This is a genomic window from Nonomuraea sp. NPDC050227 (assembly GCF_044459705.1).
Lineage (GTDB): Bacteria > Actinomycetota > Actinomycetes > Streptosporangiales > Streptosporangiaceae > Nonomuraea.
Genome location: NZ_JBITJF010000006.1, coordinates 1 through 57242 on the forward strand (window position 1 = coordinate 1; position 57242 = coordinate 57242).

Sequence of the window (57242 nt, forward strand, 5' to 3'; positions counted from 1 at the left end):
CGCCGCTCGAGTACCCCGAAGGGCCTTTCCGCTCGACTTGCATGTGTTAAGCACGCCGCCAGCGTTCGTCCTGAGCCAGGATCAAACTCTCCAAAAAATGCTTGGAAAAGTGGTTGAACCCAACCAAAAAGGAATCCGTCCATCCGAAGATTTGGACGGGGTTATGCATGTGTTTCATGCACTGGCTTTTAACACACTGTTGAGTTCTCAAGAAACGGACGCGTACTTCCTCACCAGAACCCGTTCCCGGATCCCCGCTCAGAGGCGTTCATTTCGTCTTGCGTTCTTTCGTTGTGTCTTAATTCTTTCAGCCGTTCAAGTCTCTGTCAAATTGACCGGACTTGCTCGACCTGCTGGAATTAAGTCGCGCCCCGCTTCCGGGACAACCCCTCTAACTTACCAGCTCATTCAGACCGCTCTGAACCGTCTTGAATGAACCAGAAGGAAGTGGGATTTGCCGGGCTTCTGTTGAGGCTCTTGCGAGCCCCTCGGCCGCCCTGCGCGAAGCAACTCTAGCAGTCTCCCGCACGTACTTCGCGCCACACAGGTAATCATAGGGTCCTTCCCTCGTCACAAGATCGTCAAACCTTGGTCATCGCCGTCCGTACGACACCCGAAGTCAAGCGGTCAGCAAGTCATCCGCAATCGTGCCTCGATACGAAGGTAGCCACGAGCAGACTGCGCTCTCGGAGGTGCCCGCCATGACCCGCTCGGAGTTCGACGACATCCGTGCCTTCCTCGCCGACCCGGCGACCCATGCGGGAGACCTCCTGCGCATCGCTCGGACGCTGATCGACGACCTCGAACAGGCACGCATGCGCGAGGCCGTCCTGCGTACCCATTACCTGCGGCTGCTCACGGCGGCGCGGACGACCATGGCCGCGGACATGGTCGGCGCGCCCGACCCGCTCGCCTTCCTCACGCGCGAGCTGGCCGAGCGCGGTCAGCTGCCCGAGGACGAGGACGCCGTGCGGCAGATCCTGTCCGACGCCCGTACTGCTGAGGCACTGCTCGCCTGCATGCACGAGGAGCAGCAGCAACAACCGCTGGTCGTGCGGATGCGCGGGATGCGCCTGCGGCGGTGCGTCGGCGCGCACCGGACGCTCCCCCGTTGAGCCGGCCGGCCCAGTCAGCGCTCGCTCAGGGCTGATTCCCCAGGAGCTCACGCTTCGACCGGATGAGGACTGTGGCCATACCCGGTCTTGGCTACCCGGCTGTAAGACTGCGCGTATGTGGCAACGTGGGCTGAACTGGTCGGCAATCATCCTGGTCGGGATATTTGGTCTGATGTGGATCGGTGTTGTGATCTATGCGGATCAGACGTCTTCGCTGTGGGTGCGCGTCGCTCAGGTGCTCTTCGGGGCCTTGCTGCTCGGGTGGGCGGTGCTCAAGGCGGTCGTCCTGGCCAGGGATCAGGAGGGCTGAAACCGGTATCCCATTCCGGGCTCGGTCAGCAGGTGCACGGGGTGGGCCGGGTCGCGTTCGAGCTTGCGGCGCAGTTGGGCCATGTACTGGCGCAGGTAGTGCGTCTCCTTCAGGTAGCCGACGCCCCACACCTCCGTCAGCAGCTGCCGCTGGCTGATCAGTTTGCCGGGATTGCGAAGCAGGATCTCCAGGAAGTGCCACTCCGTCGGGGTCAGCCGTACGCCACCTGAGATCGTCTTGCCTGCCAGGTCGATCACGTGATCGCCCAGCCGCACCGTCGCGGGTTCCTCTTCGTGCTGGTTCGTGCGGCGGGTCACCGCGCGGATGCGGGCCAGCAGCTCGTCGATGCCGAACGGCTTGGTGACGTAGTCGTCGGCTCCGGCGTCGAGGGCGTCCACCTTGTCCGTGCTGTCGGTACGTCCCGACAACACGATGATCGGAACCTTCGTCCAGCCGCGCAGCCCCTGGATCACCTCGACGCCGTCGAGATCGGGCAGGCCGAGGTCGAGGACGACCAGGTCGGGGTGCCAGTCGGCGGCCTGGCGCAGCGCCGATGCGCCGTCCGGGGCGACCGCGACCTCGTAGTGCCTGGCCGCCAGGTTGATGCGCAGAGCACGCAGAATCTGGGGCTCATCGTCGACGACGAGCACGCGGGTCACAGGGCCCTCCTCAGTGAGACCGTCATGGTGAGCCCTCCTCCGGGGGTGTCCTCAAGGAGCAGCGTGCCGCCCATCGCCTCGGTGAGGCCGCGCGAGAGTGCGAGGCCGAGGCCCACACCGGTGTGGTTGTCGCGGTCGCCGAGTCGTTGGAAGGGCATGAACACCTTTTCATGCGCTTCCGTGGGGATCCCTGGCCCCCTGTCGATGACGCGCAGTTCGACCCGTTCGCCGTGCCAGCTCGCGGTGACGAGCACGGGCTCGGCTTCGGGGCTGTAGCGGACGGCGTTGGCCATCAGATTCACCAGGACGCGTTCGAGCAGCGCCGGGTCGGCCTGGAACTCCGGCAGGTCGGCCGGGACGTCACTTCTGACCCGGTCGCGCAGCGGGCCGAGGTCGTCGATGGCGCGTGGCAGCACGTCCTCGACGGCGACGGGGCGCAGGGCGACGCCCAAGACCCCGGCCTGGAGGCGGCTCATGTCGAGCAGGTTCGACACGAGACGGTTCAGTTTGACCAGGGACTCGCCGGCGGTGGCCAGCAGTTCGGCACGGTCGTCGTCGGACCAGATGATGTCGGTGTTGCGCAGGCTCTCCACGGAGGCCATCGCCGAGGCGAGGGGAGTGCGCAGGTCGTGGCCGACGGCGGCGAGCAGCGCGGTGCGCATGCGGTCGGCCTCGGCCAGCGGCTCGGCGCGCTCGGCCGCCTCGCGCAGGCGTTCCTGGCGCAGGGCGACGGCGGCCTCGGCGGCGAACGCCTCCAGGACGCGGCGGTCGCTGGCGTCGAGCAGCCGGCCGCGGGTCGCGAGCACCAGCCGGTCGTCGATGGTGACCACGTCGCTACCGCCGTCCGGTCCAGTGTGGTTCGGGGTGGGGGCGGGCGGGGTGGTGATCGGGGGGCCGCCGGACGTGGCGACGATGCGCCAGTCACCCGACGGATCATCCCTTTCGAGCAGGGTCACCGCGGTCAGTCCGAACGTCTCGCGCAACCGTCCGAGCAGCGAGGCCACCGCGGACTCCCCGCGCAACACGTGTCCGGCCAGTGTGGACAGGACCTCGGCGTCCGCCCTGGACCGGGCCGCTTCCCTGCTGCGCCGGGCGGCCAGGTCCACGACCGTGCTCACCATGGCGGCGACCAGGACGAAGATGGCCAGCGAGAGCACGTTCTCCGGTTCGGCGATGGTCAGGGTGTGCACCGGAGGCGTGAAGAACCAGTTGAGCAGCCCGAACGCGAGCACCGCCGCCGTGAGCGCCGGCCACATCCCGCCCACCAGCGCGACGCCGACGACCAGCAGCAGGAAGAGCAGGATCTCGCTGGGCAGGCTCAGGTCGAGCGGCGCGATCACGGCGGTGAGCGCCGGCATGGCGGACAGGGTCAGGGCCCATCCGGCCGACTTGCGCCGACGCGTCAGCGCTCCCCCGGGCTGCGGCCGGCCGGAGCCTCCGCTGACGGCCTCGTGCGGGACCATGTGCACGTCGATCGAGCCGGACAGCGTGGCCGTCGTCATGCCCACGCCGCGGGTGAGCAGCTGCGCGAGCCGTCCTCGCCGGGAGGCGCCGAGGACGAGTTGCGAGGCGTTCACTCCGTCGGCGAACGCGATCAGCGCGCGCGGGATGTCGTCGCCCACGACCTGGTGGTAGGTGCCGCCGAGGTCCTCGACGAGTTTGCGCTGGCGTGCCAGGTTGGCCGGGTCGCTCGCGGTGGACAGGGCGTCGGCCCGGGTGACGTGCACGGCGAGCAGGTCGGCGCCCTTGGTCCTGGCCGCGATGCGGGCGGCGCGGCGGACGAGGGTGTCGCCCTCGGGGCCGCCGGTGAGGGCGACGACGACACGTTCGCGGGCTTCCCAGGTGCCCGCGATGTCGTGGTCGGCCCGGTACGCGATGAGTTGCCGGTCGACCCGGTCCGCCACCCAGAGCAGGGCGAGCTCCCGCAGAGCGGACAGGTTGCCGACGCGGAAGTAGTTGGCGAGGGCGGCGTCGACGCGTTCCGGCGGATAGACGTTGCCGTGGGCGAGGCGGCGGCGCAGGGCCTCGGGTGACATGTCGACGAGTTCGAGCCGGTCGGCCCGCCGGACGAGATCGTCGGGGACGGTCTCGCGCTGCGGCAGGCCGGTGATCTGCTCGGCCACGTCGCGCAGGGACTCCAAATGCTGGATGTTGAGCGTGGAGACGACGTCGATGCCGGCGTCCAGGATGTCCTGGACGTCCTGCCAGCGTTTGGCGTGCCGGGAGCCGGGCGTGTTGGTGTGGGCGAGCTCGTCGACCAGCACGGCCTTGGGGCGGCGGGCGATGACCGCGTCGGCGTCGAGCTCGGTGAACGTGGCGCCGCGATGGACGACGGTGCGGCCCGGCACGGTCTCCAGCCCGTCGAGCAGGCGGGCGACCTGGTCGCGGCCGTGGGTCTCGACATGGCCCACGACCACGTCACGTCCGCGTTCCTTGGCCCGTCGCGCCTCGCTGAGCATGGCGTACGTCTTGCCGACGCCGGGCGCCGCCCCCAGGTAGACCCGCAGCCGCCCGCGCGACGTGCTTCCCATTCCTCCAGGTTACGGCTGGTATGGCGGAGCGACTCCCCAGCCCCAGTGCGGAACCGGCGCCTCCGGGGGCGGCGTCGCGCCGGGCTGGGAGTTGTGCACGGCCAGCCGGGTGCCCCATTCGATGTAGCCGGCGAACGCGGCCCTGAACTCGGGGTCGTCGGGCAGGCCGACCTCGTCGGCGGCGTCCATGAGGAGGTTCACCCAGCGGCGACGCTGCGGTTCGGTGATGGCCCGGCCCAGGTGGTGGGCGAGCATGTGGGAATAACCGCCGCGTTCATGGGTGTACCGGTCGGGACCGCCGAAGACCTCGCTGAGCCACATGGCGACATATTTGGGGTGGTCGGGGTCCATGTGGGCGAACAGCGGCCCGATGAGGTCGTCCTTGAGGACGGTCCGGTAGAACGTCGCGGTCAGCCGTTCGAACGCCTCGGTCCCGCCCGCCCACTCGTAGATGGTCGGGACGTCTTTTTCCGTCATGTAATCATGTAATCAGCACGTGGGTCGTAGGACAAGACCCGGCCCGACGAGGCCCGGAAACGACGAAGTCCCCGGCCGCCGTGTGGCGACCGGGGACTTCGGATTGGTAGCGGGGACAGGATTTGAACCTGCGACCTCTGGGTTATGAGCCCAGCGAGCTACCGAACTGCTCCACCCCGCGTCGGTGTGTTGTTATCAACTATACCGCCCTTCTGGACTCCTCCGACCCGGCCGGGCTTGTCCAAGCGCGTCGGCGGCTGTGACCATGGGCCTCATGCTGCTCGAACCCCTGCCACCACGGCGCCGGCTTCGCTGGCGGCGGATCCTCCTCCTGGGGTCGCCCGTCGCGCTGGCCCTGCTCGTCATGGTGCCCATATGGGGACCTGCGCTTGGCGGACATGAAGGACCGGCTTCTGGCTCATCCGCTGCCGCCCGAGACCTCGTTCAACGCCGCCGGCGCCCAAGGGTCGGTGGGCGTGCAGGAGGGCAACGGCGACCACTGCGACTTCCTGGTCAGGTTCTCGCTGCGCACCAGGCTGTCCGAGGCCGAACTCACGAGCTACTACGACCGGGTCAACGGCAGGGTGTACTTCCAGGACGGCGATCCCGCGTCCGCGGTGGTCGAGGTCCTTGAGACCGACGATGCCGGATGGGACCTGCGATGCCGCTGAAAAGCAACGAGGCCCTGGCCGTCGGCCAGGACCTCGAATCTTGGTAGCGGGGGCAGGATTTGAACCTGCGACCTCTGGGTTATGAGCCCAGCGAGCTACCGAACTGCTCCACCCCGCGTCGCTGTCTTGCTTTTCAAGACTATCGGCGAAGGGGGGCGGGCGCAAACCGAATGGGCTAGGTGGTGCCTCCCGCCTGTGTGCCCGAGGGTGTCGGCGTCGGTGTGGACGTGGCCGGCGGCGAGGCGGACGGCGTCGCCGACGGGGAGGCGGAGGGCGAGGCCGAGGGCGACGGAGTGGCCGCCGGCTTGGCGTTGGCGCTCTCGATCTGCTTCAGCGCCTCCTCCAGCCGCTTCTGCGCCTTGCCGTACTCGTCCCAGTTCGGGGGGCTGGCCTGGAGGGCCTTCTGGGCGTCCTCGTAGGCCTTCTGGGCGTTGGAGATGGCGGTGTTCATCGCCGACGTGTTCGCCTGGTTGGGCGTGGTCTGCTGGGGCTGGGTGTTCGGCTGTTGCTGCTCGCCGCCGAAGACCTGCTCCAGCGCCTGGTCGAGGGTGTCACCCGAGCCGACCTTGTTGCCGAACGCCACCAGCACCCGCCGCAGGATCGGGTACGGCTCCTGACCGGTGCCGGCCTTGGTCTGCACGTAGACCGGCTCGATGTAGATCAGGCCGTTCGCGTAGGGCAGGGTCAGCAGGTTGCCGTACCTGACGTTGGCCTGGCCGAGGCCGAGGGGGCCCAGCTCGCCCGAGAACTTGTTCTGGAAGTTGTTCTGGGCCTGACCGGGGCCGGGGACCGTGGTGTTGGACGGCATGCGCAGGATGCGCAGCTTGCCGTAGTCCTTGCCCACCGTGGAGCCCGCCGCCATGAAGGCCGCCAGGTTGGGGCCCTCCCTCGGGACGAAGGTCGTGGTCAGCGAGAACGACGGCTCGGACTCGTCGGGCATCGTCGCCGTCAGGTAGTACGGCGGCTGCTTGACCGACTGGTTGCCCTGCGAGGGGTCGCTGGGGATGTTCCAGAAGTCCTGGGCGCTGTAGAAGGCGGCCGCGTTGGTGACGTGGTAGCGCGACAACATGTAGCGCTGCACCTTGAACAGGTCTTCCGGGTAGCGGATGTGCGCCTGGAGGTCGGGGCTCATCTGCGAGGCGGGCTTGATCGTGCCGGGGAAGGCGTTGGACCACGTCTTGAGCACCGGGTCGTTGCCGTCCCAGGCGTAGAGCGTGACCGTGCCGTCGTAGGCGTCGACCGTGGCCTTGACCGAGTTGCGGATGTAGTTGATCTCGTCCTGCGGCTGCTGGGCGACCACGCGACGGTCGGTGGCCAGGTCGCGGGTCATGTCGCCGAGGCTCTCGCTCTGCGAGTACGGGTACGCGTTGGACGTGGTGTACCCGTCGATGATCCAGGTGATCCGGCCGTCGACGATCGCCGGGTAGGCGTTGCCGTCGAGGGTCAGGAACGGCGCGACCTTCTCCACCCGCTCCCGCGGGTTGCGCACGTAGAGGATCTTGGAGTTGTCGTTGATGTCGCCCGACAGCAGGATGTTCATCTCGCCGTACTTGGCGGCGTAGACCAGCCGGTTGAGGGCCGAGCCGATCGGCACGCCGCCCTTGCCGGTGTAGGTGGTGTTCTGCTGGCCGGTCTGGCCGCCGGAGACCGGGTAGTCGAGCTCCTGCGGGGTCTTGGGGTTGCCGCCGGCGATGACGTACTCGGTGGAGCCCGGGTTCTCGCCGAAGTAGACGCGCGACTCCTTGAGCCCGGTCGAGGCCGCGAGGTCGCCGGTGACCGGCATGTCCTTGCTGTCGTAGGCGGGCAGGCCGCCCGCGTCGACCTCGTTGCCCGGCGCGGCGACGAAGCCGTAGCCGTGGGTGTAGACCAGCGCGCGGTTGATCCAGTTGTTCTGGGGCGCGGGCGGGCCGAGCAGCTCGCGGACGCCGACCACGTGGTCGACCAGCTTGCCGTCCTTGCCGGGGTAGCGGTCGACGTCGAGCTGGTCGGGGAAGCCGTAGAAACCGCGGATGCGCTGGGTCTGCTCGAACGTGGACGACACCAGCGCCGGGTCGAGCAGTCGCACGCCGGTCACCGACTCGTCGCCGCCGGCGCTGACCTTGGTCGGGTCGGCCTGGGCGTTGTAGTCGATCACTTCGGCGTTCTGCACGTCGTAGGCTGATCTGGTGGCTTGGATGTTCCGGTCGATGTAGAGGGCTTCCTTGCCCTGCTGGTTGGGCTTGACCTGGAACTGCTCGACCAGCGCCGGGTAGACCCCGCCGATCAGGATGGCCGAGAGCACGAGCAGGCCGAACGAGACGCCGGGCAGCATGCCGCCGGGGCGCACGACGCCGGCGAAGAACAGCGCGGCGCAGATCAGCGCGATGATCGCGAGGATGTTCTTGGCCGGGAGCACCGCGTTGACGTCGGTGTAGGACGCGCCGTGCACGTAGCCGCGGTCGGAGAAGACCAGACCGAACCGGTCGATGTAGTAGGCGATGGCCTTGAGCAGGACGAACACGCCGAGCAGCACGGAAAGGTGGATCCGCGCGGCCCTGGAGGCGTGCACGCCCGGCGACTGCAGCCGGAAGCCGCCGTAGAGGTAGTGGGTGATCGTGGCCAGGATGATCGAGATGATCACGGCGGTGAACAGGAAGTTCAGCACCATCCTGATGAACGGGTAGTCGAACATGAAGAACGAGATGTCCATGCCGAACAGCTCGTCCTTCTTGTCGAAGGAGGCTCCGTTCACGAACTGCAGCCACGTCTTCCACTGCCCCGCGAACGAGGAGCCGGAGAAGAGCGCGAGCAGGCCCATGCCGACGATGAAGATCAGCTTGCGGTGGGGGTCGAGCGCCATGCGATAGCGGTCGGCTCCGCTGCCGCCGCCGAACACGGCGGGGCCGAACATCGGCCGGGTGCGGAAGGCCAGCAGCATGTTGCCGCCCGTGATGCCGACCATGAGCACCGCTCCGACGAGGAACAGCACGATCTCGGTCAGCAGCACCCCGGAGAAGACCGACGTGTAGTTGGTCGTGTCAAACCACAGGTAGTCGGTATAAATCCCAGAAAAGAGAAAAAACAGGGCCACGATCGCGACCAGCGCGATGGCCACAGGCAGAAGCAGCCGCGGCCGGCGTGGCAAGCGCATCGCCCTGCCGGCCCCTGGGGTCCGGAAGCTCAAGGCCAACCCCTCGTCGTGATGAAGAAACGGTCCGTGTCTGGCAACTTACACCGCAGCGCCAGCCGTACGGCTAACGCACGGCGCTCGCCGGAAGTTTCATCCGGCCTCGCAAGCGGGCACATTGCCCTTTCCGGTGCGCAGCGCGTCGAGCGCGAGCACCGCGTCGTGCAACGTGTCGGCCTTGACCAGCCGCAGGCCGTCGGGCACGGCCTTCATGGCCTCCGCGCAGTTGTCCGCGGGGGTGAGGAAGACGGTCGCGCCGGAGTCGCGGGCCCCCACCATCTTCTGGGCGATGCCGCCGATGGGCCCGACCTGGCCCTCGGTGTCGATGGTGCCCGTGCCGGCGATGCGCTTGCCGCCGGTGATCTCGCCGGGGGTCAGCTTGTCGAGTATGCCGAGCGAGAACATCAGCCCGGCGCTCGGGCCGCCGACGTCGCCGACGTTGATGTCGACGTCGAAGGGGAACTTGAACTTCTCCTGCATGAGCACGCCGACGAGGGGCTTGCCGTCCTTGCTGGCGATCGGCTGCAGCGACACGTCGAGCTTCTGGCCGCCCCTGGTCACGTTGAAGGTCACGGTCTCGCCCGGCTTGTGCGCCTTGACGGTGTCGCCGACGAACTGCGAGTCGGTGGCCGGTTTGCCGTCGACCGCGTTGATCTGGTCGCCCTTCTGCAGCTTGCCGTCGGCGGGCTTGCCCTTCTCGGTGGACAGCACCGTGACGACCCGGTCGTAGTGGATCTTGAGCTCGTTGAGCGCGGCGGCCTTGGCGGAGTCCTGGGAGTTGGTCATCTCGACCGCGTTCTCCTCGTCGACCTTCTTCGCGTCGCGGCCGGGCGGGAAGATCGTCTCCTGCGGGACCACCGCGACGGTCGGGTCGAGCCAGCCGCGCAACGCCGTCAGCAGGTCGATCTGGGCGGCCGGGCCGCCCTGGTAGGCCACCGTGACCAGGCTCAGCGCGCCGCTGGTGGGATAGGTCTGCCGGCCGCTGATCGAGATCACCGGCTTCTTGTCGATCTCGCCGATGGTGTTCTCGGTGGGGCCGGGGCTCAGCACGACGTACGGGACCGGCCGGAACGCGCCCAGGACGCCCAGCGCGAGCACGAAGAACCCCGCGAGCAGCAGGGTGAGGACGCGTCGTGACATGGTGATGAGCTTATTCGCAGGCGCCGACCCACTCGGTCTCGCCATCGGCGAACACCTGGTGTTTCCAGATGGGGACTTCGGCCTTGAGGTCGTCGATGAGCCTGCGCGAGGCCTTGAACGCCTCGTCGCGGTGCGGCGCGGCCACGGCGACGATCACCGCCGTGTCGCCGAGCCCCAGGTCGCCGACCCGGTGGACGGCGGCCATCGCGGTGACGGGGAAGTCGGCCGCGACCTTCTCGGCGACCCGGCGCAGCTCGTCGGGCGCCGAGGGATGGGCGGAGTAGGAGAGCCGGGTCACAGGTTTGCCGTGGTCCTGTTCGCGCACGGTGCCGATGAAGATCGCGGTGCCGCCCGCCGCGTGGTCTCCCACCGCGGCCAGCACCTCGTCAACGGACAACGGGGTGTCACGAATGCCGAGCAACCGGATGACGTCCACGGAAAGAGCCTAACCTCACGTTCCTACTGGCGACGCTTTTTGCGGACCTGCCGGACGATCGCCGCGGTGCCGATGACGGCCACCGTCGCGCCGGCCGCGGTGAGCGTGGCTTCCTTGACCGGCAGCCGCCTGCCGACCACGGTGGTCCTGTTCTCGCGGAGTTCGAGGAGCTGCCGGAAGGCGGCCTCGTTGGTCCACGTGGGCTTCCAGCCCGCCTCGCGCAGCGCCGAGCAGTCGACCACCCACGGATAGACGACATAGTGCAGGTCGGTGGCGGGGGCCGGGGTGATGCCGAGCCGGTGCAGGCGTTGCGCGGTGCCGAACGTGAGCCCGGCCGGCAGCTCGAACCGCCGGATTCCGGACAGCTCCTCGACCTGCTCCTGCTCCAGCCAGCCGTCGGAGCCCACGGCCACCACGCCGGTGACGGCCCCCTTGGCGGCCAGCTCCAACGCCGAGATGAGGTCGTCGATGTGGCAGAACTGCCAGTTGGGATTGCAGCCCTTGACCGTGAGCAGCCTCGGCGACTCGAAGTGCCGGGTGATGACCGTGTCGACGCCCGGACCGACGACCGCCGCCGGGCGCAGCACCGTGACGTCCAGGCCCGGGTGGCTGCGCAGCGACCTGCGGACCAGCGACTCGATCTCCAGGTAGTCGCCCACGACGCCGGTGTCGGGCTCGGCGGCCACCGGGGAGTCCTCCGGCAGGGGGACCTCGTTGTCGGGCGCGGCGCCGTACACCATGGCGCTGGTGACCAGGATCACCCGCCGCACGCGGGCGGCGGCGCAGGCGGTGAGCACCGTCTGCGCGGCTCTGAGGTTGTACGCGCGCCGCTCCCCCGGGTCGGAGTCGACGGCGTAGTCACCGGCCAGATGGACCAGGACGTCGATGTCGGAGATCCGGTTCGCCAAGAGCGGATCCCGTACGTCGATCACTCTCCACGTGGCTTCCTGAACGTCGCCACGCTCCTCGTCGATGGCCACCACTCTGCGGAAATCCGCGGCGGATGCGAGTCTCACCAGCAACTCGCGGCCGATGCCGGAGGCCGCGCCGGTGACGGCGACGACGGGTTGACGCGGGCGTTTCGAGGTAGGCACCAGGTCCTCACTTTGCACTGATCCGCCGTAGGACGACTAACGTGGCGGATGTGGACTCCTCCATCCTGCACGAGGTAGAGCGGTGACTGACCTGCCAGGTCGCGAAAACGACCCTAACGAGAACCCGTTCGCCATGTTCGGCAACCCTGAGCAAATGGCTCAGGCGATGCGCCAGTTCGCCGACATGTTGTCGGCGCCCCAGGGTTCAGGCCCTGTCAACTGGGACATGGCCAAGAACATCGCACGACACGCCGTGGTCGCCCAGGGCGATCCGAGCGTCATGGAAGGCGAGCGCCGCCAGATCGTCGAGGCGCTGAGCCTGGCCGACCTGTGGCTGAACGAGGCGACGACACTGCCGAGCGGCGTGTCCAACCCGCAGGCCTGGAGCCGGTCCGAGTGGATCGAGAACACGGTCCCGGTCTGGCGCAAGCTTTGCGAGCCCGTTGCCGAACGCATGGTCGAGACCATGGGCGGCGCGCTCGGCGGCTCCGGGCTGCCGCCCGAGGCCCAGCAGATGGCCGGGCCGCTGATGGGCATGCTCAAGCAGATGGGCGGCATGATGGTCGGTCAGCAGATCGGCCAGGCGCTCGGCTCGCTGGCGCGCGAGGTCATCGGCACGACCGACATCGGCCTGCCGCTGTCCGGCACCGCGGCGCTGCTGCCCGGCGGCATCGCGTCCTTCAGCGAGGGCCTCGAGATCCCCGCCGACGAGATCCGGCTCTATCTGGCGCTGCGCGAGGCCGCGCACCACCGGCTGTTCCAGCACGTCCCGTGGCTGCGCTCGCACCTGCTCGGGGCCGTCGAGGAATACGCCAGGGGCATCACCGTGGACACCTCCGCGCTGGAGGAGCAGATCCGCGGGCTCGACATCAACAATCCCGAGGCGATCCAGGAGGCGCTGAGCGGCGGCGCGCTGCTCAAGCCCGAGGAGACCGAGCGGCAGAAGGCCGCCCTGGCTCGCCTGGAGACGATGCTCGCCCTGGTCGAGGGGTGGGTGGCCACGGTGGTCGACCGGGCCGCCGACGGCAAGCTGCCCTCGGCGGTCGCGCTGGCCGAGACCGTACGCAGGCGCCGGGCGACCGGTGGGCCCGCGGAGCTGACGTTCGGCACGCTGGTCGGGCTGGAGCTGCGGCCCCGGCGGCTGCGCGAGGCCGCGGCGCTGTGGCGGGCGCTGGAGACCGAGCGCGGCGTCGACGGGCGCGACGCCCTGTGGGGTCACCCCGACCTCATGCCGACGGCCGAGGACCTCGACGACCCCGACGCGTTCGTCCGCGGCGAGGCCGCCTGGGACATCTCCCAGCTGGAGGCCAAGCCCGGCGACGAGAACGGCGACCAGGACGGCGACCAGGACGGCGGCCGGTGACCCTGCACGACGACGCGGTGGCGGTGCTGTCCTCCTGGACCGCGCCGACCCCCGAGGAGGAGGCGCTGCGCGCCGAGTTCCTCGGCCATCTGCGGACGTACGACGACGCCATGTGGCGCGCGTGCGCACCCGGCCACCTGACGGCCACCACCGCCGTGCTCAGCCACGACGGCGCCCGGGTGCTGCTCACGCTGCATCCGAAGGCCGGGAAGTGGTTGCCCATGGGCGGCCACTGCGAGGACTTGGACGCCACGCTGGAGGCGGTGGCGCTGCGCGAGGCCACCGAGGAGTCGGGAATCTCCGGACTTGAGCTGCTGCCCGGCCCGTTGGCCGTGGACAAGCACGAGGTCTGGTGCCATCCGCCGCGCAGCTGGCACCTCGACGTCGAGTACGCGGCCGTGGCCCCTCCCGGCGCCGAGGCCGTCATGAGCGACGAGTCGCTCGACCTGCGCTGGTTCCCCGTCGACGAGATCCCCGAGCTGTCCGACGAGGCCACGCGCCGGCTGGCCGCACGCGGACGCTCCGCGCTCAGCTCGCGCTCGCGTTCGCTGGGCTAGAGTCCTTCGCATCGTTCCCAGGGGGGCCGCGTGGAGACTTCTGCCGTTGGCGGCACGATCGTGACGCCTGCCCGCAAGCCGCGAAAGTTGCCCGGCAACGTCCTGACCTGGCTGGCCGTGACACCCTTCGCGGCCTGGGCCGTGGCCAGGGTGGCCGGGCTGGAACGAGGCTCGCTGCCCACGCAGCTGATGACGGCGACGCCGTACGCGGCGGCCGGGTCCCTGGTCCCCCTCCTGATCGCCGCGGTCGGGCGCAGGCGGGCCGCGACGGCCGTCGCGCTGCTCACCACGACCGCGCTCGGGTTCAGCGTCCTGCCGCGCGCGCTGGGCACGGCCGAGGCCACGACCGGCAGGCCGTTCAAAGTCATGACGATCAACATGTTGTTCGGCAGGGCCGACCCGCAGGTGATCGTGAACCTGGTGCGCGAGTTCCGGCCCGACGTGCTGAGCACGCAGGAGCTGACCCCCGGCGCCGTGGCCGACATGGACGCGGCCGGCCTGAAGGAGCTCATGCCCCACCGCGTACTTGAGGACGAATGGGACGCCGGCGGAAGCGGCCTCTACTCCAGGCACCCGCTCCAGCCGCTCGACGACGTGGTGCCCCCGGTGGGGCACAAGATGCCCGCCGCCATGGTGGCGCTGCCGGGCGGGAAGCCGATCGAGTTCGTCGACGTCCACCCCTATCCGCCGCTCGGCCCCAACGTGGTCAACTGGAACGAGGCGCTCGCCGGCCTTCCTTCCGCCGGCGGCGAAACCGTGCGGATCCTCGCCGGCGACTTCAACGCCTCGCTCGACCACGCCTCGCTGCGCAGGCTGCTGGCCCGGGGGTACAAGGACGCGGCCGACCAGGTGGGCGCGGGGCTGATCCCCACGTGGCCGGCCAACAAGCGGGTGCCGCCGATCATCACCATCGATCACGTGCTGGTGGACGAGCGGGTGGGCGTCAGGGAGGTCAGCGTGCGCGACGTGCCGGGCACCGACCACCGGGCCGTCCTGGCCGAGCTCACCGTTCCCTGACGCGCGTCAGCGGCCGATCAGGGCGCGGGTGTTGTCCCAGCCTTCGAGACCTGGGTCTAGGCGTCCGACGTCGTCGAACGTGCGCAGGCGGTGCCATCCGGAGATGGTGGCGACCCTGCGCGGGCCCGGGGCCTGCTCCCGGAGGACGGCGACGACGTCGGGGTCGTCGAGGTCGGGGTCGGCCCAGGCCGGCAGCGGCAGTGCGCAGGCCAGCGCCACCGCGCCGCCGTCCGCCGCGGGGCAGATCGTGATCTCGGCCCGGCCCAGTTCCCTGAACAGCTTGCCGACCAGCAGCGAGGGCAGGTCGGGCGCGTCGGCGTTGATCACCGCGGCCTGGTCGCCGGACAGGCGGCCGAGGACGGCTCGCAGGGGCTCGTCCTCGTCGATGGTGATGATCTCCGTGCCGGGCCAGACGATGTCGTCGAGGCCGGGGACGGCCGTGATCAGGACCGGGGTGACGAACTCCAGGCCGGCGACCATCTCGTAGGTGTCCTCGGCCACGGCCGCCAGGAACTGCCGTGGATCGACGCCGGGGGGCGCCGCTTCGGCCATGCGGCCGCGTACCAGGACGGCGACGATGCGTGTCAACACTCCTCCGGTGCCGTGTGGGCCGCCGCGGAGAATCCTTCGAGGAACCCGCGCGCCCGCTCCGCCTTCGGATACTGTTCTACCAGCGCCCAGAACCCCGGGCCATGGCTCGGCACGATCAGGTGCGCGAGCTCGTGGATGATGACGTAGTTGATGACCCACTCGGGCAGGCCCTTGAGCCGGGTCGAGATCCTTATGGCGCCGTTCTCCGGGGTGCAGGAGCCCCAGCGATGCTGCTGGTTGTCGACCCATCGAACGCTCACGGGGTCGGGCCGGCCGTCGAGGTACTTCACCGACAGCTCCCTCGCCCGTTCGAGCAGGGCCTCGTCGGTCGGCCTTCGTCGTTCTTCCTTGGCGGCCAGCCGGTCGAGCATCCGGCTCACCCATTCATCCGCGTCTTCGCCGCTCAGCCAGGCGGGCAGGAGCACGATCGTCTTGTCGCCGTCGCGGTAGGCGGAGACCGTACGCCGGCGACGAGAACTGCGACGGACCTCGACTGTCTCGGGGGGCACATAAGCACGTTAGCCGAGACTGGCGAAATTCCACAGAGGGTGGACGTTGTTTTCGCTGGTCAGATGATTAAGAGCCGGTGAATTTGGGCATGCGCCTTTCCCGATGCGCCGCCAGGCCCTCCAGCAGGTCGGATGATGCCATGGTGACGGGCTGGGCCAAGGATTCCCACCTCAGAGCGGCTTCCAGGTCTTGATGGTCTTGGTTCAGCGCGACCTTTGTGAGGCGGGTGGCGACTGGAGCCATCTCTGCGATCTTCTTGGCGATGACCGAAACCTCGGAGAGAAGGTCATTCTTCGGGAAAGATTGATTTACCAAGCCTTTATCTGCCGCTTCCGTACCCGTAAGGAGACGGCCGGTCAGGAGCATCTCCCGGGCCAGTGCCGTACCGGCTCTTCTGGGCAGCAGGTAGGTGGCGGCCATGCCCGGGTGCAGCCCGAGCCGGGTGAAGGGGGCCAGGAGTTTGGCGTCGTCGGCGGCGTAGACGAGGTCGCAGGCCAGGGCCACGCACAGGCCCGCGCCGACGGCGGGGCCGTTGACCGCGGCGACGGTGGGCACCTCCAGGTCGGCGATCATCAGCCAGGTGCGGTAGAAGGCGAGCATGCGGTCGCGCAGCGGCGGCACCGCCTCGGCGCCCCGCTCGCCGATCCATGACAGGTCACCGCCCGAGGAGAACGCGCTGCCCGCTCCGGTGACGACGACGCAGCGCAGGTCGCGGTCGGCGGCCAGGGTGGTCATGGTTTCGCGCCATTCGGCCGTCATGGTGTCGGTCATGGCGTTGCGCAGTTCGGGGCGGTTGAGGGTGAGGACGACTACTCCGTCGTCTGTGCGGTCGACCAAGATCTCGCTCATGCGGCGAAGCGTAACGCTCCGCGGGGCGCGGATGCGGATGTGGTTCCTGGCCAGCCGCGGTGGTCCCGGCTTGCCTCAGGTGCGGTTGTGATCGCCGGCCCTTCGCGGGTGTACTCCGCGGTCGGACGTTATCCACAGGGTGGGCGTCGCGGTCGGAGGTTGTCCACAGGCGGCGCGGAACCGGCTCGGGATCTTGGTCGGACGTGCGAACCTTCCGGCCATGAGGCCACGTGTGAAGCCAGCCCTCCGGCGAATCCTCCGCGACGAGCACACCCTGCAGTACGGCGTGCATCCCCTCCGGGCCATCACGCTGACCGGCCTGACGAGATCGGTGCGTCAGTGGATCGAGGGGCTCGACGGCACCCGCGACCTGCGCCGGGTGATGCGCGACGCGGCGGCGGCCGGCCTCGACGAGCCGTGCGCCCAGGCTCTGCTCGACTACCTCGCCACACGGGGCGCCCTGCACGACGCCGGCCCGTTCCCGGCGCCGTTGCGGGAGCTCTCCCTCGCGGAGAGGGATCGGCTGAAACCCGACCTCGACGCGCTCGACCTGGCCTCCAACAGCCCGGAGGGCGGCGTCGAGCTGCTGCGGCGTCGGCGGGAGGCGAAGGTCAGGGTCTACGGGGCCGGGCGCGTGGGGGCGCAGATCGTCGCCTTGCTCGCGGCCGGCGGGGTCGGCGACATCCGGGTGATTGATCCCGGGCCGGTCCGGCCTGGAGACATCACGCCGGGCGGGCTGACGTGGGCCGAGGTGGGGCTGTCCCGGGAGGAGGGCGCGGCGGCGGTCGCCCGGCGGCTGCTTGCTCCCCCGCCGAAGAACGCCCCGGCCGTTCCGCCTCCGCGCGATCGCATCTCAACCCCTCACCCCACAGGCCGGAACGCGACGCCCGCCGGTGACGCCACCGGCCGGCCTGCGCGCGGGGCGGCGTCGCCGTCCGGCGGCACGACCGCAAAGCCCCAGCGGGCGGGCATCACGCCGACCGGCGGCACGATCGCACGCCCCAGGCGGGCGGGTGTCACGCCGTCCGGCACCGCCGCTGCGCGGGTCTCTCCTGCTGTGCCACCCACCCCCGCGGAGGTGAGTCAGGACGCCGTTCCGTCATCCAACGTCCTGGCCGGAGCTCCGCATCTGGGGGACGGCACGGCGCGTCCCGACCTCGCCATCCTCGCGCCCGTGGGGCCTCTGGACGGGGTGCTGGTCAACGAGCTGGCCGACTTCGGCATCCCTCATCTGCTCGTGTCGGCCTTCGAGGGGCACGGATCCGTCGGGCCGCTGGTGTTTCCCGGTGAGACGACGTGCCTGCACTGTCTCGACCTGACGCGCCGCGACCACGATCCCGCCTGGCCGATCGTCACTGCCAGGCTGGGCGGCTATCCGCCCGGCGAGATCGCCTGCGACACGACCCTCGCCACGCTCGTCGCGGCGGCGGCGACCGGCCAGGCGCTTGCTCATCTCGAAGGCCGGGCGTCCTCTGTGACGAACGGCACAATGGACGTAATGCCTGATTGGTGCTGGAAAAGACGGTCGTGGAGCGGTCATCCGCAATGTCGTTGTATGCGAAACAATCCTTATTCGCTAACAATGGACATGTCACCTACCAGCGACTGACGTGCTCAGGGGACGACCACGAAGGGGGGAAGCGGCATCTCGGGCGAGGTTCCGCGCATGAGTGTGAGCGATCTTCCGCGCCGGGCAGTCACCCGCTCAGCCAAGTTGGCCACCCTTCCGCTCGGGTTCGCCGGGCGGGCCGCCCTCGGCCTCGGCAAGCGCATCGGCGGCAAATCAGCAGAAATCGTGGCCCAGGAGGTTCAGCAGCGCACCGCCGAGCAGATCTTCAAGGTGCTCGGCGAGCTCAAGGGCGGGGCGATGAAGCTCGGCCAGGCACTGTCAATCTTCGAGGCGGCGCTTCCGCCGGAGATCGTCGGCCCCTACCGGGCGACCTTGACGAAACTCCAGGACGCCGCCCCTCCGCTGCCGGTCGCCACCGTCCACAAGGTGCTCGCCGAGCAGCTGGGGGACGATTGGCGCAAACACTTCCTCTCATTCGACGACCGGCCCACGGCCGCCGCCTCGATCGGCCAGGTGCACAAGGCCGTCTGGAACGACGGACGCGAGGTGGCCGTCAAGATCCAGTACCCGGGGGCGGGCAAGGCGCTGCTCGGCGACTTCACCCAGCTGGCCCGGCTGGGAAAGATGTTCGGAGCGCTGCTGCCCGGCCTCGACATGAAGGCGCTGCTGGCCGAGCTGCGCGAACGGATCGCCGAGGAGCTCGACTACCTTCGCGAGGCCGAGGCACAGCATGCCTTCGCGCTGGAGTTCAACGGCGATCCCGACTTCCACGTCCCGGATGTGGTGGCGGCCAACGAGATGGTGCTGGTCAGCGAGTGGATGGACGGCACTCCCCTGTCGCGGGTGATCAACGAGGGCAGCAAGGAGGAGCGTGATCACGCGGGGCTGCTGTTCGTCCGGTTCCTGTTCAGCTCGCCTGCCCGGGTCGGCATGCTGCACGCCGATCCCCATCCGGGTAACTTCCGCGTGCTGGCCAACGGCAAGCTCGGCGTCCTCGACTTCGGCGCGGTCAACCGTCTGCCCGGCGGCTATCCGAAGGTCTTCGGGCAGCTCACGCGCATCTTCAACCAGGGCGACATGGACACCGTGATGACGGGCCTCCGTGACGAGGGCTTCATCCGTCAGGACATCGACATCGACCCCGACGCCCTGCGCGCTTTCCTGGCGCCGTACGTGGAGCCGACGGCCGTGGAGGAGTTCACCTTCAGCCGGGAGTGGCTGCAGGCCCAGGCGGCCAGTGTCACCGACCTCCGCCCGACGAACGTGGTTCGCCAGCTCAACCTGCCGCCGTCGTACGTGCTCATCCATCGGGTGCATGCGGCCGGTGTCGGGGTCCTCTGCCAGCTCGGCACCACGGCGCGCTTCCGTGACGAGGTGATCCGCTGGGTTCCGGGCTTCGCCGACGACCCGAACGGCGAGGCACTGGCGATCGGGTGATCAGGCGCCGCCAGGCCGGTGGAGCAGGGGTGACGTTCCTGATCACCGATCAAGAGGGGCGGCCCCAAGGACGTGTCAGGTGTGATGGTGCTGACCCCGGATCGAGGATGACGTTCTTGAACGTGAGACAGGGGGACGACCCCAAAGGACACGCCCAGGGCGAAACCGAGCGCCGACCGGGGATGACGTTCCTGAGAGTGGGGCAGGGGGACGACGCAAAAGGACGCATCCAGGGCGATGGAACCGAGTACGGGCCACGGATGACGTTCCTGAATGTGGGTCAGGGACGACCTCAAAGGACACATCCAGGGTGATGGTGCCGGGGGTGGGTCAGGGGTGGCGTTCCTGGATGCGGATCAGGTTGCCGGAAGGGTCGCGGACGGCGCAGTCGCGGACGCCGTACGGCTGGTCCATCGGCTCCTGGACGATTTCGGCGCCGCTGGCCTTCAGGCGTTCGAAGGTGGCGTCGAGGTCGGTGGTGGCCAGGTTCACGCCGGCGTAGGTGCCCTTGGCCATCATCTCGGTGATGGTGCGGCGTTCGTCGTCGGTGATGCCGTAGCCGTTCGCGACCGGTGGTTGCAGGACGATGGAGGTGTCCGGCTGGCCGGCGGGGCCCACCGTGAGCCAGCGCATCCCCTTGTAGCCGACGTCGTTGCGTACCTCGAAGCCGAGGGCGTCACGGTAGAAGGCCAGGGAGGCTTCCGGGTCGGTGTGCGGGAGGAAGCTGGAGTGGATGGTGATGTCCATGGAAGTCACGCTAATTGGGGTCAGGTAAGCGCGGTCTCTCGGTTCCTGATGGGTCTGGTCACCTGTTTCGCCACGCACGACGGCATCCCCGCGGTCGCGCTCGCCGCGCGGCGACGGTAGACGCTGGGTGGCACGCCGACCAACTCGGTGAAGCGGGTGCTGAAGCTGCCGAGCGAGGAACAACCGACCGCGAAGCAGACCTCGGTGACGCTCATGTCGCCGCGGCGCAGGAGCGCCATCGCGCGTTCGATGCGGCGGGTCATCAGGTAGCCGTACGGGGCCTCGCCGTACGCGCGGCGGAACTCGCGGCTCAGGTGGCCGGCTGACATGTTCACGCCGCGGGCCAAGGCTTCGACGTCGAGCGGCTGGGCGTAGTCGCGGTCGATGCGGTCGCGGACGCGGCGCAGCAGGGCGAGGTCACGCAGGTGCTGCGCTTCGGCGGGTCTGCTGGTCACATGCGCCATCGTACGTCGGCCCGAGGTCGGCCGGGACCGCTGGGCCGCCCAGCTCAGGGCGCACTCTCCGCCCTACGAACGCCCCCGACACGAGTCCGACATGCCGGAAAGAACAAGGCATCGAAGACAAACAGCTGGAAGGCCAGGCTCCCGGCCGCGCAAGAGGGCCAGCCGAGGGCCGGATCGCGAATCACAGAAGGAGACAGACGGGCCAAGGCCCTCGACCGCAGGCTGCGCCGCGCTCCCCCGGCGACCGGACCACAGCTCATCCAACAGAGCGCAGAGGTCCCGGTTCCCAGCACTCCCGACCGAGCGCAGACGTCCCGGTTCCCAGCACTCCCGACCGAGCGCAGACGTCCCGCAGCTCAACCGGCGGAGCACAGAGGCCCGCAGCTCACCTGGTCGAGCGCAGAGGTCCCGCGAAACACCTCGCAGAACGCAGACACTCCGCAGCTCACCGCGCTGAGCGCAGACGTCCCGCAGCTCACTCGGCAGAACGCAGGCGTCTGGGCATGGAAAGAGCCGGGCGCTGGGTGCGCCCGGCTCTTCAGAGGCAGGTGGGGATCAGGAGATCCTGCGCCGGCGGCAGGACCTCCTTGATCACACCTGCCGGCTCAGCGCCTTCCGCAAGCGGTCGTTGGCCCGCTTGACCTCGCGTCGCGCCCGCTGTACGCGGCTTACGCGCAGGATGAGACGCTGCTCCTCCGCTTCGCGGTGGAGAGTTTGTATTCGGTCGTTGACCAAGTCATGAAACAGATACGGCACGGCCAGGCTCCTGGTGGAAGAAGTGCTCATCGGTGTTCTTGTTCTCTCTCGCTCGTTGGGCTGGTGGGTGGTCAGGCAGCGACCGGGTGCTTGCGGGGACGCCCGCGCGGACGCTTGCGGGGAACGACTGTTCCCCTGAGGATCAGTTCGCCGCCCCAGACGCCCCAGGGCTCCTCGCGCTCCAGCGCGCGGGCCAGGCAGGCCTGCTGGATCGGGCAGCCGCCGCAGAGAGCCTTGGCGAACTCGACGTCCTCGGGTGACTCTGCGAACCACAGGTCAGGGTCGGTACGACAGGGGATCTTGGCTTCGTCGATCAGGTCCATGATCGTCTTGGCCCCCATCTGCTTCTCCTTTTGATCGAGCTTTTTGATCTTGGTCGGGCACCTCGGAGGTGGTCGGGGATCGCGGAAAAACAAGAAGGCCGCGGATCCTGTGTGCGGATCCGCGGCCTGGGGGCTGCTATGTGCCGGTCAGGTTATGACCGGAGCATCCCTCCAGGGTTGCGGACCGCACAGTCCACCCTTGGTGAGCTGGTTGGTCGGGGCAGCGATACCTGCGCCATAGACAGGAACGCCTTGCGGAGCGGCGACACCCGCGTGAGCCCTCGCACGAACGGCGGGGGCCTGGCTACGGGCAGACTTCTCCTGCCGCAGCTTGGCCGGCCCATCGGCGAGCCTCACCGAGTCACGGCACGCGGAAGCGAGCCACTGCGTGGCCGACATCTGGATGCTCATCACCGGGGCTCACCTCCACTCATCAGATCGTCGGAAACAGGAGTGTCCGACTCGCTTGTCCATGACCCTAAACCGGGAAGCCGGGAAGGGGCAACATATTTTCTACCTGCGATTTTGTGACACAACCACGGTGTCACAACGTGCTGCGAACCGACTACTTCGCCACGCGGATCATGGCCTCCTGGACGACGGAGACCACGAGCTCGCCGGACGCGGTGAACATCTCGCCGCGCGCGAGCCCACGGGCCCCCGCCGACCAGGGGGCCTCCTGGGCGTACAGGAGCCAGTCGTCGGCGCGGAACGGGCGGTGGAACCACATCGCGTGGTCCAAGGACGCGCCGATCACGTTCGAGGCTCCCCAGGCCATGCCGTGGGCCAGCAGGATCGTGTCCACGAGCGTGAAGTCCGAGGCGTACGCGGCCAGCACGACGTGCAGCAGCGGGTCGTCGGGCAGGTCGGCGTCGTAGCGGAACCACACGTTGGTCTGGGCGCTGCGCAGCTCGGGGTTGAGGTGCGCCTCCCACGTCAGGGGCGAGACGTAGCGGGCGTCCACGGGGCGCGGGCGCGAGAGCCATTCCCGCAGCTCGGGGTGGTCGCCCAGCACCTCCGACATCCTGTCCTGGAACGTCGGCAGCGTCTCGGGGGCGGGCACGACGGGCGCCACCGACGCCTGGTGCTCCACGCCCTCCTCGAAGATGTGGAACGAGGCCGACATCGTGAAGATCGCCTTGCCGTGCTGGACGGCGACGATCCGGCGGGTGGTGAACGACCGGCCGTCGCGCAGGCGTTCGACGTTGTAGACGATGGGGATGGACGGGTCGCCCGGCCTGATGAAGTAGGCGTGCAGCGAGTGGACGTGCCGGTCCTTGGGGACGGTGCGGCCGGCCGCCACGAGGGCCTGCGCGGCCACCTGGCCGCCGAAGACGCGCTGGATGCGCTCCTCCGGGCTTCTGCCCCGGAAGATGTCAAGCTCGATCTGCTCAAGGTCGAGCAGGTCGAGCAGCTCCTTCAGCGCCTCGTTCACAGGGCCCCCTCACAGACGAACCTTCCATGGACAAGTCTGACGTGCCACGCCTGTTCCCCCAAACCCGCCCTGCCTTGCCGGAATGCTCCCGTCCCGCCGTTTCGCCCGGTGGGGAAGGGACTCACGCGCGAGGGGGCCGGCCGTACGTGAGGGATGTCACCCGCGGCACAGGGCAAGGACGGCCTCGCCGTAGCGGTCGACCTTGACCCGGCCGATGCCGGCGATCGACAGCAGCTCCTGCTCGGTGGCCGGCGCGCGTTCGGCGATGGCCTGGAGGGTGACGTCGGTGAAGACGACGTACGGCGGGATCTTGGCCTCCTTGGCGGTGGCCGTGCGCCAGACCTTGAGGCGTTCGAGCAGGGCCTCGTCGTAGTCGGCGGGACAGGTCGCGCAGCGGCCGAGCTTCTGCTCGGCCGCGGCCACCAGCGTCTTGGCGCACACCCGGCAGCTCACCGGCGCGGCGACCGTGCGACGTTCGCTCGCCGGGGTGGTCATGCGGGGCGGTGTGGAGGCGCGGCCGGTGAGCCCGTCGAGGAAGCGCGAGGGACGGCGGCTCTTGCGCCCGCCGGGCGCGCGGGCCAGCGCCCAGGAGAGCGACAGGTGCTCGCGGGCGCGGGTGACGCCGACGTAGAGCAGCCGCCGCTCCTCCTCGATCTGCTCGGGGGTCTCGGCGTAGATGATCGGCAGCATGCCGTCGGTGACGCCGACCAGGAAGACCGCGTCCCACTCCAGGCCCTTGGCGGCGTGCAGCGAGGCGAGCGTGACGCCCTCCACCGGCGGCGCGTGCTGCTCGGAGGCGCGGCGTTCCAGCTCGGCGACGTACGCGGGCAGGTCGGCGCCCTCGGCGGCCATGTCCTCGGCCAGGTCGGCCAGCGCCTTCAGCGACTCCCACTTCTCCCTGGCCTTGCCGCCGCCGGGCGGTGAGGGGGTCAGTCCGACCCCGGTCAGGATGTGGTGCACCTCCGAGGCCAGCGGCTCGCCCGCGGCCGACCGCGCGGCGCCGCGCAGCAGCACGACCGCCTGCCGCACCTCGGGACGCTCGAAGAAGCGCTCGGCGCCGCGCAGCACGTACGGGATCTCGGCCTTGGACAGGGCCTCCTCGTAGGACTCCGACTGGGAGTTGACCCGGAACAGCACGGCGATCTCGCGCGAGGGCACCCCCTTGTCCAGCAGCTTCCTGATGGCCCGCGCGACGCCGGCGGCCTCGGCGGGCTCGTCGTCGTAGTCGGAGAAGACCGGTTTGGGGCCGTCGGGGCGCTGGGCGATGAGTTCGAGGCGGTTGGGGGTCTTGGACTTGGCGATGACCAGGTTGGCCAGGTTCACGACCTGCGGGGTGGAACGGTAGTCCCGGACCAGCCTGATGACGGCGGCCTTCGGGTGCTCGACGGCGAAGTTGGTGAGGTAGCGGGGGCTGGCGCCGGTGAACGAATAGATGGTCTGGTTGGGGTCGCCGACCACGCAGATGTCGTCCCGGCCGCCGAGCCAGGTGTCGAGCAGGAGTTTCTGGAGCGGGTTGACGTCCTGGAACTCGTCCACGACGAAGTAGCGGTACTGCTGGCGGATCTGGGCCGCGACCTCCTGGTGCTCGGTCATCACGGCCGCGGTCAGTTCGAGGATGGTCTCGAAGTCGACCAGGTGGCGTTCGCGGCGGATGCGCTCGTACGACTCGTAGAGCCGGGCCACCTCCTCCGGCGAGCCGGGCGGCGTGCGGTGGTGCTTGGCGGCGGCGGCCACGTAGTCTTCGGGGCCGATCTGGGAGACCTTGGCCCATTCGACCTCGGCCGCGATGTCCCGCAACTCGGACCGGTCGGGATTTTTCCGGATCTGGCGGCAGGCTTCGACCAGCACCGGCAACTTCGACTCGATGACCGAAGGGGCCTCGCCGCCGATCACCCGCGGCCAGAAGTAGGTGAGCTGGCGCAGGGCGGCCGCGTGGAACGTACGGGCCTGGACGCCCGGCGCCCCCAGCGCCCGCAGCCGCTGCCGCAACTCCCCCGCCGCCCGGGTGGTGAACGTCACCGCGAGCACGCTGGGCGCGTCGACCACCCCGCTGCGCACGGCGTGGGCGATGCGATGGGTGATCGCCCTGGTCTTGCCGGTGCCGGCGCCGGCGAGCACGCACACCGGGCCGCGCACCGCCTCGGCGACCTCCCGCTGTTCCGGGTCGAGGCCGCTGAGGACGTCATCCACGCTGTTCACCCGATCTTCCTCCCCGCAAGTGGCGCCGAAGCACTTTATTCTGGCAACATGCGGCCCGACGTATGTTCATAGTCACCGAGATGCAAAGGAATGGTTGCTTCCCCCACAATGGGGCCGACCATGCCGCATGGGGGAAAGGAAGGCCGTGCGAACAGCGGTTTTCGCGGGCGCGCTGGTGCTCGCTGCCGTGGCGCTCACACCTGCCGTCGCGTTCGCGGCCGAGCCGCCGGTCCCCGTGGTGACCAATCCCACAGACCCCGACGGCCTCGGCGGGCTGGCCACGGAGACCCTTTCCTACGGCCGCCAGCGCAACCAGGACATGGACGTGTGGTGGACGCCCGACGGCCAGAAGCGTCCCGGCGTCTTCCTGATCCACGGCGGCTGGTGGTCCGGCGGCGACAAGAAGTACATGAAGGAGATCACCCGTAGCTACGCCGACCTCGGGTACACGGTCTTCAACCTGAACTACCGCCTCTCCGGCGAGGCCGCCTGGCCGGCGCAGCGCACCGACGCGCTGGCCGCCATCGCCCTGGCGCGCAAGCACGCCGACCGCTGGGCCTTCGACGCCAGCAAGTACGTCGTCGTCGGCTTCTCGGCGGGCGGGCACATCGCCGCCTCGGTCGGCACGTACGGCAACGGCATCGCGGGGCTGAAGGGCGTGGTCGGGCTGTCGCCGATCATCTCGCCGCTGCGCGCGTACGCCGACGGCGAGAAGACCGCCGACCACGACAAGCGCAAGCTGCGCGAGGCCGCGATCCGGCTGGCCGGCGGCTGCGAGCCCAAGGGCAAGTGCTCGCGCGTCTGGGCGAGCATGGAGGTGGCCTGGCACGCCAGCGCCAAGGACGCCCCGGTGCTCACGGTGCACTCCGAGGACGAGTTCGTGCCGCCGACGCAGAGCCAGCTGCTCAAGCAGATGCTCGGCCAGGTGGGCGTGCCGATGACGATCATGACGGCGCCGGGCACCAACCACAGCGCTCCCCTGTACCGGGAGCCGGGCGTGGCCGAGCGGGTGCAGGCCTGGATCGCCGAGCGCATCGGCTAGAGGGCCCCGGGTAGGGATTAAGCGGGCGCCTCCGCGTTGTTGCACCGAGCGCCTGATTTTCCTGACCTTGGAGGGACAACCCGACATGGCGCTCACGGTCTACAGCACTACCTGGTGCGGCCCCTGCAAGCGGCTGAAGTCTCAGCTCGCCCGCGAAGGCATCGCGTTCAAGGAGGTCGACATCGAGCGCGACCCGGCCGCCGCCGAATTCGTCATGAGCGTCAACAACGGCAACCAGACCGTTCCGACGGTCGTGGCGGTTTCCCGTTCAGGGGTGGAGCACGTCAGGACCAACCCCAGCGTCATCGAGGTCAAGCGCCTGCTCGACTCCTAGGCCAGGACGCGGAAGGGGGAGCCCTGCTTCGGACTCCCCGGCTCCGCTCGGCAGGTCACCAGTCGCCGACGAGCTCGCCGCCGTACCACGTCTCGATCAGGCGGCGGGCTATCGACACCGGGGGCGGCAGGCGCACCTCGCCCGACCGGAGCGAGGCCACCAGCTCGTCGCGGGTGAACCAGCGCGCCTCGGCGATCTCGTCGGCGTCGGGGGTCAGCGCGGTCGTGGTGGCGTCGGCGAAGAAGCCGAGCATGAGGCTGCGCGGGAACGGCCAGGGCTGGCTGCCCAGGTAGCGCGGGTTGACGACGTGGACGCCGACCTCTTCTGCGACCTCGCGGACCACCGCGTACTCCAGGGACTCGCCCGGTTCCACGAAGCCCGCCAGGATCGACAGGCGCCCCTCGGGCCACTGGGGGCCGCGGGCCAGCAGGCAGCGGTCGTCCTCGTCCCTGATCAGCATGATGACCGCCGGGTCGACGCGTGGGAAGTGCTGGCTGGCGTCCTTCGGGCACACCCGGACGTGGCCGCCGGCCTGCACCGTCGTACGGGCGCCGCAGCGCGGGCAGAACTGGTGGGTGGCGTGCCAGGCCTCCAGCGCCACCGCGTGGACCAGCAGGCCCGCGTCGCGGTCGCCGAGCAGCCCGCCGACCTGGCGCAGACCCGCCGGAACCGGATGGCCTTCAGGCGTGTCGTTCAGGCTCATTGGCATCGTCACCCGGCCGTTGAGGTCGCCGGCCGGTTTGCCGGGCAGCGGCGCGGCCACCGCGAAGTAGGCGGTGCCGCCCTCGACGCCGAGCAGGTAACGCTCGCCCTGCGGCGCCTGCGCGGAGGTGTAGAGCACCGCGTGCACCTCGTCGCCGGCCCGCCGCACGAGAGTGTGGCCGTTGTCGATCACCAGCACCCTGGTCTCGGGGTCGGCCCACGCCTTCTCCAGCCATCTGTCGTCGGCACGCAGCGCCGACGATCTGTCGATGGTCCCCCGTGCCAGGAGCAGTGGGCCGATGAGTTGTTCTTCCGCGGTCTTTTCCACTGGCCGCCCCTCCCCAAGTCGCTTGTCATCCTATGACCTCGCAGTTAGGCGCCGATTAGGGTGTGCGGGCCCCGGAGCGACCAGTCTCAGGCTAAGATCATCGAGTTAGGTTAGCCTTACCTGATTCCTGCGGGGGGTGCCTTCGCGTTGCGGCTCTACCTGACCGCGCTCAAGCCGACGGACTCGGTGACGTACGGCTTCCTGCCCGCGGCGCGGGCCCTCGGGTGCGAGGTGACCGTCCTGACCGACCGGCCGGAGCGGCACCCCGGCTCGGTGCGGTGCGACGTACGCGACCCGCGCGCCCTGATCGACGCGGTCGAGCACCTGGGCAGGCCCGACGCGATCTTCTCCAACTCCGACCACCTTCAGGCGGAGACCGCCCTCGCGGCGTCGTACTTCGGACTTCCGGGCAAGGACTGGCGGGCCTGTCTGGCCGCCAAGAACAAGCTCCTGATGCGACGCGGGCTCGCGGCGGCCGGCATCGAGACGGTGCGTTCGCTGCGGCTCGCGCCCGCCGATCCGGTGCCCGAGCGCCTGCCCCGGCCCGTGGTGCTGAAACCCCGCGAGGGGGTGGCCAGCGAGGACGTCGTGCTGGTCGAGGACGACCTCCCGCGCGCCGTGGCCGCGGCCAGGCGGCGGCGTCCGGGCGAGACGCTGGTCGTGGAGGAGTACCTCGAAGGACCGCTGCGGACCCTGGAGACCCTCGGGGACGGCTCCGCGACGCGCGTGCTGGGCGGCTTCGCGACCACGCTGGGCCCGCTGCCGCACTTCGTGGAGGAGCGGCTCGACTGGGCGCCCGCCGCCGACGCCCACGTGCTGGCCGCGCTGCGGGCCCTCGGGGTGGGCTTCGGCGCCTGCCACACCGAGTACGTCCTGACGCCCGCCGGGCCGCGGATCGTCGAGGTGAACTACCGGGCGATCGGCGACCACTGCGACTTCCTGCTGGCCGACGTGCTGGGCGTGCCGCTGTTCGAGTGGATCCTGCGCACCCACCTCGGGGAGCCGGCGCCCGAGCCGCCGCCCGCGTCCCGGCACGGCTGCGCGGTCAGCGTGGTCGCCGACCGGCCGGGCGTCGTCAAGGAGGGGCCGCCGGAGGAGGACGTCGAGGACGGCGGCGTACGGCTGTGGCACCGGCCGCTGCGGGCCGTCGGGGACGTCGTAGAGCTGACCCACACGAACCGGGATTACCTGGGCGTCATCCGGGCCGTGGGACCGGACCGGGCCCGCGTGGACGCCGCCGTCGAGCGGTACCGGGCGGCCCGGCCGTGGGTGGTCGGGTGAGGTCGCGGGAGGCGTACCTGGCCGCCCGGGTGCTGGACGCGCTGGTCCGCGAGGACTACGGCGGGCTGGCCGCCCGGCTCGACCGGACCAGGTCCGGGGCCGGGCTGCTGCTGGCCGACGGGCGGTGGGTCCGGATGGTCCCCGGGTCGCCGTTCCAGGACTTCGTGGTGGCGCCGGACGAGCGGCTGGGGCTGGAGCAGGTGCTGGAGACGCTCGTGGAGGTGTCCGACGCGGCCGACGCCGAAGGGGTGGCGGCCTTCTTCGACGAGTGCCTGACCGCCCTGTCCGCGCTGGAGCTGCACGACGCGCACGCCGAGGAGGTGCTGCGGCGCGGGCCGTCGTACGAGTCGCTGGCGGCCTTCGCCGACCATCCCGTCTACCCGACCTCGCGGGCCAGGATCGGCGCCTCGGACCGCGACCTGCTGGCGTACGCGCCGGAGTTCGCCCCCTCGTTCGCGCTGCGGTGGGCGGTCGTCCCCCACGCGGCGATCGTCCCGCACAGGGCGACGGAGCTTCCCGCGGACGTGCCCCGGCCGGCGGGCCGCGGTGTGCTGTTCCCGGTGCACCCGATGGCCGTCGGCGAGGTGCGGAAGATCGACGGGGTCCGGGTGCTGGACGAGGAGGCGGTCACCGTACGGCCCACCCTGTCCATGCGGACCGTCGAGGTGGGGCCGCGCACCCACCTCAAGCTGCCGCTGCCGGTGAGCACGCTCGGCGTGCGCAACCGGCGCTCGATCAGGGCGGGCACCCTGGACGACGGCGCGCGGGCCGAGCTGCTGCTGCGCCGGCTCGCCGATCCCGGCGTGCTGCTGGCCGACGAGCAGACCTACGCGCACGCGGGCCACGAGTACCTGGCGTGGATGGTCCGGCGGCTGCCGGAGGGGCGGATCGTCCCGGTCGCGGCGCTGGCGGTGCCCGGCGTGCTGGACGAACTCGGCCCGGAGGTCCTGCCCCGCTACCTGCGCCTGCTGCTGCGCTGGAACGTGCGGCTGTTCGTCCGGTACGGCGTCGCCCTGGAGGCCCACCAGCAGAACCTGGCCCTCGTCCTGCGGGACGGCGACCTGCGGCTGCTGGTCAAGGACAACGACGGCCTGCTGGCCTCGCCGTCGAGGCTGGCGGCGGCCGGGATCGACGTGCCGGACTTCTCCGACGGGCGCATGCTCACCGACGACCCGCACGCGCTGGCCGACGTGTTCGTCACGATCACGCTGCACCTGGCCGCCGCGGCGGTGGCGTTCGCGGTGCTGCCACCGGCGCGGGCGGCGGCCCTGGTGCGCGGCACGCTCGCCGAGGCGCTCGACGAGCACGGCGACCACCCCATGGCCCGGCTGCTGCGCGCCAGGACGCTCGACGCGGCCAGGCTCACCGGCAAGTCGATGGTCACCGCCGGGACGCTCGTGGCCAAGGAACGGTCCGGGGCGCGGGACGTGAACAAGTTCTACGGCATCAGCGGGCCCAACTACCTGAGGAGAGCGTGAATGGACGTCCTGGCCATCGGGGCGCCGGCCGAGGAGGCGACGCTGGCGGCCCTGCTGCGGTGCTGCGTGCGCGAGGTGGCCGGGCCCAGGGGGCTGGTCTGGCCGGCGCCGCCGTACGTGCTGATGCGGGTGGCGGGAACGCTGCTGCGGGCCCGTACGCACGGCGGCGCCGCGCTGCGCCTCGACGGGCCACCGGAACGCCTGGAGGGCGGCTCCTGGCAGCCGCTGACGGTCGCCGAGCTGGTCCGGCTGACCGAGACCGACCTGGCCGACCTGCCCGACCTGGCCGGCCTGTCCGACCGGCAGGACGAGCATGCGCGCCCAGGCAGGAGAGCGGCGCACCTCGACGTCGAGCCCAACGGCGAGTTCGCCGCTCAGGTGGCCGCCAGCAGGGACGCCATCGCGGCGATCCTGGCGGCCAGGGCGCAGGCCGAGCCGCCCGCCGATCCCTGGCTGGCCTCGGAGCAGGCGCTCGTGTACGGGCACCCGTTCCACCCCACCCCCAAGGCCCGCGACGGCGCGGACTGGCTGCGCTACGCCCCCGAGGCGCACGCCGCCTTCCCGCTGCGGCTGCTCGCGGTACGCGACGACGCGCTGGCCGAGGAGGGCGACCTGACGGCCCTGGACGCGCTCGGCCCGGCGCCCGCCGGACACCGGCTGCTGCCCGCCCATCCGTGGCAGCTCGCCCTGCTGCGTCCCGCTCTCGGCTCCGAGCTGGTCGATCTCGGGCCGGGGCCGCTCGCGGTGCCGACCTCGTCGGTGCGGACCGTGTACGTGCCGGACGCCGAGGTGTGCCTGAAGTTCTCCCTGGACGTGCGGATCACGAACTGCGTGCGCAAGAACGCCTGGTACGAGCTGGCCGGGGCCGTCGAGCTCACCTCCCGGCTGGCCCCGCTGATCGCCGAGGTCGCGGCGCGGCACCCGGCCGTCCGCTGGCTTCCCGAGCCCGGCTACCGCACGGCACTCGGGCAGCGCGAGGGCCTGGGCGTGATCGTCCGGGCGAGCCCGTGGACGGCCTGCGACCCCGGCGTCACCCCGGTCCTCGCCGCCGCCCTCGCCCTGGACGCCGCCCCGGCCGACCCCCTGGCCTGGTGGACGGCGTACGTGTCGGCGGTCGCGCTGCCGGTCGTGGACCTGTACGTCAGCCACGGCGTCGTCCTGGAGGCCCATCTGCAGAACGTGCTCGTCGGCCTGGACGCCGCCGGCCGGCCCGTCCAGGCGATCTTCCGCGACCTGGAGGGCGTCAAGCTCGTCGCGGGCCGCCACGACCTGGACGGGCTGCATCCGGCCGTGGCCGCCGCGCTCACCCACGACCCGGCGCGGGGCTGGGCCCGCGTCGTCTACTGCCTGTTCGTCAACCACCTCACCGAGATCGCCGCCACCCTGGCGGGCCCCGACGACGAGCTGCTGCGCGCGTTGTGGCGGGCCGCCCGCGACCTGCTCGCCCGCCAGGCCGCCGAGCTCGGGCAGCCGCTCCCGCTGCGTGACCTGCTGGCCGGGGCGCCGCTGCCCGCCAAGGCGAACCTGCGCGTGCGGTGGGCCAGAGCGGCCGACCGCAGCGCCGGTTACGTCCCGATCGCTAACCCGCTCGCATGAGCGCCGTCCAGAAACGGGGGACCACTCGCGTGAGCGGCGTCCAGAAGCGGGAACCCGCTGGCGTGAACCGCGCGCCGGAGCGCGAACCCGCTCGCCCGAAGCGCGTGCCGGAGCGCGAGCCCGCTCGCGTGAGCGGCGTGCTGGAGGCCGCCGCCCGGCTGCCCGCGTTGCCCGCCTACCTCTACGACCTGCCCGCGCTCGACGAGCACGCGGCGTCGGTGCGCGCGGCGCTGGGCGAGGTCGAGCTGTACTACGCGGTCAAGGCCAACCCCGACGCCGAGCTGCTGCGGGTGCTGGCCCGGCACGTGGACGGGTTCGAGGTGTCGTCGGCGGGCGAGCACGCGCACGTCTCCGCGCTGCTCCCGGGCGCGCGGCTGGCGCTCGGCGGGCCCGGCAAGACCGACGCCGAGCTGCGGCTGCCGCACCACCGCCTGCACGTCGAGTCGCCGTACGAGCTGCGCCGCCTGCTCGCGACCGGGCTGGAGGCCGACGTGCTGCTGCGGGTCAACCCGGACCTGCCGGTCGAGGGGGCCGCGCTCACGATGGACGGCCCCTTCGGCATGGACGAGGCCGGGCTGGCCGAGTGCCTGCCGCTGTTCACCGGCCGCGTACGGCTGCGCGGCCTGCACGCCCACCTGGCCAGCGGCCTGACCGCCGCCCAGCTCCTCCGCCTGGCCGGGGCCCTGCTGGAGACCGGGCATCGGGAGGTCAACCTGGGCGGGGGCATGGCGGTGTCGTACACGTCGGGCGAACGCTTCGACTGGGCGGCCTACGGCGAGGGCCTGGCCGCGCTGCGGGCCGGGCGGCGGCTGCGGGTCGAGCCGGGCAGGTCGCTCACCGCCTACTGCGGCCACTACGTCACCGAGGTCGTGGAGGTGAAGCGGGTGCGCGGCCAGGCGTACGCGATCGTCCTGGGCGGGACGCACCACCTGCGCACGCCGGTGACCAAGGGCCACGACCAGCCGTTCACGGTCCTGCCCACAGGCGGCGGGCCCGGGGTCGCCGGGGAGCCCGTGACGTTCACGGGCCAGCTGTGCACCCCCAAGGACGTCCTCGCCCGGAACGTGGTGACCTCGGTGCGGGCAGGCGACCGGGTGGTGTTCGGCATGGCCGGGGCCTACGCCTGGAACATCTCACACCACGACTTCCTCATGCACCCCCGCCCCGCCTTCCATTACCTAGGACTCTGACGCCGGGACCGCCTCGACGAGCGCGACCAGCCCGTCGGCGTCGAGCAGGTTGACCGGCCGCACGGTTCTGTTGGCCCGGACGTAGTGGAAGGCCGCGCTCACCTTCTCCAGCGGCACCCCGGCCAGGTGCGACCACGCCAGCCGGTACGCGGCCAGCTGCACCGAGGCCGTGCGGGCCGCCTTCCCCCTGGGCGGGACGCCGGTCTTCCAGTCGACCACCTCGTAGCCGCCGTCGGGCAGCTCGAAGACGGCGTCCATCCGCCCGCGCACGAGCCGGTCGGCGATCATGGTCTCGAACGGCACCTCCAGGTCGACCGGCCGCCGGTCGGCCCACTCGCTCTCCTCGAACCGCTCCTGCAGCTCGGCCAGCCGCACGTCGGCCTCCTCCAGCTCCTCCAGCGGGTCGAGGTCGAAGTCGTCGATCAGCCGCTGCTGGTCCCACCGGCTCTCCAGCCACTTGTGGAACGACGTGCCCCGGCGGGCCAGCGGCGCGGGCTTGCGCGGCACCGGACGGCGGATCCTGCGGGCCAGCTCGGCCGGGTCGGTGGCCAGCGTGACCAGCGACGACACGGTCAGCTTGGCCGGCAGCTCGACGACGGTCGCCGGCCTGCGCCGGTTGAGCTCGCGCTCGCGCAGCAGCAGGTCGGTGTCGCGCTCCCAGGCGCGCAGGCGTTCCTCCTCGAACGGGCGCAGCGGCTCGTCGTCCTCGTCGGCCAGGTTGCCGGCCAGGGCGTCCTCGACCAGCCGGGCGCCGTCGAGCACCGACTCGTAGCGCAGGCCCTCGGGGGTGACCGGCCAGACGGCCTCGGCCGGCTCGGCGAGCAGCGGGTTCGTCGCGCCCTCGGCGAGGTCGCCGGCCCAGTAGGACACCCGGTCGGCCGTGTCGCGGATCTCCAGCAGGAACTCCGACGGCTCCAGCGGCTTGGTGGCGCTGCCCCAGCGGTAGCCGGAGGCGATGAGGTGGTAGTGGGCCCGGGTGACGGCGACGTAGGCCAGCCGCCGCTCCTCCATCAGGTCGCGCTCCCGGCACTGCTCGTCGAACGCGGCCAGCTCCTCCTTGCTCAGCCCGCCCAGCCGGGGCAGGTCGGCGGCGTCGCCGCGCAGCGGGTAGGGCAGCTTGCGCGGGTTGTCGGTCCAGCGGCTGTTCATCACCGGCGTGGCCGGGAACACGCTGCCCGTCGCGATCGTGCCCTTCGAGCTGAGGAGCCGCGACAGGCCGGGCACGACCACGACCGGCCACTCCAGCCCCTTGGACGCGTGGACGGTCATCAGCTTGACGCTGTTGCTCTCGCCGACCCGACCCGCCTCCAGCCCGAACTCCTCGCTCTCGGCCGCCTGGAGGTAGGCCAGGAACGCGCCCAGCGTCGGGTCCTCGGCGTCGCCGGCGAACCTGGCGGCCGCGTCGATGAAGGCGTCGAGGTCGGCCCGCGCGGCGAACGCTCCGGCCGTGCCGCTGCGGGCGGCCACCTCGATGTCCAGGCCGAGCCGGCGTTCGATCTCGGTGACCAGGTCGGGCAGCGGCTGGGCGGTGTGGCCGCGCAGGCTGCGCAGCTCCTGGGCGAGCGCGACCAGCCGGGTGCGGGCCAGCGGCGAGAACGACTCCAGCCACTCGGGCCGGTCGGGCAGCTCGTCGAGCGCGTCGACCAGGCTGCCGCGCTCCTCGGCCAGGTCGGCGACCACCTGGTCGAGCGGGTCGTCGGCGCGGTGGCTCTCGCTCAGCTCGCGGGCCAGCTCCCTGGCGTGCTCCCCCAGCACCCGCAGGTCGGCCGGCCCGACCCGCCAGCGCGGCCCGGCCAGCAGCCTGGCCAGCGCGTCGCCGGCGGTGGCGTCGTAGAGCACGCGCAGGGTCGCCACGATGTCGCTGACCTCGGGCACGGTCAGCAGGCCGCCCAGCCCGACCACCTCGACCGGGATGTCGCGGTCCTCCAGCGCCTTGCGCAGCGCGGGGAACTGCGAGCGCTTGCGGGCCAGGATCGCGACGTCCTGGGGCTGGAGGGCGAGCGTCTTCTTGCGTTCCTTCTCGCCCCAGGGCAGGCCGTCGGGGGCGGTCTCCTGGCCGAGGATGCGGGCCACGCCGTCGGCGATCCACTTCGCCTCGTCCTCGGCGGTCTCGTGGAAGGCGCAGGTGACGCGGCCCCGGTCGACCCGGTTGGGCCCCGGCACCAGCACGGGCACCTCGCGGGCCTCCATGCGCAGCGGGAGCTGGACGCGGGCGGCGACGTCGAGCACCCGGTCGCCGTTGCGGAAGCTGACGCTGAGCTGCCGGACCGGCGCCTCCTCCCCGGCGCCGGTGCGGAAGTCGCGGGGGAAGCGGCGCAGGTTGCCCGCCGAGGCGCCGCGCCAGCCGTAGATGGACTGGCAGGGGTCGCCGACGGCGGTGACCGGATGGCCGCCGCCGTAGAGCGAGCGCAGCAGGACGAGCTGGGCGTGGCTGGTGTCCTGGTATTCGTCGAGCAGGACCACGGAGTAGCGGGACCGTTCGATCTCGCCCACTTCCTTGTGGTTGGCGGCGATCCGGGCGGCCAGCGACATCTGGTCGCCGTAGTCGATGACCTCGCGGCGGCGCTTGAGCCGTTCGTACGCCTCCACCAGCGGCAGCAGCTGCTCCCTGGCCGCGTGCACGCCGACCGGCTTGCGCTGCGCCACGGTCGTGCGGCCGGGCAGCGCGGCCAGCCGGGCCTCCAGCCACTCCCCCATCCGCCGCACGTCGGCGGGCCCGCGCAGGTGCTCCGACAGCTCGCCGGCGAGTTCCAGCAGGGCGGCGGTGACCGAGGGCGGACCCAGCTCGATCTTGTCCATCGGCCCGTCGTACAGGGCCACCACGCGCGAGGCGAGCTGCCACGACACCGCCGGGGTGACCAGGCGCATGGTGGGTTCGAGCGCCTCGCGCAGGGCGTGGTCGGTGACCAGGCGGGCGGCGTAGGCATGGTAGGTGGAGACGGTCGGCTCGTTGTCGAGCGCGCCGGGCGCGACCAGGCCCGCCTCGGCGAGCCCGGTCAGGCGCTCCCTGACCCGGACGGCCAGCTCGGCCGCGGCCTTGCGGGTGAACGTCAGCCCCAGCACGTTCTCCGGTTTGACCAGGCCGTTGGCCACCAGCCAGACCACCCGCCCGGCCATCGTCTCGCTCTTGCCCGAGCCCGCGCCCGCCATGACGACCATCGGTTCGAGCGGCGCCTCGATGACCGCGGCCTGCTCGCTCGTCGGCGGCAGGATGCCGAGCTTGTCGGCCAGTTCGACCGGGTTCAGCACACCTGGCCCCCGTTGTCGTTGACCGGGCAGCTCGCCCGCGCCGCGCACGTGCGGCAGCCGTCGTTCACCTTGGCCTGGAAGAACGGGCCCGACATGCCCGTGGCGACGGTGTCGACCAGGTCGCCGGCCCAGCCGGGGTTCTTGTCGTCGGCCAGCGCGCCCTGCCGCTGCTCGGTGGCGGCGTTCTTGCCGGCCGCCTTGCCGAGCTGGACCAGCGCGGCGCCGCCGGGCTCGGTCATGCCGTGCCGGGCGAACGCGCCGAGCAGCGCGGCGAGCTGGTAGACGCCGAGCTGCGGATGCCGGTCGAGCTCGCCCGGCTTGGGCTTGGAGCCGCCGGTCTTCAGGTCGATGATCACCGCGCGGCCGTCGTCGTCGCGCTCGACCCGGTCGACCCGGCCCTTGATCTGCACGCCCTCGGAGACCGTGGCGACGAACGACTCCTCGATGGCGACCAGCTCGCGCGGGTTGTCCTTCTGCCAGCGCAGGAACTTGCCGATCATCTGCTCGGCGACCTGGCGCTGCTTGCGGTTGTACCAGACGCCGCCGAAGTCGAGCTCGTTCCAGACCTGGTCGAGCCGCTCGCCCAGGGCGTCCTCGCCGGGCAGGTCGGTGGCGGCCAGCATGGCCAGCGCGTGGATGACGTTGCCGAGGCCCTGGGCGGTGCTGGTGCCCGCGGCGCCGACCGCCGTCTCCAGGAGCCAGCGCAGGCCGCACTTGGTGAAGCTCTCGACCGCGGACGGGGAGATGTTGACGATGCCGTCCGGCCAGCTCAGCGGGCGGTCATCGGTGATGGGGGTGAGGGCGTACCAGTCGTTGGGGTGGGCGCCCTGGACCCCGGCGGCGGCCAGGCGGGCGAGCTGCCGCGCGGCGCGCTGCCGGACCTTGGCCGGTTTGGTGGGGTCGGTCACCGCGCTGCGGAGGTCGGCCACCAGCGCCGACATGGTCAGCCAGCGCGCCCGGTCGTCGACCGTGGCCGACTCGACCGCGCCCGGCATCAGCTCCGACAGGAACCGGGAGGGCCGCTCGTCGGTGTCCTCGCCGCCGACCGCCGTGACCACCAGCCGCCGCCTGGCCCGCGTGGCCGCGACGTAGAACAGCCGCCGCTCCTCGGCCAGCAGCTTGGAGGCCAGCGACGCGGCGCTCGGCTCGGCGCCCTCGACCACCTCCACCAGGTCGTCGGCGCCCAGCAACGACCCGCGCAGCCGCAGGTCGGGCCAGACCCCCTCCTGGACGCCCGCCACGACCACGATGTCCCATTCCAGGCCCTTGGAGCGGTGGGCCGTCAGCACCCGCACGGCGTCGCCGTCGGGGGCGCGGTCGGCCAGCGTGTCGCCCGGGATCTCCTGGGCGGCCAGGTTGTCGAGGAACACCTCGGGGCCCGCCTTGGGCATGCGGTCGACGAACTTGGCGGCGTGGTCGAACAGCGCCACCACCGCGTCGAGGTCGCGGTCGGCCTGCGCGCCGCGGGAGCCGCCGGACAGGCTCTGCTCGGTCCAGCGCGGGCCCAGGCCGCTGGCGTGCCACACGGCCCACAGGAGGTCTTCGGCGGTGCCCTCCTGCGCGGCGGCCTCGCGGGCGGCGGCGAGCAGCTTGGCGACGCGTTCGGCGGGGAGGGCGACGTGCGGCTCGACGCGGGTGAGCTCGCGGGCGTCCTGGATCGCCGCCACCAGCAGCTCGCCGGACGACCGCGCCCCGGCCTTCCCGGCGACCGGCTCCTCCTCGGGGGCCGGCTCCTCCTCCGCGATCGGCTCCTCCTCGGGGGCCGGGTCCTCCTCCGCGACCGGGTCCTCCTCGGCGGCCGGTTTCTCCTCGGCCGGTCCCTGCGCGGTCGGCGGCTCCTCGGCGGCCAGGGCCTCGTTCTCGGCTATCTTGAGCGCCCGGCGCAGGCGGCGTACGCCGATCATGTCCGTGCCGCCGAGCGGGCCCGTCAGCAGCTCCTCGGCCACCCCCTCGTCGAGCTGCGCCGGGTCGAGCGCCACCCGCAGCATCGTGAGCAGCGGCCGGACCCCCGGCTCCTGGGCGATCGGCACCTCGTCCCCGGCGATCATCGTCGGCACCCCGGCGTTGACCAGCGCCCGCCGCAGCAGCGGCACCTGGCGCTTGGCCGAGCGCACCAGCACCGCCATGCGGTGCCAGGGCACCCCCTCGATCAGGTGCGCCCGTCGCAGCGTGTCGGCGACGATCGCGGCCTCCTGGCTGGTGCTGTCGGCCAGCAGGACGCGCGCGTCGCCGGGCTCGACGCCGGCCGCCGGGACCAGGTCGCGGTGGCCGTGCCGCTGGTCGTGGTCGGGGGCCGGGGCGATCGGCAGGCGGGCGGCGACCCGGCGCGAGGCCTCCAGCAGGTCGGCCCCGCTCCTGCGGCACACGCGCAGCGCCACCACCGGCGCCTCGCGCCCGTCGAGCGTCCTGAACCGCTCGGGGAACTTCATGATCCCCTGGACGTCGGCGCCCCGGAACCCGTAGATCGACTGGTCGGGGTCGCCCACCGCGACGAGGTCGCGCCCGTCGCCGGCGAGCTGGTCGAGCAGGTACTCCTGGGCCGGGTCGGTGTCCTGGTACTCGTCGACGAACACCATGTCGTGGGCGGCCCGCTCGCGCGCGCGCACCTCGGGCCTGGTCAGCAGCGCCGAGGCGGCCCCGATCAGCTCGGCGTAGTCGTAGGTGTCCTCGGGGTCGAGGTCGAAGCGGTCCTGGTAGCGCTCGTAGAACCGGCCGGTGGCGATCCAGTCGCTCCTGCCGTGCAGCCGGCCGAGCGCGACCAGCCGCTCGCCGTCGAGGCCGCGCTCGGCGGCCCTGGACAGGAAGTCGCGCACCTCCTCGGCGAAGCCGCGGGTCTTGAGCGCCTCGCGCAGGGACGGCGGCCAGTCGAGCGCGCCGTTCTCCAGCTCGCCGTGGAGCAGCCGGCGGATCTCCAGAAGCTGTTCGGGGCCGGTCAGCAGGCGCGGCGGCGCCTTGCCCTCCAGCACGGACTCGCGGCGCAGGAGCGCGTAGGCGTAGGAGTGGAAGGTCAGCGCCAGAGGTGAGCGGGTGGTGCGCCGCAGCCGCCCGGTGACGCGCTGGCGCAGCTCCTCGGCGGCCTTGCGGCTGAAGGTGAGGATGAGCACCCGTTCGGGGTCGGCCCCGCGCCGTTCGATACGCTCGACCACGCTCTCGACGATCGTCGTCGTCTTGCCCGTGCCGGGCCCCGCGAGGACGAGGAGCGGGCCGCTCCGGTGCTCGACCACGGCACGCTGATGTTCATCCAGCGCAGGAGGCTCAACAGGGCCTCCGCTGCCACGCCGCACCAACCGCCAGGTCTGACCACTCACAGCACTAGATTCCACCAGACCACACGGACAGATCGTGCCGACTTACCCGGTCTCCCGCCGCGATCCGCCTACCGTATCGAGGCAAATATCCGAATATCGTGCGACACGCCGAGGCCGCGGTTTCGCCGTGGGCGTGGTGCTGCCTGGGGCGATGCGACGATCCGCACATTGCCCCACACACGCAGCGTTGTCTCTTGTAACGTTGGGTTGATACCCGCGCCTCTGCTAGGGGGTTGGTCACATGCGCTGGCAGGTCCACTCCGAAACGTCGCTCTACGCCGACCAGTGGCTGGACATCCGGATCGCGGATGTGGAGCTGCCCGACGGGCGGCACCTCGACCACCGGCTGGTCCGCACCGCGCCGGCCGCGGGCGCGGTCGTCACCGACGACAAGGACCGGGTGTTGCTGATCTGGCGCCACCGCTTCATCACCGACAGCTGGGGCTGGGAGGTCCCGCTCGGCCAGGTCGACGAGGGCGAGATGCCGATGGCCGCGGCCGCCCGCGAGGTCGAGGAGGAGACCGGGTGGCGTCCGGGGCCGCTGCGTCCGCTGATGTCGGTCCAGCCCACCAACGGCTTCACCGACAGCCTCAATCACATCTACCGGGCCGACACGGCCACCCACATCGGCCCGCCCAGCGACCCCTGGGAGGCCGAGCGCATCGAGTGGGTGCACCTGTCGAGCGTCCGGCGGCTGGTCGAGGCCGGCGAGATCGTGTGCGCCACGACCCTGTCGGCGCTGCTCTACCTGCTCGTCGAGCGCCTTCCGGCCGCGCCGCGCCCTCTCGGGTACGAGCCCGGCAAGCCCTTCATGCTCTCGGACCTGCCGATCGACCTCTGAGGCCGCGCCCTCAGGAGAACAGGTGGTCGACCACGCGGGCCGTCGCCTTGCCGTCGTCCTTGGGCGCGTACGTGGCCCGGAAGGCCTCGTAGCGGTCGGCGTGCGCGGCGGCCACCTCGTCGATGGAGCGCAGCGCGTCGATCACCTCGGCCGACGTCGGCAGCACCGGGCCGGGCGCCTGCTCGGCCAGGTCGAGGTAGAGCCCCCGCTTGGCGGAGTACTTCGCCAGGTCGTAGCCGTAGAAGACGATGGGCCGGCCGGTGGCGGCGAAGTCGAACATGACCGAGGAGTAGTCGGTCACGAGGACGTCGGCGACCAGCAGCAGATCCGCCATGTCCGGATAAGTCGTGACGTCGTGGGCGATGTCGGGGACGGCGGGCATGGCCTGCATCGGATGGGCGCGTACCAGGATCTCGTGATCGGCGCCCAGGGCCTCGCGGGCCTTGGCCAGGTCGAGCTTGACCATGGCGTTCTTGCGGTCGTAGTCGCGCCAGGTCGGCGCGTAGAGCACCACCCGCTTGCCCTCCGCCAGCCCGAGCCGCTCGCGGACGGCGGCGGCCCTGACCTCGCGCTCGGGCGAGTTGAGCACGTCGTTCCTGGGCAGGCCGCTCTCCAGGATCTCGCCCTTGTAGCCGAAGGCCCGGCGCAGCACCGTGGTGGCCCACGGCGACTGCGACAGCAGCAGGTCCCAGCCGCGCACCTCGGCCGCCTGCCGGTACCAGATCGGCGGACGGGGGTCGCGGGCCATGTGCGGCTGGTCGTTGCCGATGCGCTTGGCCGGGGTGCCGTGCCAGGTCTGCACCACGACCTGATCCTCGCGGGCGCGGAACCAGGCGGGCAGGAAGGAGTTGGTGACGATGTGGCTGGAGCGGGCCAGCGCGGCGTGGTGCTCGCGGCTGCCCGCCCGCACCGCCCGCGCGCCGCCCGGCGGCACGAACGCGGCGTCCTTGACGATCCAGATGTGCTCGCGGTCGTCGCCCCTGCGCAGCCGCTCCTCGTAGATGGCGCGCACGCTGTCGGCGTAGAGCCGGCCGTCGTTGACGACGTAGACGGTCGCGTCGTGCAGCGGCTCGGTGCGCTGGGCCGGGTAGAAGACGCGGCGCAGCACGTGGGTGCCGGCCACGCCCCGCTCGTCGTTGGGACGCCCCTCCTCCACCGTGATCACCGGCACGTCGAACCGCGTGGAGATCATCCGGTACGCCCGGCTGTCGACCGTACGCGGCTCCTCGTCGAGCCCCGGCAGGGCGGCGTGGTCCATCCGGAACGGCACGATCTCGCCCGACGGGTGCCGGAAGGACATGTTCCAGGTGCCCGAGGCCAGCGGCACGGACTCGCCGAAACGGTCCATGGACGAGGGCGTCACCCGGACGGAGAAGTCGTCGCCCGACCGCTCCATGGGCAGCGAGTACGACAGCCCCGACCGGTGGCGCAACGTCAGCACCCGGGGGCCGGGCGCGTCGGGGTAGTCGCCGCGCAGGACCAGCGTGGAGCCCTCCCAGACGGCGGAGGTGATCACCGGGCGGATGCGGTGGGCGGAGACCACGACGCGGTCGCGCCGGTCGCCGAGCACGGTGATCTCCCGGTCGCCCACCGGAGTGCGCGTCTCGACCAGGTCGCCGAGCATGACGGAGGCCGCCGGGTCGCCCTTGGGCTCGACCCACAGCCGCCGGCCGTCCTTCTCCTGGAGCAGCGCGGGCACGGCGAGCCCGATCAGCACCTCGGTGCCGCCGCCGGACGGCGTGAAGTCGGCGGCGATGCGGTGGCCGCCCAGCCTGGCGTGGCCCTTGGTCACGCTGCGGCCGGGCAGGAAGATCTTGAGTTCGAGGCGTTCGTCCTGGACGGACACGCCGGTCAGCTCGGCCCTGTTGGGCTGGAGCACGACCTGCAGCGCGCGGTCGGACGTCCAGACCGGACGCACCCACCAGCCGGGCTTCAGCTTGAGGCCGGCCGGACGCTCGGGCCTGCCGATGGCCGAGCCGCGCAGCAGGCCGGTCGCCCGCGCGCCACGGCTCCAGAAGACGATCTCGGCCCGCCAGGTCGTCGCGTCGGGCACCCCCGGACGGTGGCGCAACCGCCGCCGCACGGCGTGCACCATGCCGCGCACGGCCCCGCGCCAGCGCAGCGGCCACGGGCTCAGCTCGGCGGTGAAGCCGGACCAGTCGTAGTTGCAGCCGGGCTCGCGCGCGCCGTGGGTGGCCTCGGGGGCGAGCACCCGCTTGGTGCGCATGCGGATCGGCGGCAGCCAGCGCGGCCCGCGCAGCACCACGGTCGCCCAGTTGAACCTGCGGCTGCGGACCGACAACCCGGCCAGGTACGCGAAACCGGTGACGCGCAGCCTGCCGTCGACCCACACGATGTCGTCGATGTGGGTCACCGGCACCATGTCGGCGCGGCGCAGCCGGTAGAGGTCGGGCGGCAGCTCGTCGCGGAAGGGCAGGTCGGCGTACCAGCTCAGGCCCTTGCGGATGCGCTTGGACGGCTCGGCCGCCGCGGTGACGACCTTGACCAGCGTCTCGCCGTCGACCAGCTCGTCGTCGGGACGGTGCTCGATCAGGTGGCAGATCACCCGGCGGGCGACGGGCAGGTCGCGCTTGACCTCCGCGGCCACGCCGGCCAGGTAGGGGCGGATCAGGGTGAGCAGCTCGCGGCGCCGGGCCGGGCCGCGCTTGACCGCGAGGTCGATGCGCGACCCCAGAGGCCCGCTGAGCACCTCGGTGTCGAACGCCGCGTCGCGGCCGCCGGGCCCGACGGCACGCATGACCGCCTCAAGAGGCTCGCCACGATCGCAGAGATCCTGGACAGCCTTGAGGCGGTCGGCGAGCGTGTCGCCGCTGTGGCGCTGGGCTGTGACGCCGGTGGCCATCGTGGAGGCACCGCCTTTCGGGCCTGTCAGTGTTCAGCCCATGGTAATGGGAGTCACATGTCACAGAATCGCCTCAACGGCGAAACCGCAGGTCAGGACCCTTACTGAAAATCGGCTGAACGCCCGTCCCAGCGCGCCTTCCTCATGTCCACCCGTTCGCCGCGCAACGGGGTGCCCTCCTCGCGCCAGTGGGCCAGGCATCGTCGCAGGTGGTCGGGGGCGGCGCCGCTGCCGTCGGCGTGCACGACCCGCCACCACGGGACGCCGCCGCCCAAGGTGGACATCACCTTGCCCACCTGGCGGGGGCCGCCCTCGCCCAGGTATTCGGCGATGTCGCCGTAGGCCATGACCTTGCCGGGCGGGATGCGTTCGACCAGGTCGAGCACCCGCTCAGCGAAGGGGTTCAGGGGGTCCATGCGGCCGGGCCCGCGTCGATGATCTCGTCGAACTTGCCGATCTCCATCACCGTCCCGCCGGATAGAACCTCGATCACGCCGTCGCGCAGCGCGTAGATCTCGCCGTCCTCGCCCACCAGGCGGGCGCCGAGCGCGGCCGACAGCCGCAGGAGCTGGGCCACCTGCCAGTCGGAGCCGGGCTCGCCCACGACCTGGCCCTGCCAGCGCGCCACCGCGTGCCGGCCGTCGTCGTGGCCGGCCACGATCTCCTCAGATCCGCGCAGCTCGAAACCGGCCGGCGCGATGGCCTTCGCGAGCTCCGCGAAGGCGAGTGGCGACTCGCGCACCACCCGCAGCTCGTATCCCATGACGCGCGACCATAGCGGATCTTTACCGTCCACGCGGGCGAAGTACGAGCGGTTCATCACTCCTTGCGCTGATTGAGCACGATGATCGCCCCGCAGAACGTCACCAGCGCAACCAGCACACCCCCTCCGTACAGCCACAACCGCCACGGATCGGCCCCCGGACGGGTCGGCACCGGGGAGTCCTCGCCCCGGCCGAAGTGGTCCTTTCCGGGCACGGTCACGCTGCGCCGCTGACCGGTCAGGCGCTCGGCGGCGTTGAGGGCGGCCCCGGCGTCCACCACGCCGAACCCGGTGTTGTCGTCGTAGCCCGCGGCCGGACGGCCCCGCGCGCTGGAGGCCAGCGCCTGGGCCACCTGCTCGGGCGGCAGGCCGGGAAAGCGCGACTTGACCAGCGCGGCCACGCCGGCCACGAGCGCGGCGGCCGAGCTGGTGCCGTCGGACAGCTCGTACCCGCTGGGCCGCTTGACCACGGGCACCTGCACGCCGGGCGCGCCGACGAGGACCGACAGGTTGTCGCTGCTGAACGTGGCCTTCCTGCCCTGCTTGTCGGTCGCGCCGACGCCGATCACGCCCGAGTAGCCGGCCGGGAAACTCCAGAACGAGGTGCCCTTCTCCTTGGCGTAGGGCGTCTGGCCGTCGTTGCCGACGGCGGCCACCAGCACCACGCCCTTGCTCAGCGCGTACGACACCGCCTCACGCTCGGACCTGATCGGCCCGTAGGAGCCGATCGACATGCTGACGACCTGGGCGCCATGGTTGGCGGCGTAGCGCAGGGCGCGGGCCAGCGAGCTCTCGGGCGACTGGAGGTCCGTGGGGGGCAGCAGGTCGAACGCCGGCTCGTCGTCGGTGGCCAGGGGCAGCGACAGGATGCGCGCGCCGGGCGCGACGCCGATCAGCCCGTCGCCGGCGCCGGAACCGGCGATCAGCGCGGCCATGGCGGTGCCGTGCCGCCCCGGCTGCACCTCGCGGGCCACCGCGCCCGAGCTCATGTCGGGCCCGGTCGTGACGCGGCCCTTCAGCTCCTTGATCCCGGCGTCCACCGCGCTGTCCACGACGGCGACCGTGACGCCCTCGCCCTTGGTCACGTTCCACGCCTGCTCGACGTTGAGCGCGTCCAGCACCCATTGCTGCTGCTCCCTGATCGGGGCCGCCGTGGGCCCGAGGAGGACGAGCAACGTGGCGGCGAACGCCCGTACGGCGGTCAGCACACGTTCCCCTGGGTGCACGGCGGGACCTTGGGAGGATCCGCCAGGAAGTAGGCGATCTGGTTGCCGACCGACTTGGCCGCCGGCCAGAGCTCGCTGTGCAGGATCTCCTCCGGGGGGATGGCGGCCCTGGTGCGCCCGTCGGCGTACCCGGCGGTGGAGAAGACGATGTACGGCCCGGCGCCCACCCAGCCGGTGCGCTGGCGCTGCTCGGTGCCGAAACGTTCGGTCACGGTGCCGGGGAAGGCCACGGGCAGCACGCCCACCCGGTCGTCCTGGCCCAGTTGCTCGCCCGCCGACACCCTGGACTCCTCGTCCTTCAGCACGGCCACGCCGACGGTGATGACGAAAGTGGAGGTCTGGTCGACGTACGTGGCGCGCAGCAGCGTGACGCACCCGTGGCTGTCGAGGACCCCGGCGACGGAGGCGTCCACGCCCTTGCCGCAGTCGGTCTCGGGGGCGATGCCGACCCGCCTGGCGTACTGCTGGGCGCGGTCGAGGCCGAGGTACTTGACCTCCTCGGGGAAGACGCCCGTGGCCGGCCACGCCTGCCAGCGCCGGGCGATCTCCTCCTGCTTGTACTGGTTCTGCTCGGACGGGGTCAGCGGGCGCGAGCGCGTCTCGTTGAGCAGCCCGATCGTGCCCAGCAGCACCACGAGGGCCGACACGGCCACGACCGCGCCGACCAGCACGACGAAGATGCGCCGAAAGCGCACGCCCTGCTGGAGGGCCGCCAGCTCGGCGCGTTCCCTGGCCGCGGTGCGCGTACGGGAGTTGGCCGCCGGCCAGGCGCGCACGCGGGCCCGGCGGCCGGTCGACGCCCCGAGCGGGTTGCTGCGTCCCGATGTGGCCTCGCCGGCGCGCGGTAGCCCTGAGGTCGACCTACGTGCCTTCACCACCCTGGCCTCGTTCCCGCGGTTGGTCGGTGTCTATTTCGTCCCCGTTAGCAGGCGGATCATGCGTCGTGTGCGCCGTGGTCGCGTCGTACGCGTCTGACCAGGAAGAAGATGACCGCCAGCGACGCGAGCGCGCCGCCCGCGGCGCCCGCGGCGACGGCCGCGTAGATCGTCACGCGCCGGTGGTCCCTCGCGGTGACCCGGATGGGCCCGACGGGGCCGCCCGCCAGGGGCCGGGCGGGGTCCTGGGCCTGCGGGCCGGTCGCGGTCTCGGTGTGCGTGGCCAGGCGGGCGGCCTCGGCCAGGGCCCTGCGGGCGTTGACGACGCCGAAGCCGGTGCCGGTGTCGTAGCCGCCGGGCGGCCGGTCGTCGGCGCTGTCGGCGAGCGCCTGGACGACCAGCGGCGGCGACATCTGCGGATATTTTGCCTTGATGAGGGCGGCGACCCCCGAGACGAGCGCGGTCGCCTGCGAGGTGCCCCGGCCGACCCAGTACTCGTCGCCGGGCCCCGCGCCCATGATGTCCACGCCCGGCGCGGCCACCAGCACCGAGGAGTTCCAGTTGGAGAACGTGGCCCGGCGCAGCCGCCGGTCGGTCGCCCCCACCGACACCACGCCGGGGAAGGACGCCGGGTAGGAGTAGGGCGCGAAGTCGCCGGCGGTCTTCCTGTCGCCGTCGTTGCCGGCCGCGGCCACCAGCACGACGCCCCTGGAGATGGCGTACCGGATGGCCGCCCGTTCCTCCCGGGTGGCGAGCTCCTTGGAGATCGACATGTTGACGACGTCCGCGCCCTGGTCGACCGCGTAGCGGATGCCCCTGGCCACGACGTCCTCGAAGCGCTCGGCCGAGTTGAACTCCCTGAACCCCGGCTCCTCGTCCTCCAGGATGACCCGTACCGACAGGACCCCGGCCTCGGGCGCGACGCCGATGACGCCCTTCCTTCCGCCCGGCCCGTGGCCGTGCCCGGCGATCAGGGAGGCCATGTACGTGCCGTGCAGCCGCGGCGGCGCGACGCCCGGCGGGTTCGCGCCCGCGGTGAGGTCGCGGCCCACGGTCACCGAGCCGGCCAGGTCGCGGTGGGCCGGATCGACCCCGGAGTCGAGCACGGCCACCGTGACCCCCGAGCCCTTGGTGACGCGCCAGGCCGCGGGCAGGTCGAGCGTCTCGATCACGGCCCGCTGGCCGCCGCGCACGTCGTCGTCGGCGTGGGCGCGGGCGGGCAGGGCGGCAGGAAGAACCGCGAGAAGGACCGCGGGAGCGGCGGACAGCGCCTTCGCGGCGCGCCGGCTCAGCACCGCCATCCCTCGGCCGCGCAGTCGGGTATGCGGGGCGTGCTGAGGTCGAGCAGCACGCGTTCGGACAGCTCGGCGGCGAAGGCGAAGATCGCCGGACGTGACTCGCCGGACGTGGTCGCGGGCCGCCCGTCCACCTGGCCCGCCGTGGTCAGCACGACGTACGGCCCTGCCTGGCGCACCGACCCGGCCTGCCGCATCGAGGGGGTGAACCGTTCGGCGACCGTGCCCGTGAAGCTGAGCGGCCGCAGCCCCGGCACGGGCTTGCCGTTGTCGGCGAACGCGCTCCTGGCCCGGACCGCGCGTGACTCGTCGGGCAGCGCCACCACGCCCACGGTGACGAGCACCCCGCGCAGCGCGTCGATGTAGGTGGCCCGCAGCACGCCCCGGCAGCCCGCCTCGCGCAACGTCCTGACCGCCTTCGCGTCGACGGACTCGGCGCCGCAGCCGGTGTGCGGCGAGATGCCGATGCGCTCGGCCCGTTCCTGCCCGCCCTGCTCGGCCGCATACGGCAGAGCAGCGGGGAAGACGCGCCCGGCGGGCCAGGCGCGCCAGCGTTCTGCGACCTCGCGCGTGGCGGCGGCACGCAGCTCGGACGCGCTCGGGCCGCGGGTCAGCTCGGTGCCCGCCGCGCTCCCGGCCACCCCGGCGGCCACCGCGCAGACCAGGGTCAGCGCGGAGGACACCACCAGGGTGGGCCAGGGGCGGGCGTGGTTCACGACACCGACCTTAAGCGCCTCGGCGGGAGGTTCCCCGGAAAACGCCTCAGTAGCTGGGCAGGCTGGGGTCGACCGTCTTGACCCAGCTCAGCACCCCACCGCCGACGTGCACCGCGTCGGCGAAGCCCGCGTTCTTGACGATCGCCAGGGCCTCGGCCGAGCGCGCGCCCGACTTGCAGTGGAGCACGATGCGCTTGTCCTGGGGCAGCTTCTCCAGGGCCGAGCCGTTGAGGAACTCGCCCTTGGGGATCAGCGTGGCGCCCGGGATGGAGACGATCTCGTACTCGTTGATCTCGCGGACGTCGACCACGTAGATGTTGTCGCCCTTGTCCATCATGGACTTGAGCTCCTGCGCGGTGATCGTGGAGCCGCTGGCGGCCTGCGCGGCCTCGTCGGAGATCGCGCCGCAGAACGCCTCGTAGTCCTCCAGCAGCTCGGTGACCGTCGGGTTCTTGCCGCACAGCACGCACTCGGGGTCCTTGCGGACCTTGACGTCCCGGTACTTCATCTCCAGGGCGTCGTAGATCATCAGCCGGCCGACGAGCGGGTCGCCGATGCCCGTCAGCAGCTTGATGGCCTCGTTGACCTGGATCGAGCCGATCGACGCGCACAGCACGCCGAGCACGCCGCCCTCGGCGCACGACGGCACCATGCCGGGAGGCGGGGGCTCGGGGTAGAGGCAGCGGTAGCAGGGCCCGTGCTCGGCCCAGAACACGCTGGCCTGGCCGTCGAAGCGGTAGATCGAGCCCCAGACGTACGGCTTGCCGAGCAGCACGGCGGCGTCGTTCACCATGTAGCGGGTGGCGAAGTTGTCCGTGCCGTCGACGATGAGGTCGTAGCCGGAGAAGATCTCCATGACGTTCTCGGTGGTCAGGGCCGCGTTGTGGACGACGACCTCGACCAGCGGGTTGATCTCGCGGACAGACGCCGCGGCGCTCTCGGCCTTCAGCCTGCCCACGTCGGACTGGCCGTGGATGATCTGGCGCTGCAGGTTGGACTCATCGACGACGTCGAAGTCGATGACGCCGAGGGTGCCGACGCCCGCCGCGGCCAGGTACATCAGGGCGGGCGAGCCCAGGCCGCCGGCGCCCACGCACAGCACCTTGGCGTTCTTCAGCCGCTTCTGCCCGGCCATCCCGACATCGGGGATGATCAGGTGGCGCGAGTAGCGGCGCACTTCGTCTACGGTCAGCTCTGTGGCCGGCTCGACCAGCGGTGGCAACGACACGTTCTACGCTCCCGTTTCAGGGGGTCACATCTCTAGCTGAAACCTACTCGGCGAGTGGGGCATTCCCCAATCTCGTCTCACCGATCAGACGGCGTGCCTCCGCCGCCACCACGCGGGGCATCTCCATCATCGCCACATGCCCCGCCGTCGGCAGCAGCACGAGCCTGACCTGCCGGAACGTACGGGCCGCCTTCGCCGCCATGGCCGGGCGCACCAGGCGGTCGTGCCGGCCGTGGACGATGAGCGTCGGGGCCTTCACCTTGGCCGCCTGGCGCCACAGGTTGTCCTCGCCCCGCCGGAAGTACTCGGCCACGATGCCCCGCGCCGAGCCGATCATGGCCTCCCCCGCGTACGGGACGTCGTCGCGCCGGCGCATCTCCTCCACGGCGTCGGCCAGGCGCACCGGGTGGACGGCGTTCACGTCCGCCCAGACCATGGCGAAGGAGGCGTTGATGCGCTGCTCGGCGGGGAGCAGGCGCAGCTTGCCGGCGAACCACTCGCCCACCCTGGGCACGGCGGCGGCGGCCACGCGGACCGGGCCGTACCTGGGCAGCAGGTCGGGCAGGGCGGGCGAGACGAGCGTGAGCGAGCGGACCAGGTCGGGCCTGGCCGCGGCGACCCGCACCGCGACCGCGCCGCCCAGCGAGTTGCCGAACAGGTGGGCCGGGCCCGTGTGCTCCATCAGGCCGATCACCGCCGCGGCGTGGCCGGCCACCGTGTAGTCGCCGTCCCGCGGCGCCGGGGAGAAGCCCGCGCCGGGCAGGTCGAGGGCGTGGCCGGTGACGGTGTCCTTGAGCTCGTCCATGAGGTCGGTCCAGTTGGTGGCCGAGCCCGCCAGCCCGTGGACGAACACGGCCTGCTCGGCCGGGCCGCCGTCGGGGGTGGATCGCACGTGCACCGGGCCGATCATGCGTCCCGGCCAGTGAGGGACCGGCTCCACCGCTGTCATACGTCCTCCTTGTCGCTCTTCCACGATAACCAGCGCGCTCAGGCGGGGTCTGCATTCCGTACAGACGCCGCTTTCGCTGACCTATCAGAGCAGCACTGGACATACGGGACGCGCAGGGGGTCGCGACGCACAGGGGATCGCGACGCGCAGGGGGTCACACCCGCCGGCCCGCGTCGGAGGCGTCGCGGCGGGGCAGGGGCTGGATCGCTCGCTCGCTCGCCGGCGAGCGGACATGGGACAGGCCCGAAATTTCCGCTCATAGATGTCTAATGGATCTCTTGGCGGCTTAAGTGTGCGGCAAAAGCTGTCTGTCCCCGTTTACCAGGTTCGAGACGGGTAAGCATCAGGAACGGATACAGTGCGCGACCTACCGGACACTCCTGGTTAGCGATCGGGAAGTCGTGGTCACCGGAAATCCATCGGGGAAGCGTAACGGCATTTCCCGAACGATCCCGACGACAGCATCGTCCAGCATTTCTCATGCCTGGCGCACAGGTGTGCCGGCGAGCATTTTCTGCGCGCCGTAAATACACGCACGGCCGCCGCCTTCCGGCGTTTATGGCCGTGCCGTCATTACACGAGAAAAGCGCGGCCGACGCTGTCGGAACCCGATGTGATGGGCACTCCGTCATATGCACATAATCGGACATATCATGGCATTTCATTCGATAGAGCTGTAATGCAAGCAATAAGATTGCTAATGCATAGCAAAATAGGGCCACTCCTGTTTGCTGTAGCTCTGTCTCGGAAATGACATTTCACGGATGGCTCATCAGCTAGTCGTTCAAGACCTGGTTCCCGGCCTCTCGGGAACGTCGAGAACGGGGCAACCAATCCTTTAGGGGGAAAACGCAATGCCCAAGCTCAAAAGTGTTATCGCAGGTCTGGCCGTCAGCACCGCGCTGACCGGCGGCGTGGTCAGCCTGGGCGCGACGACCACCGCCAACGCCAGCACCGCCAACAACGTCACCAGCCCGACGACCCTCAGCTGGGGCGATGGGGACGGTCACGGCTGGTGGCACCGTCGCCACCACCGCTGCAACAGGAACCGCCACGGCTGGGGCGGCGGCTGGGGCGGCGGCGGCTGGGGCTGGGGCGGCGGCTGGGGTGGCGGCTGGCGCCGGCACCGCGGCGGCGGCGTCTGCGTCAAGATCTTCAACGAGAACACGAACGACAACACCGAGACGAGGACCAACAACGAGCTGCGCGAGGACCGTCGCGCGCGCGGCGACCGCGACGACTGATCGCGCGGGAATGGTGCCCGTAATCCATGGATGGTCGCTCTTCACGGCGAAGTGAATCCGACCGGCGAGTACTGGGCTCTCAGGAAGTGACCGCACCCGGACCTTGCTGTCCTGCCTGAGAATCCATTCTCCTCTGTCACCGCGGCAATTCCCGGTGAGGGCTCCACTGGCATTCTGCCGGTGGGGCCCTCACTTGCGTTCTCCCTTGAATGGGGGCCCGTCTCCCCTGATGCCGGACCCTGCGGCCCCGATAGTCCGAAATGTCCGATTATGCACCATGATGCTCCATAGTGTCGGACAAGAGAGGACAATGTCCGTTTGTGGGGCATTCGGTCGGATATATCCCTGACATGGATGTTCGCTAGCGGGCATCCACGCCGCTCCACAGAAATCCGGGAGGCTCGGATTACGCGGAGCGGCGAGTACGGGGCAATCAATCCTTTTAGGGGGAAACACAATGCCCAAGCTCAAAAGTGTTATCGCAGGGCTCGCCATGGGCACCGCGCTGACCGGCGGTGTGGTCAGCGCGGGCGCGGCGACCACCGTCACCGGCGCGAGCGCTGCCAGCGTCACCGGCTCGGCCACCGCGGCCACCCTCGCCGGCTGCTTCCGGGAGGTCCGGTGCGGCTGGGGCGGCTGGGGCCGCAGCTGGGGCAACCGCTGGGGCGGCGGCTGCCACCGTCGCTGCGGCGGCGGCTGGGGCTGGGGCCGCGGGGCCGGCTGGGGCTGGGGTCGCGGCGGCGGCTGGGGCTGGCGGCGTAACAACGCCCCCCGGGTCCGCGTCGTCATCCACAACTCCAACCACAACAGCAACCACAACAACACCAACGTGCAGCGGCACGACGAGCGCGAGCACCACGACGACTAGGCGGCGGCCTCACCCGGGGACGGCCCGCCCAGCGAGAGCCCACCTGAGAAGTGAGACCACGCCGACGTAGAGGAGTGCCCGCATCCGGCCGACCCGCTCTCTCGACGGAGAGCGAGGATCGCCTCCCGGATGCGGGCACTCGACGTGTCCCGCGTCCTTCCCGAGCCGGCCCGCCCCTCGGTGCCATCCATGACCGTACGGACAAGAAGGTGAAACGAGTGAGTGCCCGCATTCCCTGCCAGGAGTTCGTTCTCGACGAGAACGGAAGTCCGGTGGGATGCGGGCACTCGGCCGCGCGATCACGGTTCGCGCCCCGGGTTCAGAACCCGTGGTCAGCTCCAGTCGCGCTCGGCGTCGTCAGTGCGAACCTGCTGCCGGACGGCATGCGCGATCGCGTCGCGGTTCCGGTTCCGGTTGACGATGATGATTTTGATCCTGGGGAGCCGGTGGCGACGCCAGTTGTTGCGCCAGCCCCAGCCGCCGCCGCACCACGAGCGGCGGAAGCAGCCGGACAGAGTGGTGGTGGTCGCCCCGGTGGTGACGTTGGTGGCGGCTTCGGCGCTGGTGGTCGTGGTCGCCGCGCCGAGGGCGATCACTCCGCCGCTCAGGGCCGTGCTCATGGCGAGCCCTGCGACAATACTCTTGAGCTTGGGCATTGCGTTTCCTCCTAAAGGTTTGGATGCCCCGTTTCTCGACGCTTCCGGATTCCCAGGAAACGACGTGGACGGTATGGCTTGCCATGCCTGCCATCCATGACCTTGATATATCCCCATGAATAGCCAGCAAACCGCAATTGTCCACTTTTGCCGGTAGGCACAGATTTGCATGGCGACTTCGCACGCAAACGCAAGTGAGGGCTCCCCGGCCGATGCCGGTGAAGCCCTCACCAGAATTTCCGAAGGCGCGGAGAGAATGAACCCTCCGGCGCGCCGTGCCGTAATTCAGGCCATTGTCCGAGCCCGGTACCCGGTGGTCGAATTCAGCGCGGCGCCGCCTTCATGAGGATGACGGTTCCGTCCGCCGTCAGCGCCAGTCGCGGTCGTGGTCGTGGTCACGGTCGTGGTCGCGAACCGTCGGGCGCGTGGTTTCGTTGTCCGTCACCCGGTTGCGGTTGAAGTTGCGGTTGTGGATGGTGACCTTCACCTTGCCCACACGGTTGCCGTGACGGCGCCAGCCCCAGCCGCCGCCCCAGCCGCCCCAGTTGTTGCCCCATCCCCAGCCACCGCACCGGGACCTGCGGAAGCAGCCGGCCTGGAAGCTGGTGGACGTGACGACACCGGCGCTGGTGGCGGCGTCGGCGCTGGTCGCGGTGGTCGCCGCACCGAGCGCTACGACACCGCCGCCCATGGCCGTGCTGACGGCGAGGCCTGCGAGAATACTCTTGAGCTTGGGCATTGCGTTTCCCCCTAAAGGATTGGTTGCCCCGTTCTCAACGCTCCCCGGTTGCCAGGGAACTGCCCTTGGACGACCTGTGATGAGCCATCCGTGAAATGTCATTTCCTGGACGCGGGCATGGCAACACAGAACCGCCGCCTTTTTGCTATGCATTAACAGCCTTATTGCTTGCATTAAACATTTATTGACTGATATGCCATGATATGTCCGAATCTATCATGATCGCCGGGCGGGGCGTCCGACACGGATGGGCGGGCCCGGAAACCCGAGCATCACCCCTCGACCGGCATCAAGTGTCGGCGATCGACCGATTTACCCGGGGCAATTGGTACGGCTTATTGCGATTTGAAGATAATGTCCGCTTTATGGCTAATGGCCGTTATGTGAGCCGGAACGCGGACGGCCGCTCCGGCACACCGCGAGGGCCACATCTTCTGTGCCGCCCTCGGGCTTCGGGCCGAACAGGCAGCGCGCCCCCTGCCACGCGACGCTGAGCCCGTCCGGCGGCCCACGCACGCAGGCGCCTACGTCCAGCCACCCAGGCACGTCGCTTTGAGGAAAGGGCATCCACCGCCATGAACACGACCTGCCCGGCCCCCCGCCCGCCCGGACGCGGCCACACGGCCACCACTCGCCCAACCCCCGCCCCGCCTGATCGGACGCGCGACCACCACTCGCCCAGCCTGCTGCTCCGCCCGGTCGGACGCGCGGCCATCACTCGCCCAACCCCCCGCCCCGCCCGTCGGACGCGCGACTGCCACTCGCCCAACCCCTGCTCCGGCCGGTTGTCGTGCGCGGACCTGACGTTGGTCGTCTCACCCGGCCAACCGCCTCGCCAGCTCCCGCGCGGTGATCGCCGCACGCCAGTGCGCCTGGTTGGTCCGCCAGGTGTTGTACGCGGCCTGGTCGGTCTCCTGGATCGGGAAGCGGCCAAGCCTCGCAACGGGATCATCCGGGCCGGGATCGGTGGCTCGTCACCCTCTCCACCACCGCAACGGTTGCCTTCGCCGCCCCCGTAGACACCTCAGTGCCGCCCCCAGCCCTTCCGGCCATGCGGTTCGTCACAGGAGCCGTGGGTGGTGCGCTACTTCGCCATGGCGATCCATATCGCCTCAGAAGCTCGTCTCAGCCGCCCGTCTACGCCGGCCGGTCTGTCGCCAGGGCGATGGCCTTGTCCTTTGCGTCCGCACAGCGCTCGCAGGCAGAAAGGCGTCGCCCGGGGCTTGAGCGCGGGGATGATCGTCGGCGCCCCGCTGGACAGCCTCACCAGCCGGCACTTCTCCGGGCACGCCGTCTTGGAGCGGCCTGCTGATCACCAGCCTGACCGCCGTGGGCGACCCGGTCTCCGACTCCTGGCGCCGCAAAGGCGGTCCGGCCCTCGCCGGCGGTTTGCGACCGCGCTACAGGGCGTACTGTCGCCGGACCAGCGGAGAGACAGGCACGCGGGTCGGCGGGCACCAGGTCTTCGGTGTTCCGGTTCGAACGTCCTGGAGACGTCGTCGTACGGACCGTCGTGACGGAAAGGGCTCAGGCGGACTTGCGGGCCTTGCGCTTCGGCGGGGCCTTCTCCTCCTCCTTGGCCTCCTCTTCGGCCTCCTCCGCCCCCTTAGACGCCTTGGCGGACTTGCCGCCGCCCGCCGCCTTCTTCGGTTTGGCCGGTTCCCCGGTCCGCTCCCGTTTCGCGGCCTCGACGCTGGCGCGCAGGGCGGCCATGAGGTCCACCGCCGGCCCGGCCTCTTCCTCCTCCGGCGCCGCGACGACCTCCTTGCCCGCCACCTTCGCCTCGATCACCTGCTGCAACGCCTCGCGGTACGTGTCGTGGTACTCGCTCGGGTCGAAGTCCGACTCCATGGTGGTGATCAGCGACTCGGCCATCTTGAGCTCCTGCGCCCGGACCTCGATGTCCTCCTCCAGGAACTCGAAGTCGGGGGCGCGGATCTCGTCCGGCCACAACATGGTCTCCAGGACGAACACCCCGTCCCGTACGCGCAGGGTGGCCAGCGACTCCCGCTGCCGCAGCGCCACCTTGACCACGGCCACCTGTCCCGAGCTCTCCAGGGCGTCACGCAACAGCACGTACGGCTTCGCGCCCTGCGCGTCGGGCTCCAGGTAGTACGACTTGGCGAAGTAGATGGGGTCGATCTGCGCAGCCGGGGTGAACTGCAGGACGTCGATCCTGCGCGACGTGCTCAGCGGCAGGTCCTCGAAGTCCTCGTCGGTGAGCACCACCATCTCGCCCGTGGCCAGTTCGTACCCTTTGGCGATGTCCGCGTACGGGACCTCCTCGCCGTCGACCGTGCACACGCGCTTGTAGCGGATCCTGCCGCCGTCGTCCCGGTGGACCTGGTGGAAGCTGACGTCTTTCTGCTCGGTCGCCGAGTAGAGCTTCACGGGGATGGTGACCAGCCCGAAGGAGATCGCACCTTTCCAGATGCTGCGCATGGGCACTCCTCAGCAGTAGCGGGCTCACCATATGGGCACATACCCGTCATGGGGCAACCAATGCCATACCCGATTGAACCAATGCTGGCCGTACCTGGGGAACTACCCTCCGATCGCGACCGGTACGGCCTGGAGGTCAAGTGGGACGGCATCCGCGCGCTCGTGCACCTCGACGGCGTCCTGAGGGTGACGGGACGGCACGGCGTGGAGTACACCCGGCGATACCCCGAAATCTCGGGGTTCGGGGTCAAGAACGCCGTGCTCGACGGCGAGGTCGTGGCACTGGACCGGCGCGGCAGGCCCAGTTTCGTCCGGCTCCAGCACCGCATGCTCCTGACCGACCCGGAACCGGCCGTGCTGGAGCTCTACCCCGTCACGTACATGCCCTTCGACCTGCTCTGCCTGGACGGACGGCCGCTGTTCGACCTGGCCTACCGCGACCGCCGCGCGCTCCTCGACGAGCTGGACGTCGGCGCGCCCCCGTACTTCCCCGGGGACTCCGACCTGCTCGCCGCCACGCGGGAGCAGGGCCTGGAAGGCGTGGTGGCCAAGCGCCTCGACTCCCCCTACCGGCCGGGCGTGCGCTCGCCGTGGTGGATCAAGGTCAAGCAC

49 protein-coding genes, 2 tRNA genes and 1 rRNA gene (1 of these 52 running past the window's edge) are annotated in these 57242 nt (G+C 70.8%); 18 read left to right on the top strand and 34 right to left on the bottom strand.

What is annotated here, in order from left to right; translation table 11 throughout:
• Positions 1–97 (bottom strand): 16S ribosomal RNA (locus tag ACIBK9_RS23480); the annotation flags it as partial.
• A gap of 604 nt (positions 98–701) precedes the next feature.
• Here ACIBK9_RS23480 and ACIBK9_RS23485 point away from each other — a divergent pair.
• Both ACIBK9_RS23485 and ACIBK9_RS23490 read left to right on the top strand, forming a co-directional pair.
• Positions 702–1115 (top strand): hypothetical protein, encoded by a 414-nt coding sequence (locus ACIBK9_RS23485; RefSeq protein ID WP_397161092.1) that lies wholly within the window; start codon positions 702–704, stop codon positions 1113–1115.
• A 115-nt stretch (positions 1116–1230) separates the two neighbouring features.
• Complete coding sequence (locus ACIBK9_RS23490) at positions 1231–1425, top strand: hypothetical protein (protein WP_358303088.1); 195 nt, start codon at positions 1231–1233, stop codon at positions 1423–1425.
• Here ACIBK9_RS23490 and ACIBK9_RS23495 read toward each other — a convergent pair.
• From ACIBK9_RS23495 to ACIBK9_RS23510, 4 genes are all read right to left on the bottom strand, one after another.
• Positions 1413–2084, bottom strand: coding sequence for a response regulator (locus tag ACIBK9_RS23495; RefSeq protein WP_352352806.1), 672 nt, complete (start codon positions 2082–2084; stop codon positions 1413–1415). The two genes, ACIBK9_RS23490 and ACIBK9_RS23495, sit on opposite strands and share 13 nt — an antisense overlap.
• Positions 2081–4615, bottom strand: coding sequence for a DUF4118 domain-containing protein (locus tag ACIBK9_RS23500; RefSeq protein WP_397161095.1), 2535 nt, complete (start codon positions 4613–4615; stop codon positions 2081–2083). Before ACIBK9_RS23500 ends, ACIBK9_RS23495 begins: the two co-directional genes overlap by 4 nt.
• Before the next feature lie 9 nt (positions 4616–4624).
• Positions 4625–5092 (bottom strand): group II truncated hemoglobin, encoded by a 468-nt coding sequence (locus ACIBK9_RS23505; RefSeq protein ID WP_358303093.1) that lies wholly within the window; start codon positions 5090–5092, stop codon positions 4625–4627.
• A gap of 104 nt (positions 5093–5196) precedes the next feature.
• Positions 5197–5273: transfer RNA gene (locus ACIBK9_RS23510), tRNA-Met, on the bottom strand.
• A gap of 217 nt (positions 5274–5490) precedes the next feature.
• Here ACIBK9_RS23510 and ACIBK9_RS23515 point away from each other — a divergent pair.
• Positions 5491–5763 carry a hypothetical protein gene (locus tag ACIBK9_RS23515; RefSeq protein ID WP_397161097.1) on the top strand — a complete coding sequence of 91 codons (273 nt, stop codon included), beginning with the start codon at positions 5491–5493 and terminating at the stop codon, positions 5761–5763.
• A gap of 41 nt (positions 5764–5804) precedes the next feature.
• Here ACIBK9_RS23515 and ACIBK9_RS23520 read toward each other — a convergent pair.
• From ACIBK9_RS23520 to ACIBK9_RS23540, 5 genes are all read right to left on the bottom strand, one after another.
• A tRNA-Met gene (locus tag ACIBK9_RS23520) sits at positions 5805–5881 on the bottom strand.
• Positions 5882–5938: 57 nt separating this feature from the next.
• Positions 5939–8893: a UPF0182 family protein gene (locus tag ACIBK9_RS23525; RefSeq protein WP_397161099.1), complete on the bottom strand. Its 2955-nt coding sequence runs from the start codon at positions 8891–8893 to the stop codon at positions 5939–5941.
• Between the two features lie 129 nt (positions 8894–9022).
• On the bottom strand, positions 9023–10069 hold the full coding sequence (locus ACIBK9_RS23530; RefSeq protein WP_358294314.1) for a PDZ domain-containing protein: 1047 nt from the start codon (positions 10067–10069) through the stop codon (positions 9023–9025).
• Between the two features lie 10 nt (positions 10070–10079).
• On the bottom strand, positions 10080–10505 hold the full coding sequence (locus ACIBK9_RS23535) for a molybdenum cofactor biosynthesis protein MoaE (RefSeq protein WP_358294316.1): 426 nt from the start codon (positions 10503–10505) through the stop codon (positions 10080–10082).
• 23 nt (positions 10506–10528) lie between these two features.
• Positions 10529–11602 (bottom strand): NAD-dependent epimerase/dehydratase family protein, encoded by a 1074-nt coding sequence (locus ACIBK9_RS23540; protein WP_358294603.1) that lies wholly within the window; start codon positions 11600–11602, stop codon positions 10529–10531.
• Between the two features lie 130 nt (positions 11603–11732).
• Here ACIBK9_RS23540 and ACIBK9_RS23545 point away from each other — a divergent pair, with 130 nt between their 5' ends.
• Genes ACIBK9_RS23545 through ACIBK9_RS23555 form a run of 3 tightly spaced genes read left to right on the top strand, consistent with a single transcriptional unit; the run spans position 11733 to position 14536 of the window.
• Positions 11733–12962 carry a zinc-dependent metalloprotease gene (locus ACIBK9_RS23545; RefSeq protein ID WP_358294318.1) on the top strand — a complete coding sequence of 410 codons (1230 nt, stop codon included), beginning with the start codon at positions 11733–11735 and terminating at the stop codon, positions 12960–12962.
• Positions 12959–13519, top strand: a complete 561-nt coding sequence (locus ACIBK9_RS23550; protein ID WP_397161102.1) for an NUDIX hydrolase — start codon at positions 12959–12961, stop codon at positions 13517–13519. Before ACIBK9_RS23545 ends, ACIBK9_RS23550 begins: the two co-directional genes overlap by 4 nt.
• A 30-nt stretch (positions 13520–13549) precedes the next feature.
• Positions 13550–14536: an endonuclease/exonuclease/phosphatase family protein gene (locus tag ACIBK9_RS23555; RefSeq protein WP_397161104.1), complete on the top strand. Its 987-nt coding sequence runs from the start codon at positions 13550–13552 to the stop codon at positions 14534–14536.
• A 6-nt stretch (positions 14537–14542) separates the two neighbouring features.
• On the opposite strand, the gene ACIBK9_RS23560 is transcribed toward ACIBK9_RS23555, so the two are convergent.
• The 3 genes from ACIBK9_RS23560 to ACIBK9_RS23570 all read right to left on the bottom strand — a co-directional run bounded on the left by ACIBK9_RS23560 (position 14543) and on the right by ACIBK9_RS23570 (position 16486).
• The gene (locus ACIBK9_RS23560) at positions 14543–15124 is read right to left on the bottom strand and encodes a DUF2064 domain-containing protein (protein WP_397161106.1); all 582 of its coding nucleotides are present in this window, start codon (positions 15122–15124) and stop codon (positions 14543–14545) included.
• A complete protein-coding gene (locus ACIBK9_RS23565) occupies positions 15121–15636 on the bottom strand; it encodes a M48 family metallopeptidase (protein WP_397161108.1) in 516 nt (171 codons plus the stop codon). The genes ACIBK9_RS23560 and ACIBK9_RS23565 overlap by 4 nt, the downstream gene beginning before the upstream one ends.
• A gap of 67 nt (positions 15637–15703) precedes the next feature.
• Positions 15704–16486 (bottom strand): enoyl-CoA hydratase-related protein, encoded by a 783-nt coding sequence (locus ACIBK9_RS23570; protein ID WP_358294325.1) that lies wholly within the window; start codon positions 16484–16486, stop codon positions 15704–15706.
• A gap of 139 nt (positions 16487–16625) precedes the next feature.
• Here ACIBK9_RS23570 and ACIBK9_RS23575 point away from each other — a divergent pair, with 139 nt between their 5' ends.
• Together ACIBK9_RS23575 and ACIBK9_RS23580 are read left to right on the top strand one after the other, a co-directional pair.
• Positions 16626–18095, top strand: coding sequence for a thiamine biosynthesis protein ThiF (locus ACIBK9_RS23575; RefSeq protein WP_397161110.1), 1470 nt, complete (start codon positions 16626–16628; stop codon positions 18093–18095).
• A 63-nt stretch (positions 18096–18158) separates the two neighbouring features.
• Complete coding sequence (locus ACIBK9_RS23580; RefSeq protein WP_397161700.1) at positions 18159–19493, top strand: ABC1 kinase family protein; 1335 nt, start codon at positions 18159–18161, stop codon at positions 19491–19493.
• Positions 19494–19823: 330 nt separating this feature from the next.
• On the opposite strand, the gene ACIBK9_RS23585 is transcribed toward ACIBK9_RS23580, so the two are convergent.
• The 6 genes from ACIBK9_RS23585 to ACIBK9_RS23610 form a co-directional block, all read right to left on the bottom strand.
• Positions 19824–20240: a VOC family protein gene (locus ACIBK9_RS23585; RefSeq protein ID WP_352352819.1), complete on the bottom strand. Its 417-nt coding sequence runs from the start codon at positions 20238–20240 to the stop codon at positions 19824–19826.
• A 20-nt stretch (positions 20241–20260) separates the two neighbouring features.
• Entirely contained in the window at positions 20261–20704 is a 444-nt protein-coding gene (locus tag ACIBK9_RS23590; protein ID WP_357987330.1) for a helix-turn-helix transcriptional regulator, read from the bottom strand.
• A gap of 591 nt (positions 20705–21295) precedes the next feature.
• A complete protein-coding gene (locus tag ACIBK9_RS23595; protein WP_352319311.1) occupies positions 21296–21490 on the bottom strand; it encodes a hypothetical protein in 195 nt (64 codons plus the stop codon).
• A gap of 41 nt (positions 21491–21531) precedes the next feature.
• The gene (locus ACIBK9_RS23600; RefSeq protein ID WP_125636897.1) at positions 21532–21801 is read right to left on the bottom strand and encodes a WhiB family transcriptional regulator; all 270 of its coding nucleotides are present in this window, start codon (positions 21799–21801) and stop codon (positions 21532–21534) included.
• 547 nt (positions 21802–22348) lie between these two features.
• The gene (locus ACIBK9_RS23605; RefSeq protein ID WP_352352821.1) at positions 22349–23218 is read right to left on the bottom strand and encodes an acyl-CoA thioesterase II; all 870 of its coding nucleotides are present in this window, start codon (positions 23216–23218) and stop codon (positions 22349–22351) included.
• 156 nt (positions 23219–23374) lie between these two features.
• On the bottom strand, positions 23375–25408 hold the full coding sequence (locus tag ACIBK9_RS23610; protein ID WP_397161701.1) for an ATP-dependent DNA helicase UvrD2: 2034 nt from the start codon (positions 25406–25408) through the stop codon (positions 23375–23377).
• Between the two features lie 154 nt (positions 25409–25562).
• On the opposite strand from ACIBK9_RS23610, the gene ACIBK9_RS23615 reads away from it, so the two are divergent.
• Positions 25563–26459: an alpha/beta hydrolase gene (locus ACIBK9_RS23615; RefSeq protein ID WP_358294329.1), complete on the top strand. Its 897-nt coding sequence runs from the start codon at positions 25563–25565 to the stop codon at positions 26457–26459.
• 85 nt (positions 26460–26544) lie between these two features.
• Positions 26545–26793, top strand: a complete 249-nt coding sequence (locus tag ACIBK9_RS23620) for a glutaredoxin domain-containing protein (RefSeq protein WP_358294331.1) — start codon at positions 26545–26547, stop codon at positions 26791–26793.
• A gap of 55 nt (positions 26794–26848) precedes the next feature.
• On the opposite strand, the gene nudC is transcribed toward ACIBK9_RS23620, so the two are convergent.
• Positions 26849–27823: an NAD(+) diphosphatase gene (gene nudC, locus ACIBK9_RS23625; RefSeq protein WP_397161114.1), complete on the bottom strand. Its 975-nt coding sequence runs from the start codon at positions 27821–27823 to the stop codon at positions 26849–26851.
• 147 nt (positions 27824–27970) lie between these two features.
• Here nudC and ACIBK9_RS23630 point away from each other — a divergent pair, with 147 nt between their 5' ends.
• From ACIBK9_RS23630 to ACIBK9_RS23645, 4 genes are all read left to right on the top strand, one after another.
• Positions 27971–29104, top strand: coding sequence for a siderophore biosynthesis protein (locus ACIBK9_RS23630; RefSeq protein WP_397161116.1), 1134 nt, complete (start codon positions 27971–27973; stop codon positions 29102–29104).
• Positions 29101–30582 (top strand): IucA/IucC family protein, encoded by a 1482-nt coding sequence (locus ACIBK9_RS23635; protein WP_397161118.1) that lies wholly within the window; start codon positions 29101–29103, stop codon positions 30580–30582. Before ACIBK9_RS23630 ends, ACIBK9_RS23635 begins: the two co-directional genes overlap by 4 nt.
• Positions 30583–32178: an IucA/IucC family protein gene (locus tag ACIBK9_RS23640; RefSeq protein WP_397161120.1), complete on the top strand. Its 1596-nt coding sequence runs from the start codon at positions 30583–30585 to the stop codon at positions 32176–32178. It abuts the gene before it with no gap.
• Positions 32179–32240: 62 nt separating this feature from the next.
• Positions 32241–33368, top strand: a complete 1128-nt coding sequence (locus tag ACIBK9_RS23645) for a type III PLP-dependent enzyme (RefSeq protein WP_397161122.1) — start codon at positions 32241–32243, stop codon at positions 33366–33368.
• Here the strand turns inward: ACIBK9_RS23645 and ACIBK9_RS23650 are convergent.
• Together ACIBK9_RS23650 and ACIBK9_RS23655 are read right to left on the bottom strand one after the other, a co-directional pair.
• Complete coding sequence (locus ACIBK9_RS23650) at positions 33357–36617, bottom strand: ATP-dependent helicase (protein ID WP_397161124.1); 3261 nt, start codon at positions 36615–36617, stop codon at positions 33357–33359. The two genes, ACIBK9_RS23645 and ACIBK9_RS23650, sit on opposite strands and share 12 nt — an antisense overlap.
• Positions 36611–39901: an ATP-dependent helicase gene (locus tag ACIBK9_RS23655; protein WP_397161702.1), complete on the bottom strand. Its 3291-nt coding sequence runs from the start codon at positions 39899–39901 to the stop codon at positions 36611–36613. Before ACIBK9_RS23655 ends, ACIBK9_RS23650 begins: the two co-directional genes overlap by 7 nt.
• Before the next feature lie 265 nt (positions 39902–40166).
• Between ACIBK9_RS23655 and ACIBK9_RS23660 the strand changes: the two genes are divergently transcribed.
• Positions 40167–40766 (top strand): NUDIX hydrolase, encoded by a 600-nt coding sequence (locus ACIBK9_RS23660; RefSeq protein ID WP_358294344.1) that lies wholly within the window; start codon positions 40167–40169, stop codon positions 40764–40766.
• A 10-nt stretch (positions 40767–40776) separates the two neighbouring features.
• On the opposite strand, the gene ACIBK9_RS23665 is transcribed toward ACIBK9_RS23660, so the two are convergent.
• From ACIBK9_RS23665 to ACIBK9_RS23705, 9 genes are all read right to left on the bottom strand, one after another.
• The gene (locus ACIBK9_RS23665; RefSeq protein WP_397161126.1) at positions 40777–43629 is read right to left on the bottom strand and encodes a CDP-glycerol glycerophosphotransferase family protein; all 2853 of its coding nucleotides are present in this window, start codon (positions 43627–43629) and stop codon (positions 40777–40779) included.
• A 101-nt stretch (positions 43630–43730) separates the two neighbouring features.
• Positions 43731–44045 carry an MGMT family protein gene (locus ACIBK9_RS23670; RefSeq protein WP_352352833.1) on the bottom strand — a complete coding sequence of 105 codons (315 nt, stop codon included), beginning with the start codon at positions 44043–44045 and terminating at the stop codon, positions 43731–43733.
• A complete protein-coding gene (locus tag ACIBK9_RS23675) occupies positions 44033–44392 on the bottom strand; it encodes a hypothetical protein (RefSeq protein ID WP_397161129.1) in 360 nt (119 codons plus the stop codon). The genes ACIBK9_RS23670 and ACIBK9_RS23675 overlap by 13 nt, the downstream gene beginning before the upstream one ends.
• Positions 44393–44448: 56 nt before the next feature.
• Complete coding sequence (locus tag ACIBK9_RS23680) at positions 44449–45618, bottom strand: S8 family serine peptidase (RefSeq protein WP_397161131.1); 1170 nt, start codon at positions 45616–45618, stop codon at positions 44449–44451.
• Positions 45594–46493 carry a hypothetical protein gene (locus tag ACIBK9_RS23685; protein ID WP_397161133.1) on the bottom strand — a complete coding sequence of 300 codons (900 nt, stop codon included), beginning with the start codon at positions 46491–46493 and terminating at the stop codon, positions 45594–45596. The genes ACIBK9_RS23680 and ACIBK9_RS23685 overlap by 25 nt, the downstream gene beginning before the upstream one ends.
• 59 nt (positions 46494–46552) lie before the next feature.
• Positions 46553–47788 (bottom strand): S8 family serine peptidase, encoded by a 1236-nt coding sequence (locus tag ACIBK9_RS23690; protein WP_397161135.1) that lies wholly within the window; start codon positions 47786–47788, stop codon positions 46553–46555.
• Positions 47782–48504 (bottom strand): hypothetical protein, encoded by a 723-nt coding sequence (locus ACIBK9_RS23695; RefSeq protein WP_397161137.1) that lies wholly within the window; start codon positions 48502–48504, stop codon positions 47782–47784. The genes ACIBK9_RS23690 and ACIBK9_RS23695 overlap by 7 nt, the downstream gene beginning before the upstream one ends.
• 46 nt (positions 48505–48550) lie before the next feature.
• A complete protein-coding gene (moeZ, locus tag ACIBK9_RS23700) occupies positions 48551–49732 on the bottom strand; it encodes an adenylyltransferase/sulfurtransferase MoeZ (protein WP_397161139.1) in 1182 nt (393 codons plus the stop codon).
• 43 nt (positions 49733–49775) lie between these two features.
• The gene (locus ACIBK9_RS23705) at positions 49776–50681 is read right to left on the bottom strand and encodes an alpha/beta hydrolase (RefSeq protein ID WP_358294356.1); all 906 of its coding nucleotides are present in this window, start codon (positions 50679–50681) and stop codon (positions 49776–49778) included.
• Positions 50682–51535: 854 nt separating this feature from the next.
• On the opposite strand from ACIBK9_RS23705, the gene ACIBK9_RS23710 reads away from it, so the two are divergent.
• Positions 51536–51925 carry a hypothetical protein gene (locus ACIBK9_RS23710; protein ID WP_397161141.1) on the top strand — a complete coding sequence of 130 codons (390 nt, stop codon included), beginning with the start codon at positions 51536–51538 and terminating at the stop codon, positions 51923–51925.
• Between the two features lie 457 nt (positions 51926–52382).
• Positions 52383–52793 carry a hypothetical protein gene (locus tag ACIBK9_RS23715; protein ID WP_397161143.1) on the top strand — a complete coding sequence of 137 codons (411 nt, stop codon included), beginning with the start codon at positions 52383–52385 and terminating at the stop codon, positions 52791–52793.
• A 332-nt stretch (positions 52794–53125) separates the two neighbouring features.
• Here ACIBK9_RS23715 and ACIBK9_RS23720 read toward each other — a convergent pair whose 3' ends face one another.
• From ACIBK9_RS23720 to ACIBK9_RS23730, 3 genes are all read right to left on the bottom strand, one after another.
• On the bottom strand, positions 53126–53449 hold the full coding sequence (locus ACIBK9_RS23720; RefSeq protein WP_387677364.1) for a hypothetical protein: 324 nt from the start codon (positions 53447–53449) through the stop codon (positions 53126–53128).
• A 367-nt stretch (positions 53450–53816) separates the two neighbouring features.
• Positions 53817–54188 (bottom strand): hypothetical protein, encoded by a 372-nt coding sequence (locus tag ACIBK9_RS23725; protein WP_397161146.1) that lies wholly within the window; start codon positions 54186–54188, stop codon positions 53817–53819.
• A gap of 1527 nt (positions 54189–55715) precedes the next feature.
• The gene (locus ACIBK9_RS23730; protein ID WP_397161148.1) at positions 55716–56630 is read right to left on the bottom strand and encodes a Ku protein; all 915 of its coding nucleotides are present in this window, start codon (positions 56628–56630) and stop codon (positions 55716–55718) included.
• A gap of 81 nt (positions 56631–56711) precedes the next feature.
• On the opposite strand from ACIBK9_RS23730, the gene ligD reads away from it, so the two are divergent.
• Positions 56712–57242 carry the 5' portion of a non-homologous end-joining DNA ligase gene (gene ligD / locus ACIBK9_RS23735; RefSeq protein WP_397161150.1) on the top strand. 351 nt of this gene lie beyond the right edge of the window, so only the first 531 of its 882 coding nucleotides appear in the window; the start codon lies at positions 56712–56714; its stop codon lies off the right edge, out of view.

Coding starts and splice junctions, on each gene's coding strand:
- ACIBK9_RS23485 (WP_397161092.1), top strand. CDS start 702: ATGACCCGCTCGGAGTTCGACGACATCCGTGCCTTCCTCGCCGACCCG.
- ACIBK9_RS23490 (WP_358303088.1), top strand. CDS start 1,231: ATGTGGCAACGTGGGCTGAACTGGTCGGCAATCATCCTGGTCGGGATA.
- ACIBK9_RS23500 (WP_397161095.1), bottom strand. CDS start 4,615: ATGGGAAGCACGTCGCGCGGGCGGCTGCGGGTCTACCTGGGGGCGGCG.
- ACIBK9_RS23505 (WP_358303093.1), bottom strand. CDS start 5,092: ATGACGGAAAAAGACGTCCCGACCATCTACGAGTGGGCGGGCGGGACC.
- ACIBK9_RS23515 (WP_397161097.1), top strand. CDS start 5,491: ATGAAGGACCGGCTTCTGGCTCATCCGCTGCCGCCCGAGACCTCGTTC.
- ACIBK9_RS23525 (WP_397161099.1), bottom strand. CDS start 8,893: ATGCGCTTGCCACGCCGGCCGCGGCTGCTTCTGCCTGTGGCCATCGCG.
- ACIBK9_RS23530 (WP_358294314.1), bottom strand. CDS start 10,069: ATGTCACGACGCGTCCTCACCCTGCTGCTCGCGGGGTTCTTCGTGCTC.
- ACIBK9_RS23545 (WP_358294318.1), top strand. CDS start 11,733: ATGTTCGGCAACCCTGAGCAAATGGCTCAGGCGATGCGCCAGTTCGCC.
- ACIBK9_RS23570 (WP_358294325.1), bottom strand. CDS start 16,486: ATGAGCGAGATCTTGGTCGACCGCACAGACGACGGAGTAGTCGTCCTC.
- ACIBK9_RS23585 (WP_352352819.1), bottom strand. CDS start 20,240: ATGGACATCACCATCCACTCCAGCTTCCTCCCGCACACCGACCCGGAA.
- ACIBK9_RS23590 (WP_357987330.1), bottom strand. CDS start 20,704: ATGGCGCATGTGACCAGCAGACCCGCCGAAGCGCAGCACCTGCGTGAC.
- ACIBK9_RS23595 (WP_352319311.1), bottom strand. CDS start 21,490: ATGAGCACTTCTTCCACCAGGAGCCTGGCCGTGCCGTATCTGTTTCAT.
- ACIBK9_RS23600 (WP_125636897.1), bottom strand. CDS start 21,801: ATGGGGGCCAAGACGATCATGGACCTGATCGACGAAGCCAAGATCCCC.
- ACIBK9_RS23620 (WP_358294331.1), top strand. CDS start 26,545: ATGGCGCTCACGGTCTACAGCACTACCTGGTGCGGCCCCTGCAAGCGG.
- ACIBK9_RS23640 (WP_397161120.1), top strand. CDS start 30,583: ATGGACGTCCTGGCCATCGGGGCGCCGGCCGAGGAGGCGACGCTGGCG.
- ACIBK9_RS23660 (WP_358294344.1), top strand. CDS start 40,167: ATGCGCTGGCAGGTCCACTCCGAAACGTCGCTCTACGCCGACCAGTGG.
- ACIBK9_RS23665 (WP_397161126.1), bottom strand. CDS start 43,629: ATGGCCACCGGCGTCACAGCCCAGCGCCACAGCGGCGACACGCTCGCC.
- ACIBK9_RS23670 (WP_352352833.1), bottom strand. CDS start 44,045: ATGGACCCCCTGAACCCCTTCGCTGAGCGGGTGCTCGACCTGGTCGAA.
- ACIBK9_RS23675 (WP_397161129.1), bottom strand. CDS start 44,392: ATGGGATACGAGCTGCGGGTGGTGCGCGAGTCGCCACTCGCCTTCGCG.
- ACIBK9_RS23705 (WP_358294356.1), bottom strand. CDS start 50,681: ATGACAGCGGTGGAGCCGGTCCCTCACTGGCCGGGACGCATGATCGGC.
- ACIBK9_RS23710 (WP_397161141.1), top strand. CDS start 51,536: ATGCCCAAGCTCAAAAGTGTTATCGCAGGTCTGGCCGTCAGCACCGCG.
- ACIBK9_RS23715 (WP_397161143.1), top strand. CDS start 52,383: ATGCCCAAGCTCAAAAGTGTTATCGCAGGGCTCGCCATGGGCACCGCG.
- ACIBK9_RS23720 (WP_387677364.1), bottom strand. CDS start 53,449: ATGCCCAAGCTCAAGAGTATTGTCGCAGGGCTCGCCATGAGCACGGCC.
- ACIBK9_RS23725 (WP_397161146.1), bottom strand. CDS start 54,188: ATGCCCAAGCTCAAGAGTATTCTCGCAGGCCTCGCCGTCAGCACGGCC.
- ACIBK9_RS23730 (WP_397161148.1), bottom strand. CDS start 56,630: ATGCGCAGCATCTGGAAAGGTGCGATCTCCTTCGGGCTGGTCACCATC.